This window comes from Sphingobium sp. Leaf26, assembly GCF_001421665.1.
Taxonomy (GTDB): domain Bacteria; phylum Pseudomonadota; class Alphaproteobacteria; order Sphingomonadales; family Sphingomonadaceae; genus Sphingobium.
Genome location: NZ_LMKV01000030.1, coordinates 168716 through 217263, shown reverse-complemented (window position 1 = coordinate 217263; position 48548 = coordinate 168716). Strand labels below are relative to the sequence as shown.

The window sequence follows — 48548 nt, the reverse complement described above, 5'->3', positions numbered from 1 at the left end:
TCATCGTCCACCACCGTCGTACCGATGATGGCGCCTGCGGCATCGCGCACCGTGATGGTCGCACCGACCTCACCGGTTCCGCTGATCGAAGCACCATCTGGTGCGATCGTCGCGGTCGGCGCGTCGGGCGCCGTCAGGTCCGGCGCCGTCACCGGTGCCGGGTCGGACACATTGCCGGCCCCATCGGCCTGAGTGACGGAAAGGGCCTCGCCATCCACCTGCGGCGGCGTCAGCGTAACGGTGTAATTGCCCTGCGCATCGACCGAGCCACTGCCCAGCAGCGTACCGTCCGCCGCGCGGACTTCCACCGTCGATCCGGCAACACCTGTGCCAATGATCACCGCGCCGGTCCCGTCGATCGTCGCCGTCGGTGCAGGCGGCGCCGTCAGATCGGGCGCCGTGACCGGGATTTCCGCTGATTCATTGCCCGCCGCGTCGCTCTGGGTGACATCCAGCACTTCGCCATCGACCCGCGCCGGTTCAATATCCACGACATAATTGCCGTCCTCATCCACCACCGTCGTGCCGATGATGGCGCCGGAGGCATCACGCACCGTGATGGTCGCGCCAATCTCACCCGTCCCGCTGATCGCCGTGCCATCCGGTTCGATCGTCGCGGTCGGCGCATCGGGCGCGGTCAGGTCCGGCGCCGTCACCAATGCCGGGTCGGACACATTACCGGCCGCATCGACCTGCGTAACGGAGAGGGACTCGCCCTCGATCCGGGGCGGCGACAGCGTGACGCTGTAGCTGCCGTCAGGCCGCACCACGTCGCTACCGATCAGATTGCCCTGGGCATCGCGCACATCGACGACGGCGCCGGGCTCGCCCGTCCCGGTGACGGCCGTACCGCCTACGGCCACCGTCGCGCCCGGCATGGCCGGCGCATCGAGATCAGGCGCGGTCAATCCGGCCGGCAGTGATTCATTGCCGGCGGCATCGCTCTGCGTCACCGTAAGCGCCTGGCCATTGGTCTGCGCCGTGTCCAGCGTGGCGCCATAGCTGCCATCGCCCTGGACGGTCGCCGTGCCGATCAGCAGACCGCTGGCATTATAGATGCGAATATTGGCGCCCGGTTCGCCCGTGCCAGTGACGCTCAGCCCATCCTGACCGATCGAGGCGACCGGTGCCAGCGGAGCGGTGCCGTCCGGCGCGGTCAGGAAGACCGGATCGGACACATTGCCGGCCGCATCCGCCTGGCTGACGGTCAATTGCTCGCCATTATTCTGGGGCGTGCCCAACGCTACCCGATAGGTGCCATCGGTGCCCACCTGGCCCGTACCCAGTACCGTGCCCGCAGCGTCATAGACCGTAACGGTCGCACCGGGCTCGCCGGTGCCGGTGACGCTGTTGGTCGATTCGAGCGTCGCATCGGGCGCGTCGGGCGCCCTCAGATCGGGCGCGATCGCCACCGTCGGCAGCGATTGATTGCCGGCCGCGTCGATCTGCGTGACCGAGACCATCTCGCCATTGTCCAGCGGCGTATCCAGTTCGATGGAGTAATTGCCGGCAGCGTCGGCCGTCCCGCTGCCGATCAGAATACCCGCCGCATCGCGGATATGCACCGTCGCATTGGCTTCAGCCACACCGGAACAGGTGGTGCCAGTGGCATTCAGCCTGGCCGTCGGCGGCGCAGGCTCGTCGGTATCGGCATCAGCATCAGCATCAGCATCCGCATCCGCATCAGCATCAGCATCAGCATCAGCATCCGCATCCGCGTCAGCATCGGCATCCGCATCGGCATCGGCATCGGCATCGGCATCGGCATCGGCATCCGCGTCAGCATCTGCATCTGCATCGGCATCCGCATCAGCATCAGCATCAGCATCAGCGTCAGCGTCAGCATCCGCATCAGCATCTGCATCTGCATCTGCATCTGCATCCGCATCGGCATCCGCGTCAGCGTCAGCGTCAGCATCGGCATCCGCGTCAGCATCTGCATCTGCGTCAGCATCGGCGTCGGCGTCAGCATCGGCATCTGCATCAGCATCTGCATCCGCATCGGCATCAGCGTCAGCGTCTGCATCCGCATCAGCATCTGCATCCGCATCAGCATCAGCATCAGCATCAGCATCGGCATCCGCATCCGCATCTGCATCGGCATCTGCATCTGCATCCGCATCCGCATCTGCATCCGCATCAGCGTCAGCATCTGCATCTGCATCCGCATCCGCATCTGCATCTGCATCGGCATCCGCATCGGCATCGGCATCAGCATCGGCATCCGCATCCGCATCTGCATCTGCATCCGCATCGGCATCGGCATCGGCATCAGCATCGGCATCCGCATCAGCATCTGCATCTGCATCTGCATCTGCATCCGCATCTGCATCTGCATCCGCATCCGCATCAGCATCTGCATCCGCATCCGCATCTGCATCTGCATCTGCGTCAGCGTCTGCATCAGCATCAGCATCTGCATCTGCATCCGCATCCGCATCCGCATCAGCATCCGCATCCGCATCCGCATCCGCATCCGCATCCGCATCAGCATCCGCATCCGCATCTGCATCTGCATCTGCATCAGCATCAGCATCAGCATCAGCATCAGCATCTGCATCAGCATCAGCATCAGCATCCGCGTCAGCATCGGCATCCGCATCCGCATCGGCATCGGCATCCGCATCGGCATCTGCATCTGCATCTGCATCAGCATCAGCATCGGCATCGGCATCCGCATCCGCATCCGCATCGGCATCTGCATCTGCATCTGCATCCGCATCAGCATCTGCATCAGCATCAGCATCAGCATCCGCATCAGCGTCAGCGTCAGCGTCAGCGTCAGCGTCAGCGTCAGCATCTGCATCCGCATCGGCATCAGCATCTGCATCAGCATCAGCATCAGCATCAGCATCAGCATCAGCATCTGCATCTGCATCTGCATCAGCATCTGCATCAGCATCAGCATCAGCATCAGCATCAGCATCTGCATCCGCATCCGCATCCGCGTCAGCATCGGCATCCGCATCGGCATCGGCATCGGCATCGGCATCCGCATCCGCATCGGCATCTGCATCTGCATCTGCATCAGCGTCGGCATCAGCATCCGCATCAGCATCCGCATCGGCATCCGCATCCGCATCCGCATCTGCATCGGCATCCGCATCCGCATCGGCATCGGCATCAGCATCCGCATCTGCATCTGCATCAGCATCCGCGTCAGCATCAGCATCAGCATCAGCATCGGCATCTGCATCCGCATCAGCATCCGCATCTGCATCTGCATCTGCATCTGCATCCGCATCAGCATCCGCATCAGCATCCGCATCGGCATCCGCATCTGCATCTGCATCTGCATCCGCATCCGCATCTGCATCCGCATCCGCATCCGCATCAGCATCAGCATCAGCATCAGCATCAGCATCAGCATCTGCATCTGCATCTGCATCTGCATCTGCATCTGCATCTGCATCAGCATCCGCATCCGCATCAGCATCCGCATCAGCATCCGCATCAGCGTCAGCGTCAGCGTCAGCATCGGCATCCGCGTCAGCATCTGCATCGGCATCCGCATCTGCATCCGCATCAGCATCTGCATCCGCATCAGCATCAGCATCCGCATCAGCATCCGCATCAGCGTCAGCGTCAGCGTCAGCGTCAGCGTCAGCATCGGCATCCGCGTCAGCATCTGCATCTGCATCCGCATCCGCGTCGGCGTCAGCATCAGCATCAGCGTCAGCGTCAGCGTCAGCGTCAGCGTCAGCATCGGCATCTGCATCTGCGTCAGCATCGGCGTCGGCGTCAGCATCGGCATCGGCATCTGCATCTGCATCCGCGTCAGCGTCGGCGTCGGCGTCAGCATCGGCATCTGCATCNCATCTGCATCTGCGTCAGCATCGGCGTCGGCGTCAGCATCGGCATCGGCATCTGCATCTGCATCCGCGTCAGCGTCGGCGTCGGCGTCAGCATCGGCATCTGCATCTGCATCCGCATCGGCATCTGCATCTGCATCCGCATCGGCATCTGCATCAGCGTCAGCGTCAGCATCAGCATCTGCATCCGCGTCAGCGTCGGCGTCAGCATCGGCATCTGCATCCGCATCGGCATCAGCGTCAGCGTCAGCGTCTGCATCAGCATCAGCATCCGCATCAGCATCAGCATCCGCATCGGCATCGGCATCGGCATCAGCATCCGCATCCGCATCCGCATCCGCATCAGCATCGGCATCGGCATCGGCATCTGCATCCGCATCCGCATCCGCATCGGCATCGGCATCAGCATCAGCATCCGCGTCAGCATCCGCATCAGCATCCGCATCAGCATCAGCATCAGCATCAGCATCTGCATCAGCATCAGCATCAGCATCAGCATCAGCATCAGCATCTGCATCTGCATCAGCATCAGCATCTGCATCTGCATCTGCATCAGCATCCGCATCAGCGTCAGCGTCAGCGTCAGCGTCAGCGTCAGCGTCAGCGTCAGCATCTGCATCCGCATCCGCATCGGCATCAGCATCCGCATCAGCATCCGCATCAGCATCCGCATCGGCATCCGCATCTGCATCCGCATCTGCATCCGCATCCGCATCCGCATCAGCATCAGCATCAGCATCCGCATCCGCATCAGCGTCAGCGTCAGCGTCAGCGTCAGCATCTGCATCCGCGTCAGCATCTGCATCAGCATCTGCATCAGCATCTGCATCTGCATCTGCATCTGCATCCGCATCCGCGTCGGCGTCAGCATCAGCATCAGCGTCAGCGTCAGCGTCAGCATCGGCATCTGCATCTGCATCTGCGTCAGCATCGGCGTCGGCGTCAGCATCGGCATCGGCATCTGCATCTGCATCCGCGTCAGCGTCGGCGTCGGCGTCAGCATCGGCATCTGCATCNCATCTGCATCTGCGTCAGCATCGGCGTCGGCGTCAGCATCGGCATCGGCATCTGCATCTGCATCCGCGTCAGCGTCGGCGTCGGCGTCAGCATCGGCATCTGCATCCGCATCGGCATCGGCATCTGCATCAGCGTCAGCGTCAGCATCAGCATCTGCATCCGCGTCAGCGTCGGCGTCAGCATCGGCATCAGCATCAGCATCGGCATCAGCGTCAGCGTCAGCGTCAGCGTCTGCATCAGCATCAGCATCAGCATCCGCATCGGCATCGGCATCGGCATCAGCATCAGCATCCGCATCCGCATCCGCATCGGCATCGGCATCGGCATCGGCATCTGCATCCGCATCTGCATCTGCATCCGCATCCGCATCAGCATCAGCATCCGCGTCGGCGTCGGCGTCAGCATCTGCATCCGCGTCAGCGTCAGCGTCAGCATCCGCATCCGCATCCGCATCAGCATCAGCATCAGCATCAGCATCAGCATCTGCATCCGCATCGGCATCCGCGTCGGCGTCAGCGTCAGCATCCGCGTCAGCATCTGCATCGGCATCGGCATCAGCATCCGCATCCGCATCAGCATCCGCGTCGGCGTCGGCGTCAGCATCTGCATCCGCGTCAGCGTCAGCGTCAGCATCCGCATCTGCATCAGCATCCGCATCAGCATCCGCATCAGCATCAGCATCAGCATCAGCATCGGCATCTGCATCGGCATCGGCATCGGCATCGGCATCAGCATCGGCATCCTCAGCATCAGCATCAGCATCGGCATCTGCATCGGCATCGGCATCGGCATCGGCATCAGCATCGGCATCCGCATCAGCATCAGCATCTGCATCTGCATCCGCGTCAGCGTCGGCGTCAGCATCGGCATCAGCATCAGCATCGGCATCAGCGTCAGCATCAGCATCAGCATCCGCATCGGCATCGGCATCAGCATCAGCATCCGCATCCGCATCAGCATCGGCATCGGCATCTGCATCCGCATCTGCATCTGCATCCGCATCCGCATCCGCATCCGCATCAGCATCCGCGTCGGCGTCAGCATCTGCATCCGCGTCAGCGTCAGCATCCGCATCCGCATCAGCATCAGCATCAGCATCAGCATCAGCATCAGCATCAGCATCAGCATCTGCATCCGCATCGGCATCCGCGTCGGCGTCAGCGTCAGCATCAGCATCCGCATCAGCATCCGCATCAGCATCAGCATCAGCATCAGCATCGGCATCTGCATCGGCATCGGCATCGGCATCGGCATCAGCATCGGCATCATCAGCATCAGCATCAGCATCGGCATCTGCATCGGCATCGGCATCGGCATCGGCATCAGCATCGGCATCCGCATCAGCATCAGCATCTGCATCTGCATCCGCGTCAGCATCAGCATCAGCATCGGCATCTGCATCCGCATCAGCATCCGCATCAGCATCCGCATCAGCATCCGCATCAGCATCCGCATCGGCATCCGCATCTGCATCTGCATCTGCATCCGCATCTGCATCCGCATCAGCATCAGCATCTGCATCTGCATCTGCATCTGCATCAGCATCCGCATCAGCGTCAGCGTCAGCGTCAGCGTCAGCATCGGCATCCGCGTCAGCATCTGCATCAGCATCTGCATCAGCATCTGCATCAGCATCTGCATCAGCATCAGCATCTGCATCTGCATCTGCATCAGCGTCAGCATCTGCATCTGCATCTGCATCTGCATCTGCATCTGCATCCGCGTCGGCGTCAGCATCGGCATCTGCATCCGCATCCGCATCTGCATCGGCATCTGCATCCGCATCCGCATCAGCATCGGCATCTGCATCTGCATCKGCATCGGCATCAGCATCAGCATCAGCATCGGCATCAGCATCTGCATCTGCATCGGCATCGGCATCGGCATCGGCATCAGCATCAGCATCCGCATCAGCATCCGCGTCGGCGTCAGCATCAGCATCAGCATCAGCATCAGCATCAGCATCTGCATCAGCATCAGCATCCGCATCTGCATCGGCATCAGCATCAGCATCAGCATCGGCATCGGCATCGGCATCTGCATCGGCATCTGCATCTGCATCAGCATCAGCATCCGCGTCGGCGTCAGCATCAGCATCAGCATCTGCATCAGCATCTGCATCTGCATCAGCATCAGCGTCAGCATCAGCATCAGCATCAGCATCTGCATCTGCATCTGCATCTGCATCCGCGTCGGCGTCAGCATCGGCGTCGGCGTCAGCATCGGCATCTGCATCCGCATCCGCATCCGCATCGGCATCTGCATCCGCATCCGCATCCGCATCCGCATCAGCATCGGCATCCGCATCAGCATCCGCATCCGCATCCGCATCCGCATCGGCATCTGCATCTGTATCGTCGATCGACGATCTGCCGTCGGCGGTGGTGCCCAGGACGGTGGCGCCGGTGACGCCGATGCCGCCGATGATGGCCGCCGGAATTAGCGACGATCCCGCAGCGCCCGCACCACCAGCAGCGCCGATCAGTTCATCCAGGTCGTTCAGCAGGGAAAAGCGCGGGAAGCGGCTGCCGGAGCGGGCCAGCCACTGGTTGCCGTCATTGTCGCGCAGCACCAGGTCGCTGTGTCCCGCCTCGAACGGCTGGTAGAAATTGGTGACCTTGATGACATTGCCGTCGGTCAGGCGGATGACCAGGTCATTGCCATTCTGCTCCAGCGCAGACACGGCTTCCCGGTTCAGTTGCAGGCGAACGATGCTGGGGTCATCCAGGGTTATCGTATCGATGGGAGCCTGGCTGACTTCACCTGTCGCCTTGTCGATAACTTCGGCCGCCATCGTCGTTCCCTTTTCCTCTAGCGCGCGCCACCGCCGGGCGGGCGTCGGATACGTCATTGCGCTTCCGCACCCCCCGGACGGGGCGCAGGATTCCGCGTGATAACGATCTAACGGAGGATGATCGGGGCAGGCCCCAAGGATTCCGAATTCGGATGTGATTTTGCGTTCGGACGCCACAGCGCGGCCGGATGCGGCGCCTTAGAGCATGATGCGACTGGATTGAATCGCATCATGCTCTATGAGCTTTTTGCTTTCCGCGTTTTGCGAGCCGTCATCTGTTCCAGATGACGGCGAAATGCTCTAGCCGCGATAGCGGGCTTCGGCCAGGTCCAGTTCGCGCGTAATCTTGCGCGCCGTTTCGCTGCCGAGCAGCCGGTCGCGGATCAGCACGGCCAGCGCCGTCCGCTCGGCCTTCACGCCCACCAGACTCAATTCGCTGACCAGCCGGTTGCCCGCGCGCGCCTCGTCGGCCTGCTGGCCGCTCAATCCCTCGATCCGCTCGCGATAACGGTCCATCACTCGCCCGCCCGCAGCGGCGTAGATGTCCGCCTCGCCCCGATCCTCGGCCAAAGCATGCTGATGCCGCTCGACCGCCCGGATCGCGGCTTCGGCGGTGACGATGCGCGCGCTATCCTCCTCCGCCTGCTTCGATGGCTCGGGCGGCATGGTCAGCCCCTTGAGCAGGACCGGAAGGGCGATACTGGCCAGCGTTAGCGACACCACGATCACCCCCGCCGCCAGAAAGATGGCCAGGTCACGCGCGGGAAAGGGCGTGCCGTCGTTCAGCACCAGCGGCAGGGTAAGCACACCCGCCAGCGTGATCGCCCCGCGCACACCCGCGACGGACGTGGCCGCGACCAGTCGCCAGGGCGGACTTTGCACGCCCACTCCCGCCTTCGCATTGCGCAATATGGTAAGGCGCAGGGACGCCCAGACCCAGACGAAGCGCAGCAGTGCCAGCCCCGCCACGATCGCGCCGGTATAGACGGCCAGCCACCAGGGCGAGCTGTGATTGGTCAGCGCCACCGTCTGATGCGCGCCCTCCAATATGCCGGGCAATTGCTCGCCCAGCAGCACGAAGATGATGCCGTTCAGCGTGAACTGGATGGTGTCCCACACCGAATTGCGCCGCATGCGCGTGGCCGCCATCGCTGCGCGTGAGATTTCGGCATAGGTCATGGTCACGCCGGCGGCCACCGCCGCCAGGATGCCCGACGCATGGACATGTTCGGCCAGCATGTAGGAGCCGAACGGGATGAGCAGGCTGACCAGGATTTGCGAACCGACATCTTCGCCCCAGCGCTTGGTCACCCAGGCCTTGACCCGCGACACGGCCAATGTGACCGCCACGCCGATCAACAGGCCGACCCCCGCCACCCACAGAAAGTTGAGGGTCGCCGCCCCGGCCGAGAAACTGCCGGTCAGGGCTGCGGCAATGGCGAAGCGCAGGCAGACCAGGCCCGACGCATCGTTCAGCAACGATTCCCCTTCCAATATGTGCATCATACGCTTTGGGATGGGCACGCGCGCGGCGATGGCGGACACGGCGATCGGATCGGTCGGCGACACCACGGCGGCCAGCGCGAAGGCGACCGCCAGCGGCATGGCCGGGATCATCCAGTGGATGAAGAAGCCCATGCCGACCACCGTGAGGAGAACGAGGCCCAGCGCCAGCTCCACCACGGTGGACACGTCCTTGAGCAGTTCGTCCTTGGGGATGCGCCAGCCGTCGAGGAAGAGTAGCGGCGGCAGGAAGAGGAAAAGGAAGAGTTCGGGGTCAAGATCGACGCGATGCGACGTCGACAGGCCGACCACCGCGCCGAGCAGAATCTGCACGATCGGGGTTGGGATGGATATCGGCAACATTCGGGAAATCGCCCCGCTGACGACCACCGCCAGCAGCAGAAAAAGCACGATCGAAACTGTTTCCAAACCTATCCTCCGTTCCTGGGTGCAAGGAACCTAGAGCATTTTTCCCGACAACGGGGAAAGAAGTTGGCTTTTTATCGTGCGATCAGGGATCGGACGGCCGGCTCCAGCAATCTGGCGCCGGCCGCCTGTTGGTTCAGTAGCGCGCACGGATGCTGGCGAAGAACGTGCGCCCCGTTTCCGGGAAACCATCGGTCAGCGTGTAATAATCGTCGAACAGGTTGCGACCGCCCACGCCGATCTCGACATTGTCGGTGAACGCATAATCGACGCGCAGCCCGGCGTTCACATAGGCGCCGGTGCGGTAATAAATTTGCGGCGCGCTTGCCGGCAAAGCGGTAAATAGGGTCCAGCGGTTCGATGCCAGATCGACGCTGGGGACGATATGCAGCGTCTCCACCGGCGCCCAGTCGAGATAGGCGAAGCCCTTGTGCGTGGGCACGCCGGTTGGGTGGAACAGCGGGTTGGCGGCATAGTCCAGCTTCCGCCTGATCCCGGTATAGTTGAAGCCGGCATCCAGCCTCGGCAGAATCGTCGCCGACACCGACAGTTCGACGCCATAATATTCGCCCTTGCCGACATTACGGCTCTGCGACAGGTTGGTCAGCACGCAGCCCGCGACCGGTACCGCCGGCGCCGCGGTGGACGCGGTGCAGGGATAGGCCGGGGTCGGTACGCTGAAGATGGCGTTGCGCACCCGACTGTAGAAGAGCGCACCTTCCACCCGCAGCTTGCCCGCCGCCCAGTTGCCGCCGATTTCCGCATTGGTGGCGCGCTCCGCCTTCAGGGCGGGATTGGGGATGGCGGTGTTGAACCGCTGGCTGAACCGTTCGAAAATGGTCGGAAAGCGAGCGCGCGACGACAGGCTGGCGTGCAGGTTCACCGCCTCATTGGCCTGCCAGTCGAACCGGCCCTGCAAATTCCACGTATCGGCATCACGACGCGGATAATTGTAGATCACCGACGCGCCTGTCGTGCCCAGCGGCGCACCATATTCCTCAGCCTCGATGAGGTTGCGCCAGTCGAAGCTGCCGCCCAGCGTGAAGCGCAGGTCCGGGGTCAGGCGCAGCTCATTTTCCAGCGCGGCGGAAAATGTCTCCTCCGTCTGGGTCTGGCGCGGTTCGGTGGTGCCGACGCCGGCGGTCGAGAAGCTGGTCTGATACTCGACATGCCGGTCGTGCCGATAATGGAAAGCCAGACGCAGCGTATCCGCCTCGCTCGCGTCGAAATCCAGTTGGGTCGACCCGCCCCAGGCACGGTCCTCATAGGGGCTGTCGAACGTATAGGGCCGGGTTTGCGTCGTCAGCGTGCGGTCGGTGAAGCTGCGCAGGATCGAATCGAACTGGTTGTAATAAGCGCGGGTCTTGAGCGTAGCCCGGTCGCCCAGCGCAGTGGTCGAGAGGACATAGACGCTGGTGATGTTCCATTCCGGCCAGTCCCAGTAACGCGGCGTCGTCACGGTGTCGCTGATATGCAGCGGCGCGCCCTTGGCCCCCTCCTGATAGGTATAACTCAGCGCATATTCGTCGGTCGCATTGGGCGTGAAGCCGACCTTGGCATTGACGCGCCAGTCGCGGGTGCCTGAAAAATCGCGCGCGCCGCCATCCTCCAGCGCCATATTGCGCGGGGTGAAGTCGTTCGGCAAATCCCAATGATCGGTGAAGCTGCGCGCATAGCTGGCCTGCGCATACCATCTGTCATGGTGCGTCCCGATCATGGCGGAGACATTATAGCCGGCATAATCGGCATCATTGTCGAAATTCACCGTGCCACGCACGTCGATGTCCAGCGCCTTGGTCGGCTTGGACGTGACCAGGTTGATCGCCCCGCCCATCGCGCCCGGACCGTCCAGCACCGACGCATAACCCTTGGCCACCTGTACCTCGGCAATGTCGGTGGTCAGGAAGCGGCCATAATCCAGCCTGTTGTCGGCGGGCAGATAGACCCGGATGCCGTCGATCGACAATGGCACCTGAAACCGGTCGAAACCGCGCACGAACACCAGCCGCTCGTTGCGCGTCCCACCACTATTGCCGGACGAGATACCGGGCATCAGGTTGATCGCGTCGTCCAGAGCGGTGCGGCCGAAGGTGTAGATGGCGTCCGACGACAGGGTGTTGCCATCAATCTCGATCCCTCGCGTGCGCGGCGCGGTGACGACAATCCGGCCCAGCGAGAAGCGATCGCTCCCTTCCTCCGGCTCCACCTGTGCCTGGGCTTGGCCCGCAAGGGCGCTGCCCGCCAATAGCAGGGCGGTGAAAGCGATCCGCATATATTTTCCCCCTTTTCCGGTCGTTCGACTCGATATATCCGGCGGTATATAGCCAAACCGTCCCGAGGGAAGTCCCAGATGCCGTTCCGTGCCCAGCCCCTGCGCCTTGTTCCTGTCCTTGCCGCGCTACTCTGCACCGCGCCCGCCGCCGCGCAGATGGACCATGCGCCGGCCCGGTGCACCGCCCCGGCGGGCCTGCCCGCGCCCATGGCCTCCTGGCGCAATCCGCTGGCGCTCAAGGCCGGCGCCGATCGGAAGGCTGCCGCACGCGCGATCCTGACGCCGGGCCGGACGGTGACGCTGGCGCTGCTCCCCACGCCCAAGGTCGCCTATCCGGTACGTCCCGCCAAACCGGGCGACAGCGTCAGCCATGGCGGCCTTGCCAGCTTCACGGTGAAGGAAGCCGGCACCTGGCGCGTGGCGCTGGGTTCGGGCGCCTGGGTCGATGTCATCAGCGACGGTCAGGCTGCGACCTCGATCGCGCATGGCCATGGGCCTGACTGCACCGGCATCCGAAAGATGGTGGATTATGACCTGAAGCCCGGCCGCTACACGCTCCAGATCGCGGCCAATGGCGAGGACAGCCTGACCCTGCTGGTGACCCGCCTGCCATGACCCCTCCCCATGCTGCCAAGGGCTGCTGATGCTGGCCGCAGCCGGTGGGAATGGGCATGAAGGAATTGGAGGCCGAACTGCCATGCCCGGTTGGCAAACGGCTTCAGGCCTCAGCCTTTGCCTTCCTGCCGCAGCGCCTCGGCAAATTGCCCGGCGCGCGCCTGCAACTGTTCGGACCGGTCGCGCAATTCGCCCGCTGCACTGTTGACGGCGCGGGCCGTGCGTTCGGACGATCCGATCACCCATTCCAACTGGCGGATTGCGGCATCCGTATCGGTCATGCGCGCCTTGGCGCCCATCACCGCGTCACGGATTTCTCCCGCGACCAGCGACTGATGGTCGAGCGCCGCGCGCGACGATCCGGTGACGCGCGCAATCTCGCCCACCAGATCGCGTACCGCATGGACGCCCGACGCTGCGGTCTGGGCGGTATCCTGCATCATCCGCAGCACGGCGGTGATCGACGCGGTCGACTGGCTGGTCAGTTCCGCCATCTGGCGCACTTCATTGGCGACGATGGCAAAGCCCTTGCCGCTTTCACCGGCCCGTGCCGCCTCGATCCGGGCATTGAGCGCCAGCGTATTGATGCGCGCCGCAATCTCCGCGACCGACGATACCACCGCTTCCACCGCGATCGTGTTGGCGCTCAGGTCCGCCAGCCGTGCGACCAGATCGTCGATCGTCTGTTCCGCCCGCCGGGTGGAGGCCACCGCCGCGCTCACATTGCCGTCCAGGCTGACGGTCGCCTGCCCCAGCGCCTGGTTGCCATCGACCACGATATCTATGGATTTGGTCGAATGCTGGGCGGAACTGGCGACGATCGCCGCCGCGTCCCGCCCGGCCTCCGCCCCACGCTCCAGTTCACCCGACTGGGTGTTGAGCGCCGTCGCAATTTCCAGCATCGGCCGCAGCACGCTGTCGAAATCCTGCTCGAACAGCGCAAGCGTCGCGAGCGACCGCACCCGGCCCTCGTCCTTGCGCTGCTCCCGCTCCTCGTCCCGCTCCTCGGACAGGCGTACGACCGTTTGCTCCTGCTCGCGCAACCGGGCCATCAGGGCCTGCGCCGCCTGCTCCGCCTGCATCGACAGGTCGGATGTGCGGCGACTATGCTCCGCCTGCCCCTGCGCTTCCGCCTGCTGGTCCAGCAACAGTTGGTTCAGTCGCCGGGCGAGCAGATATTGCGCCAGCCCCACCAAAGTCGTGATGACTGCCAGCCCCAGTGCCAGCAGCCAGCCATGTTTCAGCATAGCCGTGCCGGGCCGGCGCGGGTTCCAACTGATATAGCCGGTGACCGCCGGCTCGGAAAACAGGTCCAGTTGCGGGCCACCTGTATCTTTGCCGCCGGTTTCCCAGCGCAACCGGTCGATCGCCATGGACTGCCCGATATCGTCGAGCAGGCGGCCGGCAACGGGTTGCAGCCAGATCAGATAGCGTTTGGGGTCGCGCTCATCCTTTATCTTTCCATCGGTCGGCCGGATACGCGCGACGCCCAGAAGATAGGGTTGCGCCTCGAACAGGATGTGGCTGACGGTCGGCGTGTCGGTTCGGTCCGCTGCGCGGTACAAAGTCGGCAGGTCTGCGCCGTGAAATGCCTGCAAGGGCGGCTTTTCGCCCTGGTCCCAATGGCTGTAGAGAACATGGCTGGCGGCATCGCTGATATAGATGCCCTGCATCGGCATGGTGAAGGATTTCCACACGCCCGGCCCGACATTGTCGTTGGTCCAGACCGGATCGACGGTTCGCACCATATGCGCATAAAGCTCGTCCCACAGCGCATAGCCTTTCAGCCAGCTGCGGAAATTCTTCGCCCGCGCGTCGATCGCCGACTCCACCGCCTTGCTGGCATAGGCGATTTCGGTGCGATCTTCCTCCCGCGCCTGATGGATACCGAACAGCAGCAGCGACCCGATCAGCAGCAGCGCCGCCAGCGCATAGCTGGTCAGGATCTTCGCCGGAAAGGACAGGGCAACCGGACGCCGACCCGAATGAACGATCTTGAAATGCAAGGGGCCGGACTCTCCGAGGTTTCCCCAGGCCCTAGCGTAAGATCGTAAATAAGCCTTTAGAGCATCGTGCGGAGAAGTGGGAACCGGTTTTTCGCTTAAAACGATGCGAAAACAAAAACTGGAACGCGCGACCTGCATCGGATTTAACGCAGCGCGCTCCAGTGCTTGCGCATGAGCAAGACGAAATGAAAGGGCGTTATATCAGCCGCGCCCGACATAGGGCATATTGGTCGCCATCAATGTCATGAACTGGACATTAGCCTCCGGCGGCAGCCCGTCCATATAGGCGACCGCCTCCCCCACTTGCGCTACATCCATGACCGGTTCGGGCCGCCTCTCGCCATTGGCCTGCGGCACGCCTGCCGACATGCGATCACCCATGGCGCTGCTGGCATTGCCGATGTCGATCTGGCTGCACGCGATGCCGAACGGCCGGCCATCCAGCGCGGTCGATTTGGTGAGGCCCGTCACGCCATGTTTGCTGGCGGTATAGGCGATCGAGTCCGGGCGCGGGCTGTGCGCGGAAATGGAACCATTGTTGATGATGCGCCCGCCCTGCGGCGCCTGCGCCTTCATCACGCGGAACGCCGCCTGAAGGCAGAGGAACGCGCCAGTCAAATTGGTGTCGATCACCCGGCGCCAGTCACCTTCCGCCAGCCTGTCGATCGGCACGTCGACCACATTGACGCCCGCATTGTTGAACAGCAGGTCGACCCGGCCGAACGCCGCGACCGTGGCGTCGAACATTGCCGTAACGCTCGCCGCATCGGTGACATCGGTGGGGATGGCCAGATGCTCCGCCCCCTCCAGCAGCGCCAGCGTCTCCGCCAGCCCTTCCGCGCGCCGGCCCGCCAGCGCCAGCCGATAACCGCGCCGGTCGAGCGCAATCGCCACCGCCCGGCCGATGCCGCTGCCTGCGCCGGTGATGACGGCAACGCGGCCCGTCACGACAATGCCGTGGGCAGTGGCGCGCCGGCCAGCAGCGCATCCACATTGGCCAGCACCAGATCGGCCATCGCCTTGCGCGTCTCGGCGGTGCCGCTGGCGATATGGGGCGCCAGCGCCGTGCGATCACTGGCGATCAGCGCGGCACGCACGACCGGTTCGTCGGCGAACACATCCAGCGCCGCGCCGGCGATCGTCCCGCGCTCCAGCGCCGCGACCAGCGCATCCTCATCCACCACGCTGCCGCGCGCGACATTGACCAGATAGCCCTCCGGCCCCAGCGCCCCCAGCACCGCCCCGTCGATCAGCCCGCGCGTCTCCTCGGTAGCGGCGCAGGCCAGCACCAGGACGTCGCTGTCCCGCGCCAACGCATGCAGGTCCGGCTCATACCGATAGGGCGCGTCCTTGGGCATGCGGCCATGATAGGCGATCGGCCCGAACGCCGCCAGCCGATCCGCCGTCGCCCGACCGATATGGCCCAGCCCGACAACCCCGAACCGCCGGCCCGTCACCTTGCGCTTGAGGGGAAAGCCCTCCTCCAGCCAGCGCCCGTCGCGCACGAAACGGTCCGCAGCAGGCAATCCGCGCAGCAGGCCGATGATCAGCCCCACCGCCAGATCGGCGACATCCTCGGTCAGCACGCCCGGCGTCGTGCTCACGGCCACACCACGCGCCTGCGCATGCGGGACATCGACCTTGTCATAGCCCACGCCGTTGATGGCGATCAGGCCGAGCGAGGGCAGCGCATCGATCAGATCCTTGGTGCAGCCCAGATGCCCACCGGTCACGACGATTTTGGCGCTCTCGGCCTCCGTCGCCAGCCACGCGGCCTGCGCCGCCTCGTCCAGGTCGAACCAGCGCACCACCGGGGCGCGCTCCGTCAGTTGCGCCTCCAGATAATCGGACAGCGGGCAAAGCTGCAACATGACCCCTTGTTCCATGATCCCGTTTCCCTTTCAGATGACGGACAAGATGCCACCATCGACATAGATGGTCTGGCCGTTGACGAAATTGGATGCAGAGGACGCGAGGAACACCGCCGCACCGTGCAGTTCCTCCAATCTGCCCCATCGGCCGGCCGGCGTGCGCTGGCACAGCCAGGCGTCGAACACAGGGTCTTCCACCAGCGCCTTGTTCAGCGGCGTGTCGAAATAGCCCGGCCCGATCGCGTTGACCTGAAGCCCGTGCCGTGCCCAGTCGGCGCACATGCCCTTGGTCAGATTCTTCACCGCGCCCTTGCTGGCGGTGTAGGGGGCGATGCCGGGGCGGGCCAGTTCGCACTGGACGCTGCCGATGTTGATGATCTTGCCATGCCCGCGCGCAATCATGTGCGGCGCCACCGCCTTGCTGACATAATAGACGCTGTCCAGATTGGTCGCCATCAGCGCGCGCCAGTCATCATCGTTGAAACGGTCGAGCGGCGCGCGGCGCTGGATGCCGGCATTGTTGACCAGGATGTCGATCGCCCCGACGTCCGTCTCGATTCCCGCGATACCGGCATTGACCGACGGCTGATCGGTGACGTCGAACAGGCTGGTCGCGACCACGATGCCCTGCGCTTCCAACTCCGACGCCGCCGCATCCAGCGCCGCCTGGCTACGGCCGTTCAGAACCACGCGGGCGCCGGCCTGCCCCAGCGCCGTGGCGATCGAAAAGCCGATCCCGCGCGCTGCGCCGGTGACGAGCGCCGTGCGCCCTTCAAGAGAAAAAAGGGTCATGTGGGAAATCTCCATACTTGCCTCGCAGCGTAGAAAGTGACCGGTCACATTGCAATCGACAATTTTCATTTTGTTATGGCATGATACGGTATTGCGGCAGGATGTGACAAATGATATCGGTCCCATCAAAGGAGAGGCACATGCTGGCTGCGATATGTCACGGGAAGAAGGATCTGCGGGTGGAGGCCCGCGCGGAGCCGGCGCTGGCCGCCGACGAGGTTCGGGTCGGCGTCGCCTATGGCGGGATTTGCGGGTCGGACATGCACTATTATCATCGCGGCGCCGTAGGCGACTTCGCGGTGCGCGAACCGATGGCGCTGGGCCATGAAATTTCCGGCGTCGTGCTGGAGGTCGGATCGGCCATCACCCATGTCGAACCGGGCATGAAGGCCGCACTCGACCCCAGCCGCCCCTGCCTCACCTGCGACTTTTGCCGCGCCGGCCGCATGAATCTCTGTACCGACATGGTCTTCCTGGGTAGCGCCGGGCGCTTCCCCCATGTGCAGGGCGGCTTTTCCGAAACCCTCATCCTGCGCGGCGATCAGATCATTCCGGTTCCGGCCGATGCCGACTTGCTCGCTCTCTCGGTCGCCGAACCGCTCTCCATCGGCCTCCACGCCGTGAATCGCGCCGGTCCTTTGATGGGCAAGCGCGTCATCGTGACCGGCTCCGGCCCGATCGGCCTGCTGACCGCGCGCTGCGCCTTATATGCCGGCGCGATCGAAGTGGTCTGCACCGATGTCGAGGATGCCGCCCTCGCCGTCGCCCGCGACCGGATGGGCGCCACCCGCACCATCAACGTCGCGACCGATCCCGACGCGCTGGCCGACTATGCCGGCCCCGCCGGCCATTTCGACGTCGCGTTCGAAGCCTCCGGCGCGCCCTCCGCCCTGCTCTCGCTCTTCCCCATCGTCCGGCGCGGCGGCCGCATCGTTCAGGTCGGCATGCTCCCGCCCGGTACGGCCCCCATCCCGGTCAACCCGCTGCAATCGCGCGAGATCGAATTTGTCGGCGCCTTCCGCGCCAATGGCGAGTTTCGCCTCGCCGTCGACCTGATCGTCAGCGGCGCGATAGACGTCAGCCCGATCCTGTCGGGCACCTTCCCGCTCGAACGATCGGTCGACGCCTTCGAACAGGCCGGCGACCGCTCCCGCTTCGTCAAACTGCACATCGCCATCAACAAGGATATCCTGTGATCACACGCACCGCCATTTTCGAAGGCACGATCAAGCCGGGCTTCGAGGATCGTTTCCGCGAAGAGGTCCGCACCCGTCTCGCCCCGCTCTGGGGCCAGTTTCCCCATGGCAGCAACGTCCGCCTCTTCTTCGTCGATCAGGTCGATGACGGCGCGCCGCCGATCGCGATGATCCAGCAGGTCGACTATCCCTCGCTCGCCGCGCTGGAGGAGGCGCTCGCCTCTCCCATCCGCACCCAGGCCCGCGCCCTGACGCTGGAATTGCTGGAGATGTTCGAGGGGCGTTTCTATCACATCATCAGCGGCGGCAACGCAGTGGCCGACGCCGCCTGACGCTGATATGCGACAGGCATCGCAGCCATCAGGAAAGCCCCGCCCATGAGCCGTCCCCCCCGCGAAACCACCGCCCCTGCCGATCCGAAACCCGGCCGGCGCGCGTCGCAGCGCCCGACCATCCGTGACGTATCGCGGCTGGCCGGCGTGTCGCGCATGACGGTGTCGCGGGTGCTGAGCGATCCCGAACTGGTCCTGCCGACCACGCGGGACAAGGTGCTCAAGGCCGTCGCCGACCTCGGCTACGTCCCTGACAAGACGGCCGGCAGCCTGTCCAGCCGCCGCACCGGCTTCATCGCGCTGATGCTCCCGACGCTCACCAACGCCAACTTCGCGGCGGTCGCCCACGGCCTGACGGAAGCGTTGCGGGAAGCCAATTATCATCTGCTGATCGCCTATACCGACTATGACATGGCGGAGGAGGAGCGGCAGCTTCTGAACCTCCTCGCCCGCCGGCCCGAAGCGATCGTGCTGACCGGCGCGATGCACCGGCGCAATGCGTCGCGCATGCTGATGGCCGCCGACGTGCCGGTGGTCGAGATTGCCGACCTGCCGAGCCAGCCGATCGAACATGCGATCGGCTTTTCCAACTATCAGGTCGGCCGCACCGCCGCCCGCTATCTGCTCGATCGCGGTTTCACCCGCATCGGCGCGCTCGCCGCCTCGCCCGACGGCGAAGTCACCGACCATCGCGGCGAAGAACGTATGCGCGGGTTCGAGGATGAACTGCGCTTCGCCCGCCTGCCCACCGACGCCGTCCTGCGTCATGGCAGCGCGCCGGTCAGCTTCCACCATGGCGCCACCGCCTTTCGGACGCTGGTGGAGGCGCAGCCGGATATCGAGGCGATCTTCGCCGTGTCCGACCTTTCCGCCGTCGGCGCGGTGATGGAGGCGCAGCGCATGAATATCCGCATCCCCGACGATATTTCCATCATGGGGTTCGGCGACTTCGAAATCGGGCGGGAGATCAACCCCGCCCTCACCACCATCCATGTCGACTTCCGCGCGCTGGGGCTTCGCACCGGCAAGATGCTGGTCGACATGCTCGCCAGCGATGCCAACCCGGCCCCGTCGATCGTGGACGTCGGCCTGCGCATCGTGGAGCGGGCCTCCATCAAGGACAGATAATATGCGACTTGCGGTCATCGGCGTGGGTGTCATGGGGTCGGCGATCGCCGGCCGCCTGCTGGGCAGGGGGATCACCCTCCACCTCTATGACCGCGATCCTGCGCAGATGGCCACGCTGGTCGCCCGTGGCGCAATCGCCGCCGCCAGCGCGCGCGAAGCCACGGCCAATGCCGACCATGTCATCATCAGCCTCAACAGCGCTGCCATCGTGGAGCAGGCCGTCTTCGGCCTCGATGGCGTGGCACAGGGGGCGGATGCGACCAAACTCCTCATCGACATGTCCAGCATCGACGCCGGCCGCACCGCCACCATGGCGCAGCGGCTGCGCGAAGCGACCGGCATGGGCTGGGTGGACGCCCCCTTGTCAGGGGGCGCCCCCGCCGCCGCGCAGGGCAAGCTGACCCTGATGGTCGGCGGCACGGCGGACGATTTCGACCGCGCCCGTATCGTGCTGGATCACCTGTCCAGCACCATCACCCTGTTCGGCCCACCCGGCGCGGGCCAGACGGTGAAGCTGATCAACCAAATCCTCTGCGCCAATTACTTCATGGCCGTCGCCGAAGCGGTCCGCTTTGCCGAAGCGCATGGCGTGGACGCCACGCTGATCCCCGCCGCGCTCGCCGGCGGCCGCGCCGACAGCCGCATCCTACAGGAATATATGGCGAAGATGGCACGGCGCGATTACACGCCGACCGGCCGGATCGACAATATGCTCAAGGATCTGGAAACGGTTCAGGCCTCCGCGCTCGCCACCCGCACTCCGTTGCCCGTCACCTCGCTGATCGCCGACCTGCACCGCATGGCCGTCGCCGGTGGCCTCGGCCCGGCCGACAGCGCCGCCTATATGCGCCTGTTCGACATGGACGGGGAGCAGCCGGCATGACTCGCGCCATCGTGGTGATGGGCGTGGCGGGCTGCGGCAAATCCACTTTGGCGGAGGCGCTGGCGGCCCATTTGCGCTGGACCTTCGTGGAGGGCGACCTCTGCCACCCCCCCGAAAATGTCACCCGCATGACCGCCGGCATTCCGCTGGACGATGCAGCGCGCCAACCCTTCCTGCGCAATGTCGCCACCGCGCTGGCAGAATCGCAGGACGGCGCCGTCGCTTCCTGTTCCGCGCTCAAGCGCGGCTATCGCGACCTGATCCGGCAGGACGTCGGAGACATATTGTTCGTTCTGCCCCATTTGTCGCGCGCCGATCTGGAACAGCGCATGAAGCAGCGGCCCGACCATTTCATGCCGACATCCCTGCTCGACAGCCAGCTCGCCACGCTGGAACCGCCCGACCCGGACGAGCGGGCGCTGGTTCTCGACGGCAATCTGCCCGTCGCCGAACAGGTTCGCCGGATCGCAGCCGCGCTGCACTTTTCATAAAGAGGCTGCCGTCGCCAGCCCGCAAGACGAGAGGATGACCATGGCCCTGATGCCCCAGCCGGACATCGCCGCCCCTGACGCCACCGACCAGCGCCCATGGCCGAACCCGCGCCGGGCCTGGACCGTGGCGCTGCTGCTGTCGCTCGCCTCGATCGCGTCGCAGTTCGACCGGGTCGTCCTCAACCTGACCGTCGAACCGGTGAAGGCGGAATTTGGCCTCGACGACACCAGCTTCGCGCTGTTGCAGGGGGTGGCGTTCGGAATCTTCTACACGCTGGGCGCAGTACCGCTCGGCCGCCTCGCCGACCGCTATGAGCGGCGCATCGTGCTGGGCATCAGCCTCTTCTTCTTCAGCCTCGCCTCCATGGCGTCGGGCCTGTCCCGCAATTTCTCGCAACTTTTCCTCTCGCGCGTTGCGGTCGGCTGCGGTGAAGCCAGCGTCACGCCCAGCGGCCTTTCGCTGCTCAGCGACCTCTTCCCGCCCGAAAAGCTCGGCCGCGCCGTCAGCGTCTTTTTCCTGAGCGCCCCGTTCGGCATCGGCCTTGCCTTCATGGCCGGGGGCAAGCTGCTCCAGTCGCTCACTGAACGCTGGCATGGTACCGGCCTGCCTTTCGGCCTCGAACCCTGGCAGGCGGCTTTCCTGATCGTCGGCGCGCCCGGCCTGCTGCTCGCGCCGCTGCTGCTCTTCATGAAGGAGCCGGAACGGCGCGGCCCCGGCGGCAAAGCCCCGCTCAGCATCGCCGAAGTGCTGGGCGTGATCCGCGCCCGCCGCCGCGCGCTCACTCTGATGTTCGCCGGTTTCTCGATGGTGACAGTGGTGAACTTCGCCTATAATGTCTGGACGCCCGCGCTGTTCGCCCGCGTCTATGGCTGGACCCCGGCGGAGGTCGGCATCGGCTTCGGCCTCATCATGATGATCTGCGGCACGGGCGGCACCTATTTCGCCGGCTGGCTCAGCGACCGGCTGACCCGCGCCGGCCATGTCGACGCCCATCTGCGCGTCGCCGCCTTCGGCTTCCTCGCCTGCGGCGTCTTCGGCACGCTCGCCCCGCTGATGCCCAACGCCTGGGCCGCACTGGCGCTGATCGCCCCTGCCATGTTCCTTAGCTGTATGCCCGTCCCCTGCGCCGGCACCGCGTTGCAACTCATCCTCCCCAACCGCGCACGGGGGCAGGTGACGGCGCTCTACATCATGGTGATTTCGCTGGTCGGCATCGGCATCGGCCCGGTGGTGATCGGCTTCATGACCGACCATCTCTTCACCGCCCCCACCGACATCCGCTATTCGCTCGCGATCGTCGTCGGCTGCGCCGCGCCGATCATGTGCGGCCTGCTGCTGCTGGCGCTCAAGCCGTACAGAGCGCTGCGGCTGGCAGGGCTGGCGGGGTGACTTGATGCTACCCTCCCTGAAAGGGAGGGGCCGGGGGTGGGCATGCGCGCGAAGCGTGCCTTGATACCATCGCCCTCATGCGCCGCGTCCCAGAACATATGACCGCCAATGCCCGCGCCCTGCGGAACGGTCAGACCGATGCCGAACGGCTGGTATGGAAACAAGTGTCTCGCTACCGCCCGCGCTTTACCCGACAACTCGTCGTCGGCCCCTGTATATTGGACATGGCTTGCCGGACGGCCAGGCTGGCGCTGGAGTTTGATGGCTCTCAGCATGGTGATGCCCAGGCCTATGATGCCCGCCGCACGGCCTTTCTGGAGGAAGCCGGATGGACGGTTCTGCGCCTCTGGAACAGCGACATGTTGGAAAATCTCGACGGCGTGCTGTCTGTGATACTGGACAAGACCGCCGAGTGCCTCGGCGGAACCCACCCCCAACCCCTCCCTTTCAGGGAGGGGAGAAGAAGGGCCACTAGAGACTCATCCTGTCCTACTCTTACCCCATCTGCTATCCCAAACCCGGCTCTTTCCCACCGTCCGCCCTCACGACATAAAATGTCCAACATTCATTCCAAAATGTCGCAATCAGCGGGAAATGTGCGAAGTTAAGCGCCGGCTTTCCTACATCCGGCACAAAAAAAGCCCGGTCGCGTGCAGTCGACCGGGCTTCCAGGGGAGAGGGATTCAAGCCTTACAGGCGGTCGTCGATCGATGAGCGGACGAACCCGGCGGGGAAGTCCTCCACATGATTGCCGACGATCGTATATTCCTTGGCCCGGCCGGAGAAACGGCCTTCCAGTTCCATATAGCTTTGCGGGTCGAACAAGGGCGTGGCGCTCATGCCCATGATGCCGGTCGCGTCCGCCTTCTCGCAGGTATAGTCGCAACCCTGCTGGGCGAAATTGCGGATGCCATGTTCCAGCATCCCGTCCATCGCGGCCTTGAGCGTATAGTGCATCGTCATCATGTTGAAGCCGAGCGGGTGCAACTGGTCCACCGTCACCGCGGGCTTGCCGTCGATGTTGCGCACGTCGGGAAACATCTTCCACCCCGGCACCTTGGATGACACATATTGGGCATGGGCCAGCGTGCCGATCTTGACCACGGTGGTCATCTTCGCACCCAGTTCATGCGCCAGCCGCATCCGCTCGCAGCCTTCGTCCATCTGCGTTTCCGGGTCGGCATTGGTACGTGCGATCAGGAAGCAGTTGGTGCCCTCCAGCGCCGCGAGCGCCGCCCGCACCTTTTCCAGATAGCGTTCGCGCGGCAGCAGGCCGGTGGATTCCTCCATATCGTCGGCATCCTCAAGCTGGAGCGCGGTCGCGCCCGCCATCGCCATGCGCCGGGCGCTGCGATACACCGCCAGCGGCCCGCCAAAGCCATCCTCGATATCGGCGGCCAGCGGAATGGGCGACGTCTGGCTGATGCGGCTGGTGATCCATTCCACATCGGTCAGGTTGCTGAAGCCATAGTCGATCACGCCGTTCATCGCGATCGACACTTCGCCGCCCGACAGCATCATCGCTTCGAAGCCGACCATCTCCACCGCCCGCGCCGACGCACAGTCATAGACGCAGGGGGCGACGATGCACTTGTCGCTGGTTTCAAGCAGTTGTTGCAGAGACTTTTTCGCCATGGGCTTGCTGATGTCCTTTGTTGGATGGATTGGTGTCTGTTGGCCCGGCCCTCGTCCGGGTGGAAAGAGGGCCGGTGCCGCTAAAGTCGAACATTTACATGCGGATGCGGGCGCCGACCTTGAAGTAGCGGCCGATCGGATCGAAATAGACCTGATTCGTGCCGCCCTGCGCGCTGGCGGCGAGCGGCGGATCTTTATCCAGCAGGTTGTTGACCACGCCGAACAGCTCGAACTGGTCGTTCACCTTCACCGTCGCGCCAAGGTCGAGATAGAAGCGGCTGGCGACCCGGTTATTGTTCACGCTGTTGGGCAGGCCAGGCGAATAGCCATCATCCTGCGGCCCTACCAGCGTCGTGTCGAACACCCCCTTGGGGATATATTTGCCGTGGAGGTTCAGCGCCACGCTGCCCAGATCCCAAAGGACCGTGCCGTCCACGATCCAGTCGGGAACGCCCGTCGTGGTACCGGGGCGATAGCCGGTCTGGCCGGTACGGTCGATGCCGCCAATCTCCAGCTTCAGATAGCGGGTGGCGAGCAGGCGGAAGTCCAGGCTGCCCAGCTTGCCGGCATCGGTGCGATAGCTGGCCTCGAAGTCGATGCCGCGATTGCGCACCTGACTGACATTCTGGAGCACGTCGCTGACGCTGGTGAGCGCCCCCGATGCGTCACGCTGCACATAGTTGCACAATGCCGTCTGCCCAGCCGCGCAGCGATCCACGACAACCTGCGCACCCAGCGTCGAGATCGCGCCTTTCAGGTCTATGTCATAATAGTCGACCGAGAAGCGGAAGTTGCGCAGGAACCCCTTGGGCGCCAGCACCACGCCGGCCGTCCAGGTATCGGCTTTCTCCGGCGACAATTGCTGGTTGGCGCCCGAATAGCTGTTCACCTGAATCTGTGCGCCATTGTTCAGCGGATCGACGATCGTGGTGCGGCCCAGCGTCACCGGACCGAACAGCTCCGTCAGGTTGGGCGCACGAATGTCGCGCGACCGGGTCACACGAAAACGCACCTCCTCGATCGGCGCATAGACGCCGCCGAGCTTCCAGGTGGTCGCGTTGACGCTGGTGGTATCGAGGCCGGGGCTGGAGCGGCGATAATGGGTGCGGCGGACTGCGCCATTAAACTCCAGCGTTTGCGCGAAGGGCACATCCTTCAGGACCGGCGCCAGCGCTTCCAGATAGGCTTCGGCGACGCGGATGCTGCCATTCACCGCCTTGCCGTTGAACGACCAGAAGGCGTTGGCGGTGGACAGGGCGTCAGCGGTGCCGACCGCCTTGTCGCTACGATATTCGCCGCCGGCCGCGATCGAGAAGTCCCCGCCCGGCAGCGCGAAGAGCGCACCATTGATATTGGCGGCGATCACATGTTCGGTCGTGTCTGTGGTCTGATAGCCGGATGGCGCGATATAGGCGGCGGCCTCCGGCGAGATATTGCCCGAACCGAACAGGTTGATCGGCGCGCAATTGGGATCGTCATTGGCGGTGCTGGCGTCGGCATTGATGCCGCACACCACCTGCCCGTTCACAGTGACGGCATTAGCCGCATTGGTGACGCGGGAGGCGACGACGTTACCCGTATAATCTTGCCGGAATTCGTTGCGACCATATTGATAATAGGCGTCCCAGCGCCAGTTGTCGCTGATCTTGCCCTCCAGCGAGAGGACCGCGCGATAGGTCTGGTTGTCGCTATGGTTGACCGACCCGCCCAGATCCATCAGCGCGCGGCCAAGGCTGAACGATGTGATGGCGTTGGCGTCCATGATCGCCGCGACGCCATCGGGCAGATAGGCGTTGTTACGCTGGATCGTCTGCGTCGTGCGGGCGACCGATCCGATTACCATGCCCTTCGACCGGGCGTAGGACAGGTCGGCGCTGACCTTCAGCGCATCGGAAAATTCATAGGAGGCCTGACTGTAGGTGACGAAGCGCTTGACCGGCGGGATCAGCAATATGCCATCCAGGAAGCCGTTGCGCACTGATTCCTCGCCACCCTGGGTAAAGAGCGGCGACGGATTGGTGCCATAAATGGTGCCGAAGTCGTAATTGTGCGTCGTGCCGTCCGGATTGAACGCCAGCCCACGCAGCGGTCCCGAATTGGCGACGATCAGGCCACCGGACGAGATAGTACCGGTGCCGGCCGGGCCGCCCCGGATGCTGGCGGGCAGGCCGCCCGCACCCGCAGGCGTGTTGCCGATCAACTGTTCGCGCGGGCACCAGCTGCGGGTGTAGCAATCGCCCATCCCGTCCGACTTGTCATATTCGCCCGCGATCATGAAATGGCCACGATCATCGGCGAATTTCGTGCCCCAGGCGAGTTGAGCGTTCTGCTGCCCATAATCGCCCCGGCTGGAAATACCGGCCTGCACCGATCCTTTGAGACCCGTCAGGTCGCGATCGAGGATGAAGTTCACGACGCCCGCAACCGCGTCCGACCCATAGGCCGCCGACGCGCCGCCGGTCACGACTTCGGTACGCGACACCAGCGAGCTGGGAATCAGGTTGACGTCGATCGTTCCCTGCGTGGTCGATGGTACGAACCGCTTGCCATCCAGCAGCACCAGCGTCCGCGTCGCACCAAGACCGCGCAGGTCGAGCACGCGCGCGCCAATATTGCCGCCCGCTGCCTGCTGCGTCGCTGGCGTCACCAGCGGACGGAAGGACGGCAGTTCGTTGAGGGCATCGCCGACATTGGTGATGGCGCGCTGGGCCAGTCGCTCCTCGCCGACCACGGTGACGGGCGTGGGCGCATTGAAACCGGACCGTGCAATGCGCGAACCGGTGACGACGATATCGGCCGTCGCCGAGTCATCCCCTTCCGCCTGTTGCTGCGCCGGCTGGGACGCAGCCTCCTGCCCCATGGCCGGCACGACCAGCGCACACAATGCCGCGCCGCCGCCCATCAGCCCATATTTGAAGCGATTCACCAAAGTACGATGCATCAATACATCCTCCCAACACTGCCGGATCTGTCACCCGCTTGCTCGTGATATCGGTCACATTAACGAACATTTCGGGACAAGGCAATCCCCTTACAGGCAGGAAATGACATAGGCTTTAACCAAGACAGTTTCGCAATTTCCCTCACTATTTGGCTTTTTGCCGTTCGATTTTGAATGAAGGCGATGGAAAAATCGGATGGCGCGAATCGCAGGCTTGGCCACGACATCGCTATTTGATATCGGTCCCATGAAATGCACATGAGCAGAAGGAAGAGGATCACATGGATATTCGCGCCGCCATTGTCGAAGCATCGGATCGTCCGATGGTCATCCGTCCCCTGACCATCGAAGCACCCCGCGCCGGCGAACTGCTGGTCCGCCTGGTCGCCACGGGGGTCTGCCATACCGATGCGACCATGTGGCAACAGGGCGTACCGGTGCCCCAACCGGTAGTGCTGGGCCATGAAGGCGCCGGCATTGTCGAGCAGGTGGGCGAGGGCGTGACCTACATCCGGCCGGGCGATCCCGTCGTGATGAGCTATAATAGCTGCGGTACCTGTCCAACTTGCTGTTCGGATCACGGCAGCTATTGCCACGACTTCTTCCCGCGCAATTTCTTTGGCACCCGGCCCGACGGCAGCAGCGCACTGCGGGCAGAGGACGGAAGTCCGGTCTTCGCCAACATCTTCGGCCAATCCTCCTTCGCCACCCATGCCATCTGCCATGCCCGCAATGCGGTGGTCGTGCCTCGCGACCTGGACCTGCGTATCGCCGGGCCGCTGGGCTGCGGCATATTGACCGGTGCCGGCGCGGTGATGAATGCGCTGAAAGTCCAGTCGGGCCAGAGTGTTGCCGTGCTGGGCGCAGGGTCGGTCGGGTTGTCCGCGATCATGGCGGCGAAGGTCGCGGGCGCGGCCTCGATCATCGCGGTAGACCTCAATCCGGAACGGCTGGCACTAGCGACCGAACTGGGCGCGACGCTGGCCATAAACGGGGGCACCGACGATCCGGTTGCCCGCATATTTGAGACAATCCCTGCCGGCGTGGATTTCGCGATCGACTGCACCGGCCTGCCCGCCGTCATCCAGCAAGGCATCGCCATGCTGAGCGTACGCGGCACCTGCGGCATCGTCGGCGCGGCGGCGCCGGGCACGATGTTCCAGGCCGATGTTTCTCATATCATGAGCGGTGGCCGCACGATCCGGGGCATCGTGGAGGGAGACGCCGATCCCAAAAGCTTCATCCCGCATCTGGTGGCGTTGCATCAGGCCGGGCAATTCCCCTTCGACCGACTGATCCGCTTTTACCCGTTTGAGGCGATCAACGACGCTTTTCATGACTCCGAAATCGGCGCCGCGATCAAGCCGGTATTGCTGTTCGACTGACGCATGGGGCGGCCGGTGCGATGGAGCGTTCGCCTCATCGCACCGGCCGCCTTGCACTACGAATATCATATGACCGTCAGACCATGGTCGAACTTCGCTCCATGGCGGACCGGCCCGTAACAGTTTATTAGCCGCAAAATCATCCATGGGTTCCAGTGCCTCACTGCAAGGACTGATCCCATGGCCCATAGTCGGCAGGGCGTGGCTGGCGAAATCTGTTGGGTACAGGGGGAAAGTTGCGGCTTCCGCTTGCTCCAGCCAGTCAGCAGCCTCGCCCTGGCCAGCATGCTGGACGCCCTCGACCTGATCTGACCCGTCTTACGCCTTTTGCTGTAGCCAGTCGTTGATCGCGGTCAGCGCGGTGCGACTTTCGCTTAACGCGGCAGCCCTGTCCTCGCTCCCCTGATCCACCGCCTGCCAACTGGCGCTCGCAGCGGCAAAGCCCAACGTCCCTGCCAGCCCCGCGATCCGGTGTGCATCAGCCGCACCGGGCATAACAAGCGCCTGTCGCAATTCGTGTCGCAATCCCTCCACCACCGGGAGCAGCGCATCCCGCCCGAACAGCGCCGCCATGCGGGTCAGGCCGTTCAGAGCGGCGGCATTTTCATCGTCCCGCATGATCACTTCAAGTTCCGTGTCACTATGCGATCATCATGTGCCATCAAGGATAAAGATGACAGCTAATGTATTTTGCGATTGATACATAGGCGCATTACCATCACAGTCCGACACGCATCATTAACGCATTCCAACTGGGATGAATAGCACAAGGCTGGAGGATGGCGGAAACCATAGCCGGCGGCCGCGTATTGATTGCGGACGATCACCCCTTGATTCGAGAAGGCTTGGGTCTGGCCGCCCGTGCGGCGATGCCCGGCGTCACCGTCGACACTGCCGGCACCATCAGCGAGGCGCTCGACGCCCTTTCGCGCCATGGCAAATATCGGCTGATCCTGCTGGACTTCGTGCTGCCCGACGCGCGCGGCTTTTCCGGCTTCCTGCAATTGCAACATCAGGCGGGGCGGATACCAATCGCCCTTATATCTGCCAATGAAAGCGGGACTCTGGTCGAAAGCGCGCGGGCTCTGGGCGCGGCCGGCTTTCTCTACAAGACCCGCCCCTTCGACGATCTTGCCTGTGATATTCGCCGTATCGCAGAAGGACAGGCCTGTTTCCCAACGGCCGAAACGGCACGGGACGGCAGCATGTTGCGCGACCGCATCGCCAGCCTGTCCGGCGCACAGTTGCGCGTATTGATCGCACTGTCGGACGGGCGACTGAACAAGCAGATTGCCGCCGATCTCGACGTATCGGAAGCCACGGTCAAGGCGCATCTGACCGCCATTTTCCGCAAGCTGGACGTCGGCAACCGGGCGCAGGCGCTGCTCGCGGTGCAACCGCTATTGGGCGACGTCACGGCCGCGCGCCCGGCATGAACGGCGCGGCGCCCCGTCCTCCGCGCGGCCTGCCCTTTCTGCTGCTGGCCCTGTTCGTGCCGCTGGGCCTGGCTGCCCTGCTCTTCTGGCTGGGTGACGAATATGGCCGCTGGAACGGCCTGCGCGAGGATGCCGACAAGAGTTTCGAACGGCGCGTGCTGCTGATCGACATCCTGTCGCAGTTGCGCGCCGCGGAATCCAGCCAGCGCGGCTATGTCATCACCCATGACTCCGAATTTGCCGGCCGCTATGGCGAATGGCACGCCCATATCGAGCAGGCCTTCGCGAATGCCGACAGGCTTTATAGCGATGTTCCCGTGCAGAGGGCGGGCTTTAACGGCCTGCATCGGCTGGCCCAGGCAAAGATTGCGGAAATGGACGAAGTGTTGCGCCTCTATGCCTCGCGGGGACCGGAAGCCGCACGCAAGCGCGTCGCCGATGGCGAAGGCAAGCGGTTGATGGCGCGATTGCAGCATCAACTGGACATGGTGATCCGGGACGAGCAGCGCATGGGCGACGCCCGTGTCATCGCCTATCGCAGCCGCACCGAAGCATTGCAGCGGGTGATGTGGATCCTGGTCGCAATCAGCAGCCTGTCGCTCGCCTTCGCGCTGCTGGGCCTGTGGCGCCAGCGCCTGTCCCAATATCAGATAGAATTGCGCGGATATGCGGCGGCACAGCGCAACGAGACGATCCTCGACAGCACCATCGATCCGATCATCATCGTCAATCCCAGCGGCACGATCGAAACGATCAACAAAGCCGCGTCGAAGATGCTGGGCTATGAACCGGCGGATCTTATCCGGCGCGATTTCGACGTGATTTCGGACATCGCGCCCGGCGTCGGCAGCTTCCTCGATCGGATCGGGCTGGTCGATGGCGAGTTGAAAATGCCCTATTGGACCGATCGGCAGGTCCGCCATCATAGCGGCCGCCTGCTGCCCGTCGATATTGCCCTTGGGCTGATGCCGCTGCCCGATGGCGACCATATCGTCATGTCGCTGCGCGATATCGTCCAGCGCAAGCGGATCGAGCGGCTGAAGGATGACCTTATCTCCACCGTCAGCCACGAACTGCGCACGCCACTGACATCGATCGTCGGCGCGCTGGCGCTGCTACGGCTGGATACGGGCAACCATCTTCAGGAAGAGCAAGCCGGTCTGGTCGTCATCGCAGAAAATAACGCTCAGCGGCTCATACGCCTGATCAACGACATGCTCGACATCGACCGGATTGATTCGGGCAAGCTGCGCATGGCCCTGGCCCCGACCGATCTGCATCATGTGCTTATGCGCGCTTGCGACGATAATGGCGGCCTGGTTCATGCCGCCGGAGCGACGCTGCACCGGGCCATCGCCGACGAACCGGTGATGATCCAGGCCGACGAGGAACGTTTGTTGCAGGTGGTCACCAACCTCCTGTCCAACGCAGTCAAGGCTGCGCCGGAGGGCAGCAAGGTTACGGTCGGCCTGCGCCGCAGCGCGGACGGTCGCCGCGCGACTGTTTATGTCGACGACCAGGGGCCAGGCATTCCGGAGGAATTTCGCTCGCGCATCTTCGGCCGGTTCGAACGCGCCGCCAATGACGAGGCGGCGCCCGGCACGGGCCTTGGCCTCGCCATTGCACGCGAGATCGTCAGCCAGCATGGCGGCGAACTATGGTTCGAGGATGCCGCTGGCGGCGGCACCCGCTTCGCCTTCTCCCTGCCGGTCATGCTGTCCGTCTCCATCCCCCGCGACCGCCTGACCGGCAAAGACGGTGGTGCCAGCATCCTCATCTGCGAAAGCAATCACGCCATCGCCCGCCAGTTGCAGTCGCAATTGTCGCAGGAAGGCTATGCCTGCCGGGTCGTCACCACCGCCCGCGCGGCACGGGATGCGATCGCCGCCAACGGCTATAATCTTTTGCTGCTCGACATGGCGCTCGACGACGCTGATGCCTTCCATTTCGCGCGCGAAGTGCGGCGGAGCGAGGGTCCGAAGGAATTATCGATTCTGATGGTGTCAGCCCCGGCTGGCGATGAAGCTGCGCCGCTGTCGCTGGATCTGGTCGACTGGATCGACAAGCCGATTGACCCCAGCCGTCTCAAAGCCGCGATTGCCGCGTCCTTTCGCCATTCCGGCATCGACCGGCCGACCGTGCTGCATCTGGACGATGATCAGGACACGCTGGAAATCACGGCCTCCGCGCTCAAAGGCAGTGCCTATATCCTCAAGGCGACGACGCTGGCCGAGGCGCGCGCGCTGCTCCGCGTCGAAACCCCGCATCTGGCAATATTGGACGTCCATCTGGAAAACGGGCTGGGCCTCGACCTGCTGCCTGACCTGGTGGACGAACAGGGCGTGGCCATTCCCACCATCATCTATTCGGCGCATGACATCGACCTGGAAATTTCAGGGCAAATCGACGCCATATTGGTCAAGTCGCGCACATCGCTGCCCGACCTCAAGGCGACCGTGCGCCGCGTGGTCGCGACCCGCCACACCAAGGGAGGGGGAGACGAGGGAGCATGAGCGAAGCGGACAGATTGCGCATCCTTTATGTCGATGACGACAAGGATATCCGCCACATCGTCAAATTGTCGCTCGCGCTCGACCCCGCTATCGAACTACGCCTTTGCGCCGATGGAGCAGAGGCGTTGCATGCGGCCAAGACGGACGACTGGCGACCGGACCTCGTCATGCTGGACGTAATGATGCCGCGCATGGATGGTCCAACCCTGATGGTCGAACTGCGCGACCTGCCCGGTTTCGCCGGCAAGCCCTTCGTCTTCGTGACCGCCCGCGCGCGGGAGGCCGATGTGCACAGCTATCACGAAGCCGGCGCTAGGGGAGTGATCCTGAAGCCTTTCAACCCGCTGACCCTGGCCAGCAGCGTGCGTGCGCTGGTCGACTGATCAGCGGGCTAGCGGGCGCTTTGCTGCGTCATATTGCCGTTGACCTCATCTGCGCCGGTTTGCTGCGTCTCGAAAAAGCCGAAGCCCATGGCGATAGCCAGCACGGCGATCACAAGCACAAGGCTGACCACCAGGATATTGCGCGTTACCCGCGTGCGCGATCCGCTGCGCGCTTCCGTCTCCGATACATGGGTAACAACCTCACCATCTTCCCGTTCCTTGTGCATCCCATATCTCCTTCAAGGGTAGACAACAGGAGGCGGCGGCACGAGTTCCGATTCAGTCTTCATCCCCATCGGCGAGCATCCGCATCGCTGCACCGTCCAGGTCATCATATTGGCCGTTGCGCCGCGCCAGGAAGAAGACGCCGAGCGCCATGAGCCCGCACAACAGAGCGATGGGAATGAGGACGACCAGACCGGTCATTTCGCGCTCCCGTTGAGGCGGAGGGCGTTGGCGACGACGATCAGCGAGGACAGTGACATGGCCACTGCCGCGACCAGCGGAGTCCCCTGGCCCGCGATCGCCAATGGCACAGCCAGCATATTGTAGCCGATGGCGAGGCCGAAATTCTGCTTCACCACTCGTACCGTCCGTCGCACGCCCCGCAGCGTCACCGCGACCGGCGCCAGCCGATCGTCCAGGAAGACAGCATCGGCCGTCAACTGGCTGGCGTCACTGGCCGATGTCGGCGCCATGCTGGCATGGCCAGCCGCTCCAGTGCCGATCCATCCTTCACCAGCACCCCGGGCCGCATCAGCGCGCCGCAGGCGACCACCTGCGCGGCCGGCACCGCCAGCCCCAGGGCGCAGGAACAGGTGATGAGCAACACAGCCACCGCGATCAGCAAGACCTGGTGCACGCCAGCGCCGGCGATCATCCATCCCGCGAAAGAAAGGGCAGCGAGCAGATGGACGCAGGGCGCGTAAAGGCGCGCCGCTCGATCGGCTAGCCATGCCCGCTGCATGACAGAGGCGCGGGCCACGACCTATCCGTAAATGGCCGTAAAGGCGGCGCGATCGGGGTGAGCGAGATAGGACATCGCGCGCTTAACTTCGCACATTTCCCGCTGGATGCGACATTTCAGAACATATGTTGGACATTTTGTTGCGGAAGTGGCGGCATGAGTGGTGCGGCGCTTATAGCAAGGACAGGGGCGATAGGACAGAATTGGGTGGGGTGGATTTGGATAGCTTGTGGAATGGCGGCTAGAGCATCGTGCGGAAAAGTGGGAACCGGTTTTCCGCTTAAAACGATGCGAAAACAAAAAACTAGAGCGCGCGACCTGCATAGGATCTAACGCAGCGCGCTCTAGGATTTGCGCCGTCGCCAGATGATATAGGCGAGTGAAACCGGTACAGCGGCCAAAAGATATATGATGGGGAAAACAAGTCCCCACACCAACATGGCCGCCAAGTCGCCACGGCCGGGATTGCCGTGAAAATTCGGATCGTAATCCATAGAAATTGGTGTTGGATGGGCCGAGATATATGCGGCTGCGCCAAAGCAAAGGACAGGGATAATTCCCAAGCGCGATATCCACCATCGCCATGAATAGGCTGGGCTGAAAATCCTGCCTAGCAACATGCAAAGGCCAATGATGAACAACTGCGGAAGGAGGACAATGACAAACATCATTCCGTTATCATGCGCCGATGAGAGCATGTTCGCCAATAGTGGTCATGCCGTCGATATCGGGCATGCGCACGTCGAGCAGCACGCAGCCCGGCTCCAGCCTCGCCGCTTCCTTCAGAAATTCATGGCCGCCCTCGAACAGGCGGACGGCGTAGCCGCTGGTTCGCAGCATGAAGGACAGCGACCGGCGGGTCGCATCGTCATCGTCGACCACATGGAGGGATTGGGCTTGCTCATGCGCATCTTCGGCTCAGTCTTCGGCGAGAACGTGGGCGAGGCGGTTCTGCTGGTCCAGAATGAGAAGCGCGCGGGGCCGTATCGCGACACGATTGCCGCTGGCCGCCTGCCCGCGACGCGGGGCAGGACAGACCATAGACGTCATTGTAGCAGGGCGGCCCTCATGCTAACATCACCACCGGGCCGCATCATAATCCTTGAGTCATTGTCGATGATGGAGCGGTGCATGACGAACCCTGCGCATGTCATGGTGCTTGGCCTTCTTGCCAGCGGATGCGTGACCGACACGCCTGCGGACGCTTCTCCGTCCCCGACCGAAACGCGCCGTTTGCCCGGCACCGGCGGAATCATGGCGCCGCCATCCGACCCCGAAGCAGCGATTCGATCCGAATTCGCGGCAATCGAGCGCAAGGGCACGGCGCAGGCCTATGCCCTGTTCGCCCGGCGTCATCCCGGTCACGCCCTGGCCGAGGAGGCCCGTCGGCGGGCGGCGGCCCTGGACGGACAAGCCCCCCGGCATGGCGATCCGGCTCCCTGTCCGGGCGGCGATCCGCGCAATTGCCAGACATCTTCCTGATTTTATGTGGAGTCGCCTCCCCGAAAATCGAGACAATACAATATACTACAAATTTACTTACACTATGGCCTTGATTTATTGACATAATGTAATGCTTGGCACGGAATAGAAATAATGCCATGAGTGCGCACAATAAAACGGTCGCCAATAGACACAGTGAACGTGTCAGCCTCTAAGCCCTTTAGGAGGATGTATGTTCAAGGTCACTGGCTCAGGCCCCGTCAAGGTCAAGTTAACGCCCGATTATTCCCTGCCATCCACTTCGGATGCAGCAGGATCGGCCCCTGAATTCAGCGGCACCTGGTCGCTGTCACGCGAGGCTCAGGTCCGCAGCGAGGTGCGGCTGCTTTATCCGATGGACGCGCCGACCCCACCGGTCACCACGCCCAGCTCGGGCGATCTGGCAGAAAATGGCAGCGCTTCCACCACGGCGACCGTCGGCGCAACCGGCGATGCCAAGATCGATGGCATCCTGCGCGGCGTCAAATGGTCGGGCAGCATCACCTATTCGGATACGGATGCAGCCAGCGACTATCAGTCCGGCTATTTTTCCGACAGCGACGGCGATAGCGTCAGCGCACAGAATGAAGGCTTTTCGCAGTTCACGCCGCAACAATTGCTGGCGATGCACAGCGCGCTGAACGCCGCCACTTATACCCAGCTTGCCGGCGCCTACGGCTTTTCGATCGAAGGCTTCACCAACCTGACGATCGACTATAGCGGCGCGGGCAGCAGCACCGCGACCATCCGCGGCGCCAATTCCAGCGATGCGCCAACGGCTTATGCCTATTATCCCGCCAACAATGTCTATGGCGGCGACACCTTCTTCGGCAATGCCTATGACGGCACGTCCAACTCGCTGAAAAACCCGATCGCGGGCAATTATGCCTGGCACACCATGCTGCATGAGCTTGGTCACTCGCTGGGCCTGAAACATGGCCAGGAACTGGGTGGCGTCAGCAACACCGCCCTGCCTACCGCCTGGGATTCGATCGAATTTTCGGTCATGACCTATCGCAGCTATGTGGGCGCCCCGCTGTCGGGCTACAGCTATGAACAGTTCGGCGCACCGCAGACCTACATGATGCTCGACATCGCCGCGCTCCAGACCATGTATGGCGCGGACTATACGGTCCATGCCGAAAACACGACCTATAGCTGGAACCCGTCGACGGGCACTACCTATATCAATGGCGACGTCGCCATCCAGCCGGGCGACAACCGCATCTTCGCGACCATCTGGGACGGTGGCGGCATCGATACCTATGACCTGTCAGCCTATGGCAGCAGCGTCACGATCGACCTGACGCCCGGTGGCCATTCGCTGTTCAGTTCGACCCAGCAGGCCTATCTGGGCGGTGGCAACTACGCCCGCGGCAATATCTTCAACGCGCTGACCTTCGGTGGCAGCAACGCATCCCTGATCGAAAATGCCACCGGTGGATCCGGCAACGATACCATCACCGGCAATGCCGTGGCCAATCTGCTCAAGGGTGGCGGCGGCAGCGACGTCATCTATGGCGGGGACGGCAACGACACCATCCAGGGTGGCTTTGGCGAAGACACCGTCTATGGCGAGGCCGGCAATGACGTCTTCCAGGTTCTCCAGGGGGAATTTGGCGACAATATCGATGGCGGCAGCGGCACCGACCGGCTCGACCTGAGCAATTATACCGCTACTTATGGCGCGACCGTCGATCTTGCCGCCGGCACATGGGACTTCAATCCCAGCTTCGGTGGCCCCTACACCATTACCAGCGTAGAGAATGTCGACGGCACCCAACTGGCCGACAGCATCACCGGCGATTTCTCCAACAATGTCCTGCGCGGCTTTGGCGGCAACGACATGCTGAAGGGCGGCAGCGGCAGCGACACCATCTATGGTGGCGACGGCAATGACGTCATCCAGGGCGGATTTGCAACCGATACCGTCTATGGTGAAGGCGGCAACGACGTCTTCCAGGTGTTGCAGGGCGAGTTCGGCGACAATGTCGACGGCGGGTCCGGCACGGACCGGCTCGACCTGACCAACTATACCAGCAGCTATGGCGCGACCGTCGACCTGAGCGCCGGGACATGGGACTTCAATCCCAGCTTCGGTGGCCCCTACACCATCACCAACGTCGAGAATGTCGATGGCACCCAACTGGCCGACAGCATCACCGGCGATTTTTCCAACAATGTCCTGCGCGGCTTTGGCGGCGACGATCTGATCAAGGGTGGCAGCGGCGCCGACACCATCTATGGTGGCGACGGCAACGACATCATTCAGGGCGGATTTTCTACCGATACCGTCTATGGTGAAGGCGGCAACGACGTCTTCCAGGTGTTGCAGGGCGAGTTTGGCGACAATATCAACGGCGGTGCCGGCACGGACCGGCTCGACCTGAGCGACTATACCACCGCCTATGGCGCAACCGTCGACCTGGCGGCCGGCACATGGGACTTCAACCCCAGCTTTGGTGGCCCCTACACCATCAGTTACATGGAAAATGTCGACGGCACGCAGCTGGATGACAGCATCACCGGCAACAGCGCGAACAATGTGTTGAACGGCAATAACGGCAACGACAGCATCAATGGCGGCACCGGCAACGACACGATCAGTGGCGGCGGCGGCGACGACACGATGGTCGGCGGCACCGGCAACGACATATTTGACGGCGGATCGGGCGTCGACACCGCCTATGGCGAAGCGGGCGACGATCTCTACCGGGTCTATGCCGGGTGGAATGGCGGCTATGGCGAGCTGTTTTCCGGTGGCGCGGGCGTGGACACGATCGACGGGTCCAGCCTGTTTTCCGACTATATCGTCAACCTGACCGACGGTGAATTCGCCATCAGCGGCGGAGCGGGCCTGATCGCCCTGGCCAGCGTCGAAAATGCGACCACCGGTTCGGGCAATGATATGCTGACGGGATCGGCGGAAGCCAACCGGCTGATCGCCAATGCCGGCAACGACACGCTGAACGGGCAGGACGGCAACGACGTGTTGCAGGGCGGTGCGGGCAATGACCGGCTGAATGGCGGCATGGGTAACGACACGATCGATGGCGGGGCCGATGACGACACCGTAACCTATGCCGGCATGGCCGCCGGCGTGACCGTCAGCCTGGCGATCGCCGGCGCGCAGAATACGGTCGGCGCAGGGACCGATACGCTGATCGGAATCGAGAATCTGGCGGGCACTTCGCTGGCCGACACGCTGACCGGCAACAGCGGCAACAACGTGATTTCCGGCGGGTCGGGCAGCGACATCATAAATGGTGGCGCGGGTGCCGACACCATGGACGGGGGTACGGCCAGCGACACTTACTATGTCGACAATGTCGGCGACAATGTCGTGGAAAGTTCGTCCAGCGGGGGGACCAACGACCAGATCTTCTCGTCGGTGACCTATACGCTGGCCGGCCGCCATATCGAGCGGATGACATTGACCGGATCGGCCAATATCAACGGCACCGGCAATGACCTGGCCCAGGCCATCGTCGGCAACAGCGGCAACAACAGCCTGATCGGTCTGGGCGGCAACGACGTGCTGGAAGGCGGCACGGGCGATGACGTCCTGAACGGCGGACTGGGTAACGATACGCTCGACGGCGGCACGGGTACCGACACCGTCACCTATGCCGGCGGGGCGGCCGGGGTGACCGTCAGCCTGGCGATCGCAGGCGCCCAGAATACGGTCGGCGCTGGCAGCGACACGCTGATCAGCGTGGAAAATCTGATCGGTACCTCCTTCGACGACGTGCTGACCGGTAATGGCAGTGCGAACACGCTGTCCGGTGGATCAGGCCAGGACACGCTGAATGGCGGCGCTGGTGTGGATATGATGGACGGCGGATCGGCCAGCGACATCTATTATGTCGACAATATCGGTGACAATGTCATCGAAAGCTCATCCACCGGGGGATCGAACGACCAGATCTTCTCGTCGGTGAGCTACACGCTGGCCGGTCGTTATGTCGAAAAACTGTTCCTGACCGGATCGGCCAATATCAACGGCACCGGCAATGGGCTGGACCAGTCGATCACCGGCAATAGCGGCAAGAATATACTGGATGGCGGTGGCGGCGACGATGTGCTGAACGGCGGCGCCGGTGCGGACACGCTGACCGGCGGGCCGGGTTTGGACATCTTCGTCTTCAATTCGGCGCTGGGCAGCAGCAATGTCGATACGATCACCGACTATGTGGTGGCCAATGACACGATCCGTCTGGATGACGCCATCTTCACCGGCCTGGCCGTGGGGACTTTAGGCGCCGCCCAGTTCCAGATCGGATCGGCAGCCAATGACGCCGGCGACCGGATCATCTATAACAGTGCGACGGGCGCCCTGCTGTTCGACGCGGATGGCACCGGGGCGATCGCCGCCGTCCAGTTCGCGTCGATAGGCACCGGCCTGGCCATGGTCGCATCGGAGTTCGTCGTCGTTTAGAGCATCGTGCGGAAAAGTGGGAACCGGTTTTTCGCTTAAAACGATGCGACAACAAAAAACTAGAGCGCGCGACCTGCATCGGATTGAACGCAGCGCGCTCTAGAGCATTTGGAGGTCATCCGGGAACAGATGACGGCTCGCAACATGCGGAAAAAACTCCTGGAGCATCATGCGATTTAATTGCATCGCATCATGCTCCAGAGCGCCGATATCCGGGAAAAGGGGCCATCCGACAGGTCGGGTGGCCCCTTTTTTGTGAGCAGGCCGGGCGCTGCCCTGCGCCCCGACTGCTGCCTTGCGCGGATGAATCGCCGGCCAAGCCGCGATATGCGACAGTGAAGGAGACAGTGCAGTCAGCCGACCTCGCTGGTCCGTCAACCGGCCCTCTTCGCCGCTGCGGATGGCACGCCGTGGCACGCCCGATCATCCGCCATGACGCGCCGCCAGTGGGATGCTCTGCCGGGCGGTCGCCGCGCCCGTCATTCGCGGAAAGCGGTTTCCTTGAGGCGGGTGAGCGGGGTCAGGATATAGGCCAGCACCGTGCGCTTGTCGCCGAGCAGGTTGACATTGGCGCCCATGCCGGGGCCGATCCGCAACCGATGGCCGCTCTTGTCCAATATGGCATCGCTGTTCGTCCGCACCCGGACGAGATAATGGCTTTCGCCGGTCCGTTCATTGACGACCGCGTCAGGCGAAAGCGCCACGACCTGCCCCTGCATCGACCCGTAGATGGCACTGTCATAGGCCGATATCTCGACCTTTGCGCGCTGGCCCAGCCGCACCGAGGCGATATCCTTGGCCGCCACCATCGCTTCGACCAGCAGATTGTCGCGGGCCGGCACCATTTCGAGCAGCGGATCGCCCGGCCGCACGCTGCCGCCCACCGTCGTCACGAAGACGCGGTTGATACGGCCGTCCAGCGGCGCGCGCACGATCGTCCGGTCGAGCTTATATTCATAGGCGGGCATGGTCGCTTCGCGCACCGCCATTTCGGCGCGGGCGGCGGTCAGTTCATCCCCCGCGCGCGCCATCCAGTCGCGCCTCTGCTGCATCGCCGTGGCCTGCGCTTCGGCCAGGATCGAATGGGACCGGCCGAGCGCGGCCCCCGCCCCTGCGGCCTCGCTGGCAGCGACGCTATAGCTGTTCTCCGCCTGAAGCAGCGACCGACGTGGTTCAATTCCTTCACGCACCAGCGGCCGCATCAGGTCGAGGTCGACACGCGCGGTGTCGCGCGCCGAAATACGGGCCGCCTGCGCCGCAGCCGCTTCGCCAATGCCGCGTTGTGCCTGGGTAATGCGGGCCGAACCGACATTGGACAGGCTCGCCAGTTCGGCCATCCGCGCGCGATAGAGGCTTTGTTCGACCGCGATCTGGCTGCCCATGCTGGGATTGCGCGCGGCCGGGAAGACCGGCGAGCGCCCGGCAATTTCCGCCTCCAGCCGCAGGATCTTGAGGCTGAGCGCATCGCCGCTGGCCCGGTTGCTGGCCAGTTCGGCGCCCGGCTGGATCGGGCTGAGGCGAATGAGCGGCGCGCCGGCCTTCACATCCTGCCCGGTTTTGGCGAGGATGGTTTCGACCACCCCGCCCTCCAGATTGGAGATGACCTGGAGTTGCGAGCTGGGAATGACCCGGCCGTTCGCCCGCACGGTGCGGTCGATTTCGGTGAAGCCGGCCCAGAGCAGGAAGATCAGCAGGAAGGCGGCAATCGCCCAGAGGAAGATATTGGCCGGGACGGCGGGCCGGATATGCGCGTCGCCCGATGGCTGGATATCGTCGCTCATGCCGCCTTGCCCCGCGTCAGACGTTGCAGGATGACGTCGCGCGGCCCGTCAGCGGCGATCTTTCCCTGCTCCATCACGATGATCCGGTCGACCAGCCGCAGCAGCGAGGGGCGATGGGTGATGAGCAGGACGGTGCGCCCTTCCACTTCGGGTTGCAGCCGGTCGATGAGGTCGGTTTCGGTCTGCGCATCCATGGCGCTGCTCGGTTCGTCGAAGACCAGTATAGGCGGTCGCCCGGCCAGCGCGCGCGCCAGCGAAATGGACTGGCGCTGCCCGCCCGACAGGCCATCGCCACGATCCGCCAGCTTCAGGTCATAGCCGTTGACGATCTTGCCCATGAAGGCATGGGTGCCGCTGAGCGAGGCGGCGCGCAGCATCTCGTCATTGTCGATAGCGGGTCGTTCGAGACAGATATTGTCGCGCACCGATCCGGCGATCAGCACATTGTCCTGCATCGCCGCGCCGATGAAACCGCGCAACCGGGCAGGATCGAACTGGCGCACATCGGTACCGTCGATCATGACGACGCCTTCCTGCGGCTCGTACAGGCCCAGGATCAGCCGGGCCAAGGTCGACTTGCCCGATCCGACACGGCCCAGAAAGCCGACCCGCTCGCCCGGTGCGATCGACAGGCTGATCTGGTCCAGCGCCTTTTCAGCCGCGCGAGGATAGCGGAAGGCGACGTTGCGCAGTTCGATGGCGCCCAGCAGCCGCGCAGGTTGCAACGGCTCACCCGCCGGCCCTTCGCTCGGCGTGTCCATCAGACTGTTGATCTGGCGACAGGCGATGCGGGTGGCGGACAGGCGCGCCAGCAGGTTGGCGATCTGCGCCAGCGGAGCGATCGCCCGGCCGCACAGGATGGAGCAGGCGAGCAGCGCGCCGGTGGTGATGCTGTGATCGCGGATCAGGCCGACGCCCAGGATGATGATGCCGCAATAGGCGATGATGTTCGCGCTATTGGCGACCGTCATCGCGATCGAGGCGGTCAACCGCTGGCTGAGCGAACTATGCGCATGGCTTTTGAGCGCCGCGCGCCACCGGGCACCCAGCATGCCGCCCGCACCGATCGCCTTCACCGTTTCCAGGCTACCGATGGCTTCCACCAGCACCGATTGCTTGCGCAGGCCATCGCCCAGGCTGGCGGCGGACAGACGGTCGAGCGCCGGATTGGTGACCAGGCCGGCAATGACCACGACCGGGATCATCGCCAGCGGCGGCAGCACCAATATCCCGCCCAGCATGGCCATGACCGCCAGAGTCAGGATGATGAAGGGTACGTCGATGATCGCGGTCAACGTCGCGGAGGCGAAGAAATCGCGCAGCGTTTCGAGTTCGCGCATCAGGCCGGTCAAAGTGCCGGTGGACCCCATTCGCTTGTCGAGCCGCATCGACAGCAGTTTGGCGAAGAGGGTGTCGCCCACTTCATAGTCGATATTGGCGCCGGCGATGTCGACAAAATAGACGCGCAGCAACCGCAGGACGAAATCGAATATGACCACGATCGCCAGGCCGAGACTGAGGCCGATGAGCGAGGAGGAGGCGTCGTTGGGAATGACGCGGTCATAGACGGTCATGGTGAACAGCGACGAGGCCATGGCGAACAGATTGATCATCGCCGCGGCGATCCCGACCTTGATATAGGTGCCTTTGTTGCGCAGCATCGGCTCGATCAGCCAGGGCGCGAAACGTTGCCGGGCGGCGGCGATCAGGGGCTGGTCGGTCATGGCGTTTCCATCCGGTCCGAAGGATTGGCGGCGATCGAGAGGCTGGGCAGCAGACGCCCGGTGCGGCTCAGCAACGCAAAGCGCGACACATCCCGTTCGGCCAGCGTCTGGATATAGTTGGCGATCGAATAGAAGAAATTATCTTCGACATAGAGCAGGTCGTAGAGCGTGCCCTGCGAGACTTCGAAACGGGTGGCGATGACGTCGCGGGTGTTGCGGTTGGCGACATAGCTCGCCTCCGCGGCGGCCAGTTGATCCTCCAGCCCGCGAATGTCGGACAGCGCCATCTGCGCGTCGCGCATCGCTTCCTGCCGGACGCGGGCGGCATAGGCATCCGCCGCGTCCGCACGCGCGGTCGCCTGATCGGCCTTGGCGTTGAAGCCAGCGCCCAGTTGCGCGCGCACGATGATCCGGCCGCGCACGTCATAGTCGCCGGGATTTTCAAATACGCCATAGCGGCCGGCATCCACCCCGGCGGCGATGGTCGGCAGACGCTCCGATCGGGTCGCGCGCGCTTCCTGCCGCGCCGCCCGTGCCTCGGCTTCCGCCTTGCGGACGACGGGCGATCGCAGCACGATGGCGTCCAGCACTTCGGCATCGTTGACGGCTTCGAGCGGCAGAACGGCCCGCGTCAGGGCTGGAGGCACGTCATGGCCAGCCAGGGCGCGATACTGCGCCTCCGCATTGGCGAGGTCGCGGCGGATACCGGCCAGCCGCGACTGGACATTGGCGATCGAACTGTCGACGCGCGGCAGGTCGCCCTGCGCGGAAAAGCCCTGGTCGATGCGGCGTTGCAGATTGGCGCGCAACTGCTGCTGCCGGCCGATATATTCCTGCGCTGCCTGCGCCAGCAACCGCTGGGCGAAAACCGAATACCAGGCGGTGATGGTGCGCAGCCCCACTTCCTCGCCATAGCCCAATATGCCCTGCCGCGCCGCATCGAGCCGCGCATTGCCCGCATTGATGCGACTCGACGCCGCGCCGAAATCCAGCAAGCGCTGCCGCACCGATGCGGTCGCGTCGGTCCGCCCCTCCGGCCGTGACCGTTCGATGATGTTGCCGACATCGTTGGAGAAGTTGCGCGCGAAGGAACGGTTGGCGTCGATCGACAGGTCCACCGTGGGGAAGAGCAGCGAGCGGGCCTGGGTGCGCGCCGCCCGCGCTTCCCGTTCGCTGGCGCGGGCTTCGTCCAGCAGCGGATTGTTGCGGATCGCCGACTCGATCTCCGACCGGAACAGCGGATCGGCGGCAACCGGCCTGGCCAGAGCGAGCAGGGGATCGGCGGTCGCGGGTGCGGTAAAGGGACGGGGATTGGGCGGCTGGACCAGCTTGCGCTGTGCATCGGCGGCATGGACGGCCGGCCCCTGAACGCAAGCGAGCAGGCCGAGCGCGACCGCCACGCACCCGGAGCCGCGGAGGTCGAGCCTCCATCTTCCTAACCAGCGATGTAACACAAGCACAGTGCCCCGGCCGCGCGAATAAACCCCCGCCAGCACCCGACCATATCAGATAAATGGATAGCGAGGCGGCTGACATATTTCTGCATGCCCCAGAAAGGTTGCGCTGGCAACTTACATCCACTGTAATGTTCGATGAATCGAAGGCAGACGTTCATTTCGTCGTCGCCAGCATCCGGACAGGCTCAACTTGCAGTCAACTGCACGACTGCGCCGTCAGGCCAGCCGATCCGGCACCGACAGCGCCTCGTCCACGATCGCCTGCTGGGTGGCGAGCGCTTCCCATGGGAAGACGAACCAGCGCTTGTCGGTGTCGCGATCGATGCGGTCCACCCAATAATCGACGCTCTGGCCTGATCGGCGGTTGTCGAGCAGGACGGCAAAGCGCAGATACCGGGCATCGCCACCCCTGTCGGCCAGCCGGCGCCGCAGTGCCGCGATCGTGCCGCCGCTGTCGTTGATATCATCGACGATCAGCAGCCGGGTGCCCGCAGCACTGCGCGCCGCCACATCGGCCAGCGCCGCGTCCGCCGATGCACTGCTATAGTCGATCGACAGCATCGGCCGATCAAGCCGGTGCGACAGATAGACGGCCGGGACCAGGCCGCCGCGACCCACGCCCACCACTATGTCGGGCGTCCAGTCGTCCGCCTCAATGCTACGGGCCAGCGTCTGCACATCGGCCAGAAAGCGGTCGTGGGTGATGGAGTGGAGGATCGGGCTATCGGTGCTCATGCGTGAGGGCAGCAATTAGCCTGTCCGACGGGCGGGAGCAATGCGGGACGATGTCGCCCAGCAGTGCGGCCCATCGGGCGAACATCGCGTCCAGCCCATAGGCCGCGATCCTGTCACCGGGATGCAGAGCAGTGGCCGGATCGATCTGGCGCCGCAGCGCCTGCGCCATCGCGGTTGGATCCGCCGGATCGACCAGCAGGCCGTGCCGCCCCCCGTCCAGCACCGATGCCGCGTTGCCAGCGCTGTGCGAGGCGACAATCGGTATGTTGAGCGCCATCCCCTCCAGCAGGACATTCGCCGATCCTTCCCACCAACTGGGCAGGATGAAGGCGGCGGCGCGGGCAAGCCAGGGAAAGACATTGTCGACCGTGCCGGGCAGCAGCAGGTCGCTCCTGATGCCGAGCATATCTGCCTGTGCCCGCAACACCCGTCGGGCGTCATCGCGGCTCTCGCCCAATATGATGAGGCGGGCAGCGGTTCCGCCCTGCCGCAGTTGCGCGAAGGCGGTAAGCAGGGTGCCGAAATTCTTCTGTGGCGCGAGGCGGCCGATGGCTACCACCACCGGTACATCATCGTCGAAGCAGCCATGGGGGGATGGCCCGATGGCGCGCGCGCGGGCGATGGCGGGATCGATCGCATTCTCAATGACGATGGCCCGGCCTTCCGCCAGCGCGCGACCGAGGGTGGGCGTGTCGCGCGCCAGCGTCGGCGAGACGAGCACCAGCCGATCGGCATCCGCCGCCAGCAGCCGGGCGACCAGAGCACGGCCGAACGCGCGGATCATGTTTTTGGGCGTGCCGGGCGCGGCACGGCGCAGGTCGTTGCTGATGCGGTAGACACGATGCAGGCCTGGCAGCATGCGACTGCCCAGCAGGGCAGTCAGATGGCCGTGATTGCCGGCGGAGATCAGCAGGTCGGGCCGATGCCCGCACAGATGGGCGCGCAGAAGGGGCATGGCGCGCCATTTCTGGAGCAGGCGCGACCCGCCCTTGCCGGGCAGCATCGCATGATGCGGCACGCCCGCCACCCCTTCGCCGCCCGGCAGCGCAGTGAGCAGTTCCACGCCATGGCCCCGCGCCCGGAAATCGGCGGCGAGCAGGCGAACGTTGCGGACGACCCCGGTCGGCGCCAGCGCATGGACGTAAAGGGCGACCTTCATCGCCGGTCCCGCTGCACCACCCGTGCGCCACGCCAGTCGGCGCTTGTCAGCCGCGCAAGCGCATGGCTGTAGAGAATGCCCAGCCGACTGTCCGCCAGCCCCCGGTCGTTCACCAGTTGGAGAATGTCGGTGCCGGGGTTCCAGTTGCCCTCTATCAGCACCGGTCCCTGCGCGGTCAGGCCGATGTCCCAGCCGATCAGGGTGAAGCCTTCACGGAACCGTTCGTGCGCGCGGATCGCCAGCGCCTGCGCGGCCGCATGATCGGGCAGCAGCGCGCCTTCGATCGCGGCGCCGGTGGATGGGTGGCGGCTGTGGCGGGAGGGCGGCCGCTTGCCGCCACTGCGCCAGGCCGGGCCGCAGCGTCCCGCGCCATCGACCGCCAGCACCAGATTGCCGGCGTTGAAATTATCCACCGGGCGCGGCCCGCCGGCCGACAGGCGCAGCGCCATGTCGCAGATTTCCGGCGCACCCTGTTCGTTCAGGCAGGTGACGATGCGCAATGTCGGCAGCGCGCCCGGCGACATGGCGGCCAGAGCTTCATGGGTCGGCAGCCGTTGCTGGATCACCCCGCCCTGCCGCCAGGCGCGGCGCAGATGCGCGGCGAGCCGGGCGGCGTCCATCACCCGATCGCCGCCGCGCCAACCATTGCCGTCGCGGACGAAGCGCTCGACCCCCTGTCCTTTCGACCGGTAGCTGGGCTTGGCGATGATATCCTCCTGTCCGCTCAGCCACAGGTCCAGATCCTGCCGGTCGGGGTCGCAGGCGTCGGGCAGCGGCAGGCCCGCTGCTGCCTGCGCGAACAATTGCTTGTTCTTCAGCGGGTTGGCCGCGAGCGGGAAGGCGGCGGGGTTGAGCAGCCGGTGCAGCCCCTTGCGATCGCGCATGCTCAGCCCCTGTTCGCGCACCGCATCGCCCAGATACAGACGCTCGGCCGGGGTCCAGCCGCCCCGCCCCAATGCAGCGAGCAGGTGCCCGGCGAGGCGCTGCGCCGGCGTCCAGCGCCGGATCAGCCCGGCATGATAGGCGCGCAGCAGCGCATTGCCGCCCCGGTCCCGCAACGGCAGCGTACGCACGGTCAGCAAGGATGTTACTCCGCCGCCTGCGCCAGAGACATGCGCTGGTCGAGCAAGGTCGTGGCGACGCCATGCGACCGTTCATTGTCAACGTCGATCGCCACGGCGCCGTCGGTCAGGATCACCGGGCTGATCGTCATGCGGAAGCGGCGCGAGAAGCGCGCAAAGGCCTGATCCAGCGTGCCGATGCCGAAGCGGAAGCGGATGAGGTTCAGCAGGCCGAAGGCGCCGATGATGCGACCGGGATGCTTCACGAACTGCCCACCAGAGCGGAAGCTTTCTGCCGCTTTCAACGCCGAGCGATCGCGCAGCCAGTAGCTGTTGCAATTGGAATAGCCGTCGTCGGCGAAGGTGTAGAATTTACGCTGCCCTTCGGGATGGGCCGCCAGGACGGAGGCGCGGCGCGTGAAGGCCACGGCGGCGTCTGCGCCTTGCGCGGTGCAGCCGTCCAGCATCTCGTCGATCGCCTCATGGGTCAGCATTACATTGTCGGCGGTGGTGATGAGCAACGGGAAGCTCGCGCCCTCCGCGCCCGCCAGCACGCTGTCCACGAGATTGGGCTGGGCCGCCACGCCGACGAGCCGGCCATTGTGGAGCAGCCCGCGCAGCGCCGGGATGGTCGCCAGCAGCGCGGGGTCTTCGATCACCACACGGACATTGCCGATGCGGCGATTGGCGACCAAAGCCTCGATCACATGGAGCAGCATCGGCTGGCCGGCGATTGGCACGAGGCATTTGTGGCTGACGCCATGGGCCCGCGCCAGCGGATCGGTCGCACCGTCGCGGCGCCCGGCGAGCAGGATTGCCGTGGTTCTGCCGATCATGCCGCCACCTGCACGATCGCCTCGTCCAGCAGCCCCTGCCTCGCCAGGCTATGCCCGACGATGGTTTCGACCAAAGCGGCATGGTCG

Annotated in this window: 36 protein-coding genes and 4 pseudogenes (1 of these 40 cut by a window edge); 15 read left to right on the top strand and 25 right to left on the bottom strand. The window is 64.1% G+C overall.

Translation table 11 applies throughout. From position 1 onward, the window contains the following. The 5 genes and pseudogenes from ASE85_RS19620 to ASE85_RS19590 all read right to left on the bottom strand — a co-directional run. The coding region (locus ASE85_RS19620) for an Ig-like domain-containing protein (RefSeq protein WP_235523623.1) at nucleotides 1–1586 on the bottom strand (1586 nt) is incomplete at its 3' end. Between the two features lie 3243 nt (nucleotides 1587–4829). Next, on the bottom strand, nucleotides 4830–7178 hold a 2349-nt coding region (locus ASE85_RS24110; protein WP_235523622.1), incomplete at its 3' end, for a hypothetical protein. A 172-nt stretch (nucleotides 7179–7350) separates the two neighbouring features. After that, a pseudogene (locus ASE85_RS24480) lies at nucleotides 7351–7623 on the bottom strand (BapA/Bap/LapF family prefix-like domain-containing protein); the annotation flags it as partial. Nucleotides 7624–7923: 300 nt separating this feature from the next. After that, complete coding sequence (locus ASE85_RS19595) at nucleotides 7924–9555, bottom strand: Na+/H+ antiporter (RefSeq protein WP_056692620.1); 1632 nt, start codon at nucleotides 9553–9555, stop codon at nucleotides 7924–7926. Between the two features lie 133 nt (nucleotides 9556–9688). Then, nucleotides 9689–11824 (bottom strand): TonB-dependent receptor plug domain-containing protein, encoded by a 2136-nt coding sequence (locus tag ASE85_RS19590; protein ID WP_056692617.1) that lies wholly within the window; start codon nucleotides 11822–11824, stop codon nucleotides 9689–9691. A 78-nt stretch (nucleotides 11825–11902) separates the two neighbouring features. Between ASE85_RS19590 and ASE85_RS19585 the strand changes: the two genes are divergently transcribed. Next, nucleotides 11903–12439, top strand: coding sequence for a hypothetical protein (locus tag ASE85_RS19585; RefSeq protein WP_056692614.1), 537 nt, complete (start codon nucleotides 11903–11905; stop codon nucleotides 12437–12439). 110 nt (nucleotides 12440–12549) lie between these two features. Here ASE85_RS19585 and ASE85_RS19580 read toward each other — a convergent pair whose 3' ends face one another. The 4 genes from ASE85_RS19580 to ASE85_RS19565 form a co-directional block, all read right to left on the bottom strand. Then, nucleotides 12550–14445, bottom strand: coding sequence for a methyl-accepting chemotaxis protein (locus ASE85_RS19580; protein WP_056692611.1), 1896 nt, complete (start codon nucleotides 14443–14445; stop codon nucleotides 12550–12552). A 201-nt stretch (nucleotides 14446–14646) separates the two neighbouring features. Beyond that, nucleotides 14647–15393: an SDR family oxidoreductase gene (locus tag ASE85_RS19575; RefSeq protein ID WP_056692608.1), complete on the bottom strand. Its 747-nt coding sequence runs from the start codon at nucleotides 15391–15393 to the stop codon at nucleotides 14647–14649. Further along, nucleotides 15390–16331, bottom strand: a complete 942-nt coding sequence (locus ASE85_RS19570) for a 2-hydroxyacid dehydrogenase (RefSeq protein WP_056692605.1) — start codon at nucleotides 16329–16331, stop codon at nucleotides 15390–15392. The genes ASE85_RS19575 and ASE85_RS19570 overlap by 4 nt, the downstream gene beginning before the upstream one ends. 15 nt (nucleotides 16332–16346) lie before the next feature. Continuing rightward, nucleotides 16347–17108 (bottom strand): SDR family oxidoreductase, encoded by a 762-nt coding sequence (locus ASE85_RS19565; RefSeq protein ID WP_056692603.1) that lies wholly within the window; start codon nucleotides 17106–17108, stop codon nucleotides 16347–16349. A gap of 140 nt (nucleotides 17109–17248) precedes the next feature. Here ASE85_RS19565 and ASE85_RS19560 point away from each other — a divergent pair, with 140 nt between their 5' ends. The 7 genes and pseudogenes from ASE85_RS19560 to ASE85_RS22675 all read left to right on the top strand — a co-directional run. Continuing rightward, entirely contained in the window at nucleotides 17249–18304 is a 1056-nt protein-coding gene (locus ASE85_RS19560; RefSeq protein WP_056692600.1) for an L-idonate 5-dehydrogenase, read from the top strand. Continuing rightward, on the top strand, nucleotides 18301–18636 hold the full coding sequence (locus tag ASE85_RS19555) for a hypothetical protein (RefSeq protein ID WP_056692597.1): 336 nt from the start codon (nucleotides 18301–18303) through the stop codon (nucleotides 18634–18636). Before ASE85_RS19560 ends, ASE85_RS19555 begins: the two co-directional genes overlap by 4 nt. Before the next feature lie 45 nt (nucleotides 18637–18681). Further along, on the top strand, nucleotides 18682–19764 hold the full coding sequence (locus ASE85_RS19550) for a LacI family DNA-binding transcriptional regulator (protein WP_200928409.1): 1083 nt from the start codon (nucleotides 18682–18684) through the stop codon (nucleotides 19762–19764). Nucleotide 19765: 1 nt separating this feature from the next. Next, nucleotides 19766–20647: an NAD(P)-dependent oxidoreductase gene (locus tag ASE85_RS19545; RefSeq protein WP_056692591.1), complete on the top strand. Its 882-nt coding sequence runs from the start codon at nucleotides 19766–19768 to the stop codon at nucleotides 20645–20647. Beyond that, the gene (locus ASE85_RS19540) at nucleotides 20644–21138 is read left to right on the top strand and encodes a gluconokinase (RefSeq protein ID WP_056692588.1); all 495 of its coding nucleotides are present in this window, start codon (nucleotides 20644–20646) and stop codon (nucleotides 21136–21138) included. Before ASE85_RS19545 ends, ASE85_RS19540 begins: the two co-directional genes overlap by 4 nt. A gap of 40 nt (nucleotides 21139–21178) precedes the next feature. Beyond that, nucleotides 21179–22528 carry an MFS transporter gene (locus tag ASE85_RS19535; protein ID WP_235523621.1) on the top strand — a complete coding sequence of 450 codons (1350 nt, stop codon included), beginning with the start codon at nucleotides 21179–21181 and terminating at the stop codon, nucleotides 22526–22528. Between the two features lie 77 nt (nucleotides 22529–22605). Next, nucleotides 22606–22995: pseudogene (locus ASE85_RS22675) on the top strand (endonuclease domain-containing protein); the annotation flags it as partial. Between the two features lie 223 nt (nucleotides 22996–23218). Here ASE85_RS22675 and ASE85_RS19530 read toward each other — a convergent pair. Continuing rightward, on the bottom strand, nucleotides 23219–24163 hold the full coding sequence (locus ASE85_RS19530) for an isocitrate lyase/PEP mutase family protein (RefSeq protein WP_056692582.1): 945 nt from the start codon (nucleotides 24161–24163) through the stop codon (nucleotides 23219–23221). Nucleotides 24164–24257: 94 nt separating this feature from the next. Next, nucleotides 24258–27104 carry a TonB-dependent receptor gene (locus ASE85_RS19525; RefSeq protein ID WP_056692579.1) on the bottom strand — a complete coding sequence of 949 codons (2847 nt, stop codon included), beginning with the start codon at nucleotides 27102–27104 and terminating at the stop codon, nucleotides 24258–24260. 281 nt (nucleotides 27105–27385) lie between these two features. Between ASE85_RS19525 and ASE85_RS19520 the strand changes: the two genes are divergently transcribed. Continuing rightward, the gene (locus ASE85_RS19520; RefSeq protein ID WP_056692577.1) at nucleotides 27386–28489 is read left to right on the top strand and encodes an NAD(P)-dependent alcohol dehydrogenase; all 1104 of its coding nucleotides are present in this window, start codon (nucleotides 27386–27388) and stop codon (nucleotides 28487–28489) included. A gap of 180 nt (nucleotides 28490–28669) precedes the next feature. Continuing rightward, nucleotides 28670–28801: a hypothetical protein gene (locus ASE85_RS24245; RefSeq protein WP_268795142.1), complete on the top strand. Its 132-nt coding sequence runs from the start codon at nucleotides 28670–28672 to the stop codon at nucleotides 28799–28801. Nucleotides 28802–28807: 6 nt separating this feature from the next. Here the strand turns inward: ASE85_RS24245 and ASE85_RS19515 are convergent, their stop codons facing one another. Next, entirely contained in the window at nucleotides 28808–29107 is a 300-nt protein-coding gene (locus tag ASE85_RS19515) for a hypothetical protein (RefSeq protein ID WP_056692574.1), read from the bottom strand. A 161-nt stretch (nucleotides 29108–29268) separates the two neighbouring features. Here ASE85_RS19515 and ASE85_RS19510 point away from each other — a divergent pair, with 161 nt between their 5' ends. The 3 genes from ASE85_RS19510 to ASE85_RS19500 are packed head-to-tail and all read left to right on the top strand — an operon-like array spanning nucleotide 29269 to nucleotide 32821. After that, nucleotides 29269–29925, top strand: coding sequence for a response regulator transcription factor (locus tag ASE85_RS19510; RefSeq protein WP_056692571.1), 657 nt, complete (start codon nucleotides 29269–29271; stop codon nucleotides 29923–29925). After that, entirely contained in the window at nucleotides 29922–32438 is a 2517-nt protein-coding gene (locus ASE85_RS19505; protein WP_056692568.1) for an ATP-binding protein, read from the top strand. The genes ASE85_RS19510 and ASE85_RS19505 overlap by 4 nt, the downstream gene beginning before the upstream one ends. Then, complete coding sequence (locus ASE85_RS19500; RefSeq protein WP_056692565.1) at nucleotides 32435–32821, top strand: response regulator; 387 nt, start codon at nucleotides 32435–32437, stop codon at nucleotides 32819–32821. The genes ASE85_RS19505 and ASE85_RS19500 overlap by 4 nt, the downstream gene beginning before the upstream one ends. Before the next feature lie 8 nt (nucleotides 32822–32829). Here ASE85_RS19500 and ASE85_RS19495 read toward each other — a convergent pair whose 3' ends face one another. The 5 genes and pseudogenes from ASE85_RS19495 to ASE85_RS19470 all read right to left on the bottom strand — a co-directional run. Beyond that, the gene (locus ASE85_RS19495) at nucleotides 32830–33048 is read right to left on the bottom strand and encodes a hypothetical protein (RefSeq protein ID WP_056692561.1); all 219 of its coding nucleotides are present in this window, start codon (nucleotides 33046–33048) and stop codon (nucleotides 32830–32832) included. Between the two features lie 52 nt (nucleotides 33049–33100). Continuing rightward, nucleotides 33101–33247, bottom strand: a complete 147-nt coding sequence (gene ccoS, locus ASE85_RS19490; protein WP_056692558.1) for a cbb3-type cytochrome oxidase assembly protein CcoS — start codon at nucleotides 33245–33247, stop codon at nucleotides 33101–33103. Then, nucleotides 33244–33773, bottom strand: a pseudogene (locus ASE85_RS22670) (P-type ATPase); the annotation flags it as partial. The gene ccoS and the pseudogene ASE85_RS22670, both read right to left, overlap by 4 nt. 359 nt (nucleotides 33774–34132) lie before the next feature. Continuing rightward, nucleotides 34133–34459, bottom strand: a complete 327-nt coding sequence (locus tag ASE85_RS19475; protein WP_056692549.1) for a hypothetical protein — start codon at nucleotides 34457–34459, stop codon at nucleotides 34133–34135. Nucleotides 34460–34502: 43 nt separating this feature from the next. Further along, nucleotides 34503–34670 (bottom strand): annotated as a pseudogene (locus tag ASE85_RS19470) (response regulator); the annotation flags it as partial. A gap of 249 nt (nucleotides 34671–34919) precedes the next feature. Here ASE85_RS19470 and ASE85_RS19465 point away from each other — a divergent pair. Together ASE85_RS19465 and ASE85_RS24240 are read left to right on the top strand one after the other, a co-directional pair. Beyond that, nucleotides 34920–35270, top strand: coding sequence for a hypothetical protein (locus ASE85_RS19465; protein ID WP_056692544.1), 351 nt, complete (start codon nucleotides 34920–34922; stop codon nucleotides 35268–35270). A 193-nt stretch (nucleotides 35271–35463) separates the two neighbouring features. Then, nucleotides 35464–39708, top strand: a complete 4245-nt coding sequence (locus ASE85_RS24240; protein WP_056692542.1) for a M10 family metallopeptidase — start codon at nucleotides 35464–35466, stop codon at nucleotides 39706–39708. 479 nt (nucleotides 39709–40187) lie between these two features. Here ASE85_RS24240 and ASE85_RS19455 read toward each other — a convergent pair whose 3' ends face one another. The 8 genes from ASE85_RS19455 to ASE85_RS19420 all read right to left on the bottom strand — a co-directional run. Next, a complete protein-coding gene (locus tag ASE85_RS19455; protein WP_056692538.1) occupies nucleotides 40188–41489 on the bottom strand; it encodes an HlyD family type I secretion periplasmic adaptor subunit in 1302 nt (433 codons plus the stop codon). Next, nucleotides 41486–43213, bottom strand: a complete 1728-nt coding sequence (locus tag ASE85_RS19450; protein ID WP_056692536.1) for a type I secretion system permease/ATPase — start codon at nucleotides 43211–43213, stop codon at nucleotides 41486–41488. Before ASE85_RS19450 ends, ASE85_RS19455 begins: the two co-directional genes overlap by 4 nt. Beyond that, entirely contained in the window at nucleotides 43210–44613 is a 1404-nt protein-coding gene (locus ASE85_RS19445; RefSeq protein ID WP_235523620.1) for a TolC family protein, read from the bottom strand. Before ASE85_RS19445 ends, ASE85_RS19450 begins: the two co-directional genes overlap by 4 nt. Before the next feature lie 273 nt (nucleotides 44614–44886). Next, nucleotides 44887–45405 carry a phosphoribosyltransferase gene (locus tag ASE85_RS19440; protein ID WP_056692533.1) on the bottom strand — a complete coding sequence of 173 codons (519 nt, stop codon included), beginning with the start codon at nucleotides 45403–45405 and terminating at the stop codon, nucleotides 44887–44889. Then, nucleotides 45392–46564 (bottom strand): glycosyltransferase, encoded by a 1173-nt coding sequence (locus tag ASE85_RS19435; protein WP_056692529.1) that lies wholly within the window; start codon nucleotides 46562–46564, stop codon nucleotides 45392–45394. Before ASE85_RS19435 ends, ASE85_RS19440 begins: the two co-directional genes overlap by 14 nt. Further along, nucleotides 46561–47637 carry a sugar-transfer associated ATP-grasp domain-containing protein gene (locus ASE85_RS19430; RefSeq protein ID WP_235523625.1) on the bottom strand — a complete coding sequence of 359 codons (1077 nt, stop codon included), beginning with the start codon at nucleotides 47635–47637 and terminating at the stop codon, nucleotides 46561–46563. The genes ASE85_RS19435 and ASE85_RS19430 overlap by 4 nt, the downstream gene beginning before the upstream one ends. A gap of 14 nt (nucleotides 47638–47651) precedes the next feature. Next, complete coding sequence (locus ASE85_RS19425) at nucleotides 47652–48461, bottom strand: NTP transferase domain-containing protein (protein WP_056692524.1); 810 nt, start codon at nucleotides 48459–48461, stop codon at nucleotides 47652–47654. After that, nucleotides 48458–48548: the 3' end of a phosphoribosylglycinamide synthetase gene (locus tag ASE85_RS19420; RefSeq protein ID WP_056692521.1), read on the bottom strand. The gene runs 941 nt beyond the window's last position; 91 of the gene's 1032 nt are visible here — the last part of the coding sequence; the start codon falls outside the window, past its right edge; its stop codon occupies nucleotides 48458–48460. Before ASE85_RS19420 ends, ASE85_RS19425 begins: the two co-directional genes overlap by 4 nt.

Coding starts and splice junctions, on each gene's coding strand:
- ASE85_RS19550 (WP_200928409.1), top strand. CDS start 18,682: ATGAGCCGTCCCCCCCGCGAAACCACCGCCCCTGCCGATCCGAAACCC.
- ASE85_RS19500 (WP_056692565.1), top strand. CDS start 32,435: ATGAGCGAAGCGGACAGATTGCGCATCCTTTATGTCGATGACGACAAG.
- ASE85_RS19475 (WP_056692549.1), bottom strand. CDS start 34,459: ATGATGTTTGTCATTGTCCTCCTTCCGCAGTTGTTCATCATTGGCCTT.
- ASE85_RS19525 (WP_056692579.1), bottom strand. CDS start 27,104: ATGCATCGTACTTTGGTGAATCGCTTCAAATATGGGCTGATGGGCGGC.
- ASE85_RS19565 (WP_056692603.1), bottom strand. CDS start 17,108: ATGACCCTTTTTTCTCTTGAAGGGCGCACGGCGCTCGTCACCGGCGCA.
- ASE85_RS19590 (WP_056692617.1), bottom strand. CDS start 11,824: ATGCGGATCGCTTTCACCGCCCTGCTATTGGCGGGCAGCGCCCTTGCG.
- ASE85_RS19530 (WP_056692582.1), bottom strand. CDS start 24,163: ATGGCGAAAAAGTCTCTGCAACAACTGCTTGAAACCAGCGACAAGTGC.
- ASE85_RS19505 (WP_056692568.1), top strand. CDS start 29,922: ATGAACGGCGCGGCGCCCCGTCCTCCGCGCGGCCTGCCCTTTCTGCTG.
- ASE85_RS19520 (WP_056692577.1), top strand. CDS start 27,386: ATGGATATTCGCGCCGCCATTGTCGAAGCATCGGATCGTCCGATGGTC.
- ASE85_RS19450 (WP_056692536.1), bottom strand. CDS start 43,213: ATGACCGACCAGCCCCTGATCGCCGCCGCCCGGCAACGTTTCGCGCCC.
- ASE85_RS19425 (WP_056692524.1), bottom strand. CDS start 48,461: ATGATCGGCAGAACCACGGCAATCCTGCTCGCCGGGCGCCGCGACGGT.
- ASE85_RS19560 (WP_056692600.1), top strand. CDS start 17,249: ATGCTGGCTGCGATATGTCACGGGAAGAAGGATCTGCGGGTGGAGGCC.
- ASE85_RS19495 (WP_056692561.1), bottom strand. CDS start 33,048: ATGCACAAGGAACGGGAAGATGGTGAGGTTGTTACCCATGTATCGGAG.
- ASE85_RS24245 (WP_268795142.1), top strand. CDS start 28,670: ATGGCCCATAGTCGGCAGGGCGTGGCTGGCGAAATCTGTTGGGTACAG.
- ASE85_RS19455 (WP_056692538.1), bottom strand. CDS start 41,489: ATGAGCGACGATATCCAGCCATCGGGCGACGCGCATATCCGGCCCGCC.
- ccoS (WP_056692558.1), bottom strand. CDS start 33,247: ATGACCGGTCTGGTCGTCCTCATTCCCATCGCTCTGTTGTGCGGGCTC.
- ASE85_RS19435 (WP_056692529.1), bottom strand. CDS start 46,564: ATGAAGGTCGCCCTTTACGTCCATGCGCTGGCGCCGACCGGGGTCGTC.
- ASE85_RS24240 (WP_056692542.1), top strand. CDS start 35,464: ATGTTCAAGGTCACTGGCTCAGGCCCCGTCAAGGTCAAGTTAACGCCC.
- ASE85_RS19585 (WP_056692614.1), top strand. CDS start 11,903: ATGCCGTTCCGTGCCCAGCCCCTGCGCCTTGTTCCTGTCCTTGCCGCG.
- ASE85_RS19540 (WP_056692588.1), top strand. CDS start 20,644: ATGACTCGCGCCATCGTGGTGATGGGCGTGGCGGGCTGCGGCAAATCC.
- ASE85_RS19570 (WP_056692605.1), bottom strand. CDS start 16,331: ATGGAACAAGGGGTCATGTTGCAGCTTTGCCCGCTGTCCGATTATCTG.
- ASE85_RS19545 (WP_056692591.1), top strand. CDS start 19,766: ATGCGACTTGCGGTCATCGGCGTGGGTGTCATGGGGTCGGCGATCGCC.
- ASE85_RS19535 (WP_235523621.1), top strand. CDS start 21,179: ATGGCCCTGATGCCCCAGCCGGACATCGCCGCCCCTGACGCCACCGAC.
- ASE85_RS19515 (WP_056692574.1), bottom strand. CDS start 29,107: ATGCGGGACGATGAAAATGCCGCCGCTCTGAACGGCCTGACCCGCATG.
- ASE85_RS19465 (WP_056692544.1), top strand. CDS start 34,920: ATGACGAACCCTGCGCATGTCATGGTGCTTGGCCTTCTTGCCAGCGGA.
- ASE85_RS19510 (WP_056692571.1), top strand. CDS start 29,269: ATGGCGGAAACCATAGCCGGCGGCCGCGTATTGATTGCGGACGATCAC.
- ASE85_RS19440 (WP_056692533.1), bottom strand. CDS start 45,405: ATGAGCACCGATAGCCCGATCCTCCACTCCATCACCCACGACCGCTTT.